The sequence below is a fragment of the Streptomyces sp. NPDC053750 genome, from assembly GCF_044544295.1.
In the GTDB taxonomy this organism is placed as follows: Bacteria; Actinomycetota; Actinomycetes; order Streptomycetales; family Streptomycetaceae; genus Streptomyces.
Window position 1 is genome coordinate 616,953 of the sequence record NZ_JBITXB010000002.1, and the last position, 56,253, is coordinate 673,205.

Here is a 56,253-nt window from a genome sequence, read left to right on the forward strand (position 1 = left end):
CGGTGGCCGCCTGCTGGTCGCCGAGCACCCCGCCGATGGGAACGGCGGCGCGCAGCGGGCGGGAGGTCCGCGTCTCGCCGTACGCCGTCCGGTGCGAGGAGGGGTTGATGGTGGGCAGCATGGCCCGGGGGATGCCGAAGAAGCCGAGCAGTTCGTCGTCCCAGTCGAGCGTCTCCAGGTCCATCAGCATGGTGCGGCTCGCGTTGGTCACGTCGGTGGCGTGGATGCCACCGTCCGGGCCGCCGGTCAGGTTCCACAGGACCCAGGCGTCCGTGTTGCCGAAGACGGCATGACCGGCCTCCGCCGCTTCGCGGACGCCGTCGACGTTCTCCAGGATCCACTGGATCTTGCCGGCGGAGAAGTAGGTCGCCGGCGGCAGCCCGGCCTTGCGGCGGATGACGTCGCCCCGGCCGGAACGTTCGAGGTTCGCCGCGATGGTGTCGGTGCGCGTGTCCTGCCACACGATGGCGTTGTAGTAGGGGCGGCCGTTGCGGGGGTCCCAGACCACCGTGGTCTCGCGCTGGTTGGTGATGCCGATGGCCGCCAGGTCGGTCCCGCTCAGACCGCTGAAGCGCAGGGCGTTCTGCATCACCGAGTTGGTGCGTTCCCAGATCTCCACCGGGTCGTGTTCCACCCACCCGGAACGGGGCAGCACCTGTTCGTGCTCCAACTGGTGCTTCGCCACCTCGTTGCCGTCGTGGTCGAAGATCATGAATCGGGTGCTGGTGGTGCCTTGGTCCACCGCGCCGATGAAGTCCGCCATGGTACGTACGCCGCCTCTCCGGCCGGTGTCAGTCCTCGGGTGCGGGGACGCGCCCCGCCTCCGGCCCCGGCGCAGGCAGGAACCGGCTGACGAAAAGCTTGTACAGACCCGCGCCGAGCACGCCACCGATCAGCGGGCCGACGATCGGCACCCAGAAGTAGAGGTTCCCGTACTGGTCTCGCCAGGCCCCGCCGTATCCGGTGAGGAAGCTGGCCAGCCGGGGGCCGAAGTCGCGGGCCGGGTTGATGGCGTAACCCGCGTTGGTGCCGAAGGCCATGCCGATGGCGACCACCACCAGGCCGATGACGAAGGGGGCCAGGTTCGCGCCGGGCGGCGTGTTCAGCATGTCCGTGATGGCCATGATCAGCAGCAGCAGGATGGCGGTGCCGATGACCTGGTCGCGAAAGGCGCCCCACTCGTAAACCGGGAGGGCGGTGTTGCCGTTCGCAGGGAGCGTGGAGAACACGAACTGCGTCTTGATGGTGTGGCCCGGGTCGGCCTTCGCCAGCGCCTCGGTGTAGTTCCAGCGGACCACCAGAGCGGCCACGAAGGCACCGGCCGTCTGGGCCAGCGCGTAGGGCACCACCTTGCGCCACGGGAACCCCTTGAACGTGGCGAGGGCCAGAGTCACCGCGGGGTTGAGATGGGCTCCGCTCAGCCGCGCGGCCACATAGACGCCCAGGGTGACGCCGAGGCCCCAGGCCCAGGAGATGCTGTCGTGGTCGCCGAGACCGCCCGGGGGATCCGTGAGCGCGCCGCCCGCGACCACCTGGGCCACCACGCCGCAGCCGAAGAGGATGAGGATCATCGTGCCGGCGAATTCGGCCGACAGTTCACCGATCAGACCAGACCTTTTGAGCCGCTCAGCCATGGAAGCTCACCTTCCGCCGGCTGAACCGGCCGTTGACGTGTCCGAGCCTCTCCTTCGACAGATTAAGGCGGTAGGGGCAAACGCGCACATAACGGGCATGCGTGCTGACGACGGGCCAGGTGTCGTCAGGCGGCGTCCAGAGCCGGGGCGATGACGGCGAAGGCCCGCTCGGCGAGTTCGACCGGGTCCTCGGCACTGTCGCTGTCGCTCCAGCGGCGCAGCACGGTGTTGAAGGCGCTCAGCGCCATCCCGGCGGCGAGCTGCGGGTACAGATCGGAGTCGGGGGCGAGCCCCGGGCGGCGCCTCAGCTCCGCGGCCAGGTCCTCGTGCCACCGCCCCTGACGCTCCAGGAAGCGCGCGTGCAGGGAGGGAGTGCGCAGAATCAGCTGCACCACCCGCAGTGCTCTGTCGGAGTGACCGGCGCAGTCGGCGAGGGGAACCGAAACGGCGTTCTTCAGCGCCACCGACGGCGGCTCCCCGCCGGGGCGGGCCGCCAGCTCGGCGCACATGTCGGCGCCCATGTCGGTCAGGAACTGGACGACCACGTCCTCCTTGGACGCGAAGTACCGGAAGAACGTCCTCTTGGACACCCCGGCGCTGGTCGCGATCTCGTCGATCGTGACCGCGTCGAACCCCTTCCGTGCCAGCAACTGCAGGGCTGCCTCGGTCAGTTCGTCCGAGACGAGTTGGCGTTTGCGCTGGGCCAGGCTGATTTCGGGACGCGTACTCACCAGCTCATGGTAACTCCATGCCTCCCATGACACCAAGGGTCGCCTTGACACTGGGTGACATCAGCGTCATGGTGTGCCGCATGACCCGACAGCAGCGTTGGACCGCCGAGCAGATTCCGGACCAGACCAAGCGGGTGTTCCTCGTGACGGGAGCCAACAGCGGCCTCGGCCTGGCGACCACCCGTGCCATCGTCCGCCGGGGCGGACACGTGATCCTCGCGGTGCGCGACGTGGAGAAGGGCCGACGGGCGGTCGCGGACATCACCGCCGGTCGACCGGGTGCCGACCTCAAGGTGCGCCGGCTCGATCTGGCCGATCTCGATTCGGTACGGACCTTCGCCGAGCAGGTGCACGCCGACCATCCACGGCTCGACGTGCTCGTCAACAACGCCGGCGTGATGGCGCCGCCCCGACGGCTCAGCGCCCAGGGCCACGAACTGCAGTTCGCCGGCAACCACCTCGGCCACTTCGCGCTCACCGGACTGCTGCTCGACCTGCTGGCGGACGGAAACGACCCCCGTGTGGTCACGGTGACCTCCACCAACCACCGCCAGGGGCGCCTGTTCCTCGACGACCTCACCGGCGAGCGCAGCTACTCGCCCATGGGCTTCTACAACCAGTCGAAGTTCGCGAACGCCGTCTTCGGGCGGGAACTCCACCGGCGGCTGACCGGGGCCGGCAGCCCCGTGCGCAGCCTGCTCGCACACCCCGGCTACACGGCCACCCGTCTGCAGACGAGTGCGCCGGTGGGCCTGGTGAAGCTGGTCTTCGGTCGCCTGCTCATTCCGCTCGCCCAGTCCCCGGACCGGGGCGCGCTGCCGCAGTTGTACGCGGCGACCGACCCGAGTGCGCAGAGCGGCGAGTTCATCGGGCCGAACGGCCCGGCCGAACTGCGCGGGGCACCGACCCGGGTGCGGTTGTCCCCCGCGGCGGCCGACGCCGAGACCGGCCGGCGTCTGTGGGAGGTGTCGCAGCGCCTGACCGAAGTGCGCTACCTGTCGTCGGACTGACCCGGGACCGGGCCGGCCCGGCGCCACCGGCCTCGGTCAGGGGGCACCCCGGGCCGTCCCCTCAGGGGGCGATGGGCAGCCGGCGCTTGTGGTCGGTCAGCCGGTAGCGGGTGACGATCGTCTCGAAGGCCTGCTCCGTCACCGGCTTGCCCTCGAGGAAGTCGTCGATCTCCTCGTACGTCACTCCGAGGGCGTCCTCGTCGGCCTTGCCGGGGTCGAGGGCCTCCAGGTCGGCCGTCGGGACCTTCCACACCAGCTCGGCCGGGGCGCCCAGCGCGTCGGCGACGGCGCGCACCCGGCGCTTGGTGAGGCCGGTCAGCGGGACCACGTCGGCGGCGCCGTCGCCGAACTTGGTGAAGAAGCCGGAGACCGCCTCGGCGGCGTGGTCGGTGCCGACGACCAGGCCGTGGTGCGCCCCGGCCACCGCGTACTGGGCGATCATGCGCTGCCGGGCCTTGATGTTGCCGTGCACGAAGTCCTGGTGGTGGGCGTCGCGGAAGGCCACGTCGGCGGCGAGCAGGGCCTCGAGCGCGGCGTCGCTCGCGGGCTTGATGTCCACGGTCAGTACGTGGTCGGCCTTGATGAAGGAGAGCGCGAGCTGGGCGTCGTGCTCGTCGGCCTGGACCCCGTTGGGCAGCCGCATCGCGTAGAAGCCCGCCTCGTGCCCCTCGGCCCGGGCTCGCTCGACGGCGAGCTGGCACAGTCGGCCCGCGGTGGTCGAGTCGACACCGCCGCTGATACCGAGCACGAGGGACCGCAGGCCGGTGGAGGTCAGTCGCCCGGCGAGGAAGGCCACCCGGCGTTCGATCTCCTGCTCGGCGTCGAAGGTCTCCGCGACCTCCAGTTCCCGGGCGATCTCCAGTTGCAGGGCGATGGACGCCGGCTCGCTCATTCCGCTCCTTGTTCGACTTGTGGGGGCTCGTCCCACGGGGGATGGTTCACTCAGCCTACCCAGCGGCGTCCGGCGGAGACGGGCCGACCGGTGTGGGAACGCGACGTGCGGGGCGGCCGTCGTGGCCCGCCCCGCACGTCGGCGGATCAGTGCGGATCAGCGGGGACCAGTGCGGTTCAGCCCAGCGGCTCCACCCGGATGTTCCGGAACCGGACCTTGTTCCCGTGGTCCTGCAGCCGGATCGCCCCGGCGGCCGGCGTCTCGGCCCTGCCGGAGGCGGTGGGCCCGTCGAGGACGATGTCGTCGTGGACCTCGGTGCCGTTCCACATCACCGTCACCCGGGCGTCGGCGGTCTTGTTGCCGCTGTCGTCGTAGCGGGCCGCGCGGAAGACGATGTCGTACGTCTGCCATGTCTCCGGGGCGGTCGCCGCGTTGGTGTCGGGCGCCTTCTTCAGGTAGAAGGCGCCGGCCTCGTTGGTGGCAGGGGAGGTGTCACCGTAGGAGTCGAGGATCTGCAGCTCGTAGCGGTCCTGGAGGAAGATGCCGCTGTTGCCGCGGTCCTGACCCGTCACCTCGGGCGGCAGTTGCGGGACGCGGAACTCCACGTGCAGCGCGAAGTCCTGGTAGGCCTCCTTGGTGCGGATGTCACCGCAGCACACCTCCATCGACTTCTCGTCGGTCAGTGGCCATGCCACGCGCCGTCCGTCCGTGTGCTGCCACTGGGCCTGCGAGGCGGCGGTGCCGTCGAAGAGGGCTACCCGGGTGCCGCGCGGGTGCACGGTGATCAGGTCGAGGTTGACATGACCGGTGTCACCGGGGTCGTACCGGTAGGAGACCGTGTTGTGACCGGCGCGCAGGTGCAGGCGTTCGGTCCGGGTGGACCAGGTGTCCCAGTCCCCGGTGGAGGGGAGTTCCGTCTGCCGTACCTTCTTCCCGTTGGCGTACAGGGAGAGCGACTTGGTGCCCTCGAACGGATGCGGGCCGTTGGAGTAGCGCAGGTTGACGTCGTAGGTGCCCGACTTCGGGACCGTCACGTCGAACGTCGTGGCGGCCTTGCCCTCGGTGTCGTAGCGGTCGACGAATCCGCTGCCGGAGTAGCCGGTGTGGTCGGTGTCGACGCCGGCGGTGCCGGTGAGACGCGCCTCCTCGGCCTCGTGGAGGGTGGCGGAAGGCGGCTGCTTGCCGGGCATCGCGTTGAGCGTGTACCAGGCCTCGGTGCTCCACAGGGTCTCACCGGACGCCGAGGAGAAGGGACGGGGCGAGCGCACGTGCACCACGCGGTCCGGCTTCAGGCCGTCCAGCCGCAGCCGCACGGTCCGGCCGTCGTCGGAGAGGGTCGCCGAGCGCACCGCCAGGTCCTCCTCGGCGATCTTCGGGCCGCCGTAGTCGGCGGTCGGCGTGTAGCGCCACTGCTCGACCTCGTAGCGGTCGGCGAGCTGCGCGGCGGTCTCGGCGGACACCGGCTGGGTGTACGTCAGGTCGAAGCCGCCCGGCACGGCCCGCATCTTCTGGATGTCGAAGGTGTTGCCGCCGTTGGGTGTCAGCTTCTGCAGGCCGAACTTGAGCTTGCCCGCCTGCCCCCAGTTGCCGTCGGCGCCCAGGCCGCCGGCGTAGACCGCCCCGTCCGGACCGACGCTGATGCGGTTCACGCCGGCCTCCAGGCCCTGCGTGTAGCGGAAGACGGCGCCCTGGTACTGGCCCTTGACCTTCTCCAGGTAGGCGCGTTGCAGACCGCCGTAGGTGACGTCGCCGATCAGCATCTGGCCCGCGAACGGGCCCTTCTTCAGGTACAGCGGTGTGGAGGGCGAGTTGCCGATCTCGTTCTGCGGCAGCCACAGCACCGGCTCGGTGACGGGGGAGTCGTCGAAGGGCCCGGAGGGCTCCGTGTAGTGGTTGAAGAAGCGGTCCTGCTTGACCTGGACGAGTTTCGAGGCGGGCAGCCATCCGCCCTGGTTGTCGGTGGCGAAGAGGCCGTTGTCCGGACCCCAGCCGATGCCGTTGGGCGTGCGCAGTCCGCCCGCGATCGGGCTGATCTTCCCCGTCTTCTTGCTGATCCTGTACGTGGTCCCGCGGCCGGGCGCGGGCTGCGGGGTGGTGGTCGCGCCGCCGAGGTTGATGGCGACGGAGAGGTTCACGTAGAAGTACCCGTCGCGGTAGAGCAGGCCGAACGCGAACTCGTGGAAGTTGCCGCCGTAGGGCCAGCTGGCGACCGTGCGGTACTCGTCGGTCACGTCGTCGTCGTTCTCGTCGACCAGCCGGGTCAGTTCGTGCTTCTGGGAGACGTAGAGCGAACCGTCGACGTACTTGATGCCCATGGGCTCGCGCAGCCCGCTCGCCACCTTCTTGACGGTGACCTTGTCGCGGCTGGTCGCGCCGGTGACGTTGTCGAGGAGGTACACCTCACCGGCAACGTTGTCGGTGCCGCCCCAGGTGCTGATCGCCAGGCGTCCCTCGGGCAGCCAGTCCATGCCGGTGACCTGGGGTTCGAAGCCCTCGGGGCGCAGGTCGGTGAGGGTGAGGTCGGGGCGCACGGAGGTGAGCGGCAGACCGTCGCCGGGGGTGTCGCGCCCGGCCTCGCACTCCTTGCGGCCCGGTGCGGTCACCCGGACGACACCGGCGTCGGTGCTCAGCGCCTCGCGGGGCACGACGGTGAACTCGCTCTCGCCGGGCGGCATCCAGGACAGCTGGAGCTGCTGGCCGCCGCCGCGGTCGAAGTGCTCGATGCGCAGCGGGTGCGCTCCCGCGGTGAGGGTGACCGTGCCGTCCTTGGGCTCCGCGCCGTGGAGGCCGTCGTGGTCGATCACCGTGGCGCCGTCGAGGGTCAGCCGTGAGCCGTCGTCGCTGGTCAGCCGGAGCACGTAGGTGCCGTCGCGCGGTGCGACCAGGTATCCGGACGCCTCCGAGACGAAGTTGTCGGCGATGCCGCCGAAGTCGGCGGTGGTCGACCAGTCGACCGTCGGCATCAGCTTGTCGTGGTTGGGGGTCTGGCCGGGCTTGAGGGTGCACAGCTCGTTCAGCGGTGTCTGCACGTCGAACACGCGCAGGGTGACTCCGGGCTCCTGCGGCGGGATGTCCGCGGGCGCGGCGGAGGAGGCCGGTGCGGCCCAGACGCCGCCGAGGGAGATCGCTGACGCCAGCAGGACGACGAGGTGTCTTCGGGCACGCGGGAACAGCCGTTGGTGCATTGGTCCTCCGGGATGTGGGGACCGGACCGTGCCGGAAATCGCTCCGGTCTCGTGCGGCATGACGGTGGTTCCGCCGCCACGGTAGGGGACTTCCGTTTGACATGTCCATACTTTGTCATCGGTGTGTGCAAAGTGTGGCCGGAAGCGCCGGGCGGGCGGGTGACGGGCCCGCCCGGCGCCGCCGTCCTCCCCGCTCGTGCTCAGTCGAACGGGGCGAGGGTGAGCTGTGCCTGCGCCGGGTCGCCGTCGTGCACCAGCGACTCGTGGTGTCCGACGTCGTCGAAGGCGAAGGCGTACGCCTTGCCGTCGGTCATCCGGTCGTGGATGACGCGGGCGTAGTGGTTGGTCACGGAGTCCTGGTAGAAGTTCGCCGCCGAGGTGTCCGGCTGGTTGGGGTTGGTCAGCAGGGTCGACCGGTTGAAGCCGGCGCACAGCGTGCGGGAGATCGGCCCGCGCACGGCGTCGTTGGGTGCGTCCAGGAACTTGTGGCAGCCGAAGACGCTGGAGGCGTCGGGCTTCTGGAAGCTGGTGACGACCGCCCCGGCGCTGTCGGTGAAGTGCATGACGCCGCCCGAGACACGTCCGGAGTACTTGGTGCCCGGCCGGTCCGCGAACGGGGTGACCGTGAGCGTGGCCGACGTGTACTTCTGCCAGACACGGTTGATGTAGTCGTCCATGGCCGACGCGGGCAGCGCTCCGGTCTCCAGCCCGTACAGCGGCGACAGCGCCCGCAGCACCGTGCCGTCGGAGCGGGTCTGGATCAAGCCGCCCCAGCCGCCGGGCTGTGCCCGCAGGGCGTCGAACACCGCCTGGTAACCGCCCGGCTCGAGCTGCCCGGTGGTGCTCACGGCGCCGTCGGCGCGCTGCACGCCGACCGTGTAGGGCGCGGAGAACATGTCGACCTGGGTGCTGTTCAGCCACAGCCCGGAGTCGTTGAGCGTGTACTCGGACCAGTTGAACAGGATCTCGCGGTTCGGGTCGCTCGGGTTCTGCACCGCCGGTTGCACCAGGCCGCCCGTGGTCAGCCGGAAGTCGAGCTTCCGGCCGTACGAGAAGTAGATGCGCCCGGACAGCTTGGGGATGCGGATGGTCTTCGTCTGCCCGGCCGCCGGTCCGGGGATCGACGCGTCCGGGGCGGGGGTGGGGGGATTGCCGCCCGCGGGCCAGGCGTGGAAGGTGCCGTCGGCGTCGGCCCAGCCCTGCTGTCCCGTCGTCAGGGAGGTTCCGAGCGTGTAGACGTGGACCTGCTCGCCGCGGGCGGAGTTGTTGGTGATCTTCAGCGGGATGGTGGCGGGCACCGCGGCGTCGGCGGGCGGGGAGGCGCCGACGGTGAGCAGGGCGCCGGCCAGGCCGACGGCCGAGGCCGCGGCGATCAGGCGGTGTTTGAGTCTGGTGAGCACTCTCGACCTCCGTGCAGGTGTGGGGGGATTGGTCCGTACCGGTGCGTGAGAGCGCTCTCAGAGTCTCTGTCGGTCGCGTCCATGTCAATGTGTGGGGCGCGGTCGTCTTGGGGTGAGCGCTCGTCTCCCGAGGGCGGGACGGGCTTCGACGCCTCGCACCGCACCCGGCCCTCTCGTATTCTCCGGGGTATGGCTACGCCTCCGGAGAAAGCGGCCGAGGACGCGTCGGGGGCGGGACCGGCCGTACGGCTCACCTCTGGGACGGGCAGGTGGGTCCTGCTCACCACCGTCCTCGGCTCCAGCATGGCGATGCTGGACTCGACGGTCGTCAACGTCGCGCTGCCGCGCATCGGCCGGGACCTGGACGCGAGCCTCGCCGCACTCCAGTGGACCGTGAACGCCTACATGGTGACGCTGGCGGGCCTGATCCTGCTGGGCGGCTCGCTGGGGGACCGCTTCGGGCGGCGGCGGATCTTCGTCCTGGGCGTGGTGTGGTTCGCCGCGGCCTCCCTGCTGTGCGGACTCGCACCGACCGGCGGGGTGCTGATCGCCGCCCGCGCCCTGCAAGGGGTCGGCGGCGCGCTGCTGACCCCCGGCTCTCTCGCGCTGATCCAGGCCTCGTTCCACCCCGACGACCGGGCCCGGGCCGTCGGTCTGTGGTCCGGGTTCGGAGGGGTCGGCGCGGCCGTGGGGCCCTTCCTGGGCGGCTGGCTGGTGGACGGCCCCGGCTGGCGCTGGGTCTTCCTGCTGAACGTTCCCCTTGCGCTGGTGTGCGCCCCGATCGCCCTGCGGCACGTCCCCGAGTCAGCCGACGGCGGCTCCCACCGCGGCTTCGACGTGCTGGGGGCGGTGCTCGGCGCGCTGTCGCTCGCCCTGGTGACGTATGCGCTGATCGAGGCCCGCGGCGGCTCCGTGGCCGTGGCCGTGGCGGCGGTCGTGGGAGTCGCGGCGGGCGTCGCCTTCGTCCTCGTGGAACGACGGCGGCCCGACCCGATGATGCCGCCGGACATCTTCGCCTCACGGCAGTTCACGGCCGTCAACCTGGTGACCCTGTGCGTGTACGCGGCGTTCGGCGGCTTCTTCTTCCTCACCGCCCTCCAGCTTCAGGTGGTGGTGGGCTACTCGGCGCTGGAGGCGGGTACGGCACTGCTGCCGACGACGGCCTTGATGCTGCTGTTCTCCGCCCGTTCGGGTGAGTTGGCCCAGCGCATCGGGCCGCGCATCCCGCTCACCGTGGGGCCGCTGCTGTGCGCCGCGGCGCTGCTGCTGATGCTGCGGGTGGGACCGGGCGCCTCGTACCCGCGGGACGTGCTGCCCGCGCTGCTGGTGATGGGCGCGGGCATGGTGACGCTGGTCGCGCCGCTGACCGCCACCGTCCTAGCCTCGGTGGACACCGCGCGGGCGGGCCTGGCCAGCGGAATCAACAACGCCGCGGCCCGCGCGGCGGGGCTGATCGCGGTGGCCGCGCTGCCGTTGCTCGCAGGGATGGGCCCGGACGCGTACCGCTCGGCGGGCGCCTTCGACACGGCGTTCCGGCGGGCGATGCCCATGTGCGCGGGCCTCCTGGTGCTCGGAGCGGTGCTGGCCTTCGCGACCGTACGCCGCCCGGCCCCCGACTGCCGACGCCCGGAGTGCCGCACACACGGCTCCGTCGCCGTGCCGCCACTGGAACCCCGACGGGAGGACACCCGGCCCGGCCCCGCCCCGGGCACCCGCCTCTGATGCCCGGGGCGTCCAGCACAATGACTCCATGACCTCCACTTCCAGGGCCCGCGCCGGTGTCGTCGGTGATCCGACGCGGATGCGGCTCGCGGCGGCAGCGGCAGCCCTGCTGATCGTCGGCGCGGGACTGGGACTACGGGCGACGGCGGGGGGAGAGGTGGCCAAGTACGGCGGGGACGCCCTGTACACGCTGCTGCTGTGCGCCCTCGTCATCGTGGTGGCGCCGCGCGTGACGCCGCCGGTCGCGGGCGGAGTCGCCCTGGCGGTGAGCTGGGGGGTCGAGTTCCTGCAACTCAGCGACCTGCCGGCGGAGCTCTCCCGGCACAGCACGGCTGCCCGCCTGGTCCTCGGCTCCACCTTCAACGCACCGGACCTGTTCTGGTACGTGGTCGGCGCGGTGGTCGGCTGGATCGGTTGGCGTGGCGTGTGCCGGACGCGTGGTGCCGGCGCGCCGTAGCCCCCGTCAGTCGGGACGGGTCCGGAACCGGCGCCGGTACTCGGTCGGTGTCGTGTCGAGCCTGCGGCGGAACGCCCTGACAAGGGTGTCGACGGTGCCGAAACCGCATGCCGTGGCCACCCGTTCGAGGGTGACGTCGGTGGCTTCCAGCTGCTGGCGCGCCACCTCGACGCGGGCCGCTTCGACGTAGGCGTGCGGCGTCGTGCCGAGTTCGGTCTTGAAGATCCGGGTGAGCTGCCGGTCGCTGACGTGGGCGCACGCGGCGAGGTCCGCGACGGTGAGCGGCTCGCCGAGGTGGCGCATGACGTACTGGCGCAGCTCCTCGACGCGCCGCGAGGTGGAGTGATGCCTCAGGGGGACGCTGAACTGGCTCTGTCCGCCCGGTCGTTTGAGGTACATCACGAGTTGCCGGGCCACGCCCAGCGCGATGTCCTCCCCGAGGTCGTCGGCGACGAGGGCGAGCGACAGGTCGAGGCAGGCGCTGATGCCCGCGCCGGTCCACACATTGCCCTCGCGGATGAAGATCGGGTCTTCGTCGACCTCGACCTCCGGGTGGTCGGCGGCGAGTTGACGCGTGGTCGACCAGTGGGTGGTGGCGCGCTTGCCGTCGAGGAGCCCGGCGGCCGCCAGGAGGTGCGCGCCGACGCAGACGGACGCGACCCGGCGGCTCCGCGCGGCGAGTTGTTTCACCCGCTCCACCACGGCCGGGTCGGTGAGCGCGTGGACACGGCGACGGCTGTCGACCTCGACCGCGCCGGGTACGACGAGGGTGTCGATGCTCTTCGTGGACAGACCGTCGAAGGTGACGTCGGGGAGGACACGGACCCCGGCGGCGGTCGTGACCGGTTCCAGGCTCTCGGCGGCGAGGACCACGTCGTAGCCCGCCGCTTCGTCCGTCTCGCGTCGTGCGAGGGAGAACACCTCCGGTGGTCCGGTGACGTCGAGCAGGTCGACGCCTTCGAAGAGGACGATGACGATCGGTCGTCTGACGGTGTTCAAGGGCTCCCACGCTCCACGGCCACGATGTCGGTATCTGCAGGTTAGACGACATTGCCGACACCTCTTAACGGTCGTAGCGTCATAGGCGCAGGTCACCGCGCGGTGGCCCGGCCTTCCCGACACCGAACCCTTGAGGAGCTCTCCCATGCCCGGAACAACTCTGCGCCGGCTCAACGGCTTCGACGACACCCCCGCCAAGCTCGCCGACGCGACGCTGGTCCTCGTCGACTACCAGAACACCTACACGACCGGCGTGATGGAACTGGACGGCTGGCGGGAGGCACTCGACGCCGGCGCCCAACTGCTGGAGCGGGCACGCCAGCAGGGGGCGAAGGTCATTCACGTCGTCAACGACGGCGGCGCAGGCACCCCGTACGACATCCGGGCCGAGATCGGCCGCATCCACCCGGACGTCGCGCCGGTCGACGGCGAGCCCGTGGTCGTCAAGGAGACGCCGAACGCCTTCCACGGCACCGACCTGGGCCGGCACGTCGACGCCGCGGGACACAGCGACCTCGTCATCGCCGGGTTCATGACGCACATGTGCGTGGCCGCCACCGCGCAGGGCGCCTTCCTGCGCGGCAACCGCGCCACCGTCGTGGGCGACGCCAGTGCCACCCGGGCACTGGCGGTCGCGGGCGTCGAACTGGACGCCCGCCAGGTGCACCACAGCGCCCTCGCCACCATCGCCGACCTGTACGGAGTTGTCGTTCCGTCGCACGACGACCTCGCCTGACGCGTCACCCGATACCCGGCACGCCGTGATCGACTCATGTGCGCGTCCAACTACGCGGTCGGCAGCATGCTGGTGGCCGCCAATGGGCGCTGCGCGACGGTGCGGCGGCGGACGCCGAGACCCACGGGCTGCTGCTGGTGATGATCCAGGCTCGGGGCCGGACCTTGTCGGGGAGGGAAACCCACACGTGGCCGTCGCCGAGGGCCGGCTCGTCATGCGCGCCTCGCGCTCCGTCGCGGCGCTCTCCTGCGGTCCGGGAGAGCGCCGCGACGACGACGGGCCTGCTACCGGGTGCTGCCGTCCTTGCGCACCAGCCGGGCGTGCGCGCTGTCGAGTCGGTCCGCGATCTGCTCGACCCCGATGGCGTCGAGGCCCCGACGCCCGGACACGGCCGCCTTCGCCGCCGAGAGCGCGGAGTCGAACACGGCCCACGAGCCTGCCGCGTAGTCGGCCCGGACCGGACTGCCGACCGCGTCCAGACCGTCCCGGATCGGTGTCACGTCCACCTCGCCTTCCACGTCGCCCGATACGACGTCGAACGCGTCGACCACGGCCTTCCCCGACTTGAGGACGAACGTCGCGGTGTGCCGGCCGTCGGAGAGGCCCCGCAGCGCGTACGTCGCGCGCCGCTTGTCGGAGGCCACGGTCCTCGCGTCCTCGGCGATCGGCTTGCCGTCGACGTGGACGTCGAACACGGCACTGCCGTCGTTGCCGCCGATGACGTCGACGCCCGTGCCCGTGAACGGGACGGTGAACGACGCTCCGGCGTCCGTGCTCGTCGACGTCGTGCGGTACCAGTCCATCGCGTCGCCGAAGGAGGCCTTCCTGCTCCAGGCGCCCTCGTAGGCGACCGAGTCGTCCATGTTGTCGATCTGTGCGCGGACGTAGGGGGTGTACCCGTCGACCTTCTCGACCTTCAGGTTGTCGAACGCCGTCCTGTGGAAGTCGGATCCGAGCTTGACCCGGCCCGAGGTCTGGGGGGCCGGGTCCTCGTACGTGGCGACGGTCCGTCCGTCGACGGAGGTCGTGATCGTCGCGCCCTTGGCCTCGATGGCGAGACGGTAGGTGTCGGATGCCGGGACGGTGCCCGAGGTGACCGCGGTGCCGTACCTGTAGAACGTCCAGGTGCCGTCCGGGCGGACGCGGACGTTGTACGCGGCGTCGCTGACGGCCATGCCCTTCTGCTGGCGGACGCCCAGGGTGGCGAGGCCGCCGTCCTCGTCCGGGAAGGAGACGTCGACGGAGGCCTTGTAGTTCTGCCAGCGGAAGTCGCCGACCGTGGTGTTCGGCGTGTGCCGGTTCCAGGCGCCGGTGTCCTTCATGGACTGGTCCATGTACTGGTACAGCACGTTGTCGCCGTCGGCGTCCTGACCGACTTCCCAGGCGCCGGTCTGGTCCACCATGTAACGGGGCTGGTTGCCACGCGACGCCAGGTAGGGCTGGGACACCTTGCGCGTGCCGTTGCCGGTCCCGACCCGGACGCTGCCCTCCTCCTCGTACCCGAAGTCGTCGGCGTACAGGACGTGGTCACGGGTGTCGTGCCTCTTGCCGGTGGCGTCGGTGTCGAGGACCGTGCGGTCCCCGGACTCCGGCAGACGCTGGTTCGTCGCCTTGTCGTGGCTCCTGTCGAGCGTCGTCAGGGTCACGATGGACCGGGGGTGGACCGTGTACGAGTAGTACCCGTCGTCGCCGGGCCGGATCTCGTCGACGAGGTGCTTGAAGTTGGCGTCGTACGCCTGCCCGGGGTCGGCTCCCCGGGTCTCCCAGACCTCCATGGTCGGATCGCCGAGTCGCATGTTCTCGGCCTTGATCCGGTAGGTCCGCGGACGGTCGCTGTCGTTGACGACGATCGTCGAGAAGTCCTTCTTGCGCGGGTCCGCCAGCGTCATGTAGCTGGGGGCCCCGTTCGACCCGTCGAGGTCGACGGTGCCGCTCACCCCGCTGAAACTGGCCTCCGGGACGGTGCGCCAGATGCCCGCCGTGTTGGTGTCGTTCTCCCAGCCGGTCTTCGCGAACTGGGTGAAGTGCTGCATCACATAGATCGCCGCGTCGTAGTGGAGGTGGCCCGACCACGGGTCCCGCGCGCTGACGAGTTCCTTGTGGCTGTACTGGGCGCCCTCGTAGAAGGAGCCGATCGCCGGCTGGAAGACGTAGTGCGTCCGCTTGGAGTTCGCATAGCTCTTGACGGAGCGGTTGGCGAGGTCGAGGGCGCTCTGCACGCCGCCGATGCCCGTGCTCGCCCCGTTCGGTCCCTCGGTGTTGTTGACGCGGTACTCGGTGTAGCCGAACGACGCGGTTCCCTCGCTGTACCAGACCTCCTTGTCCTGGCCGTACTTGTTCGCGCCGGTCGCCAGCTTGGTGTAGGGCTGGTAGGTGTCGCTGTCGGTGCTGCCCTCGCGCCGGTCCTCGGTGTTGTAGTGGTAGCCCACCGCGTCGACGATGCCGAAGAGCTCCTCGTCGCTGAGCACGGACGGCCCGATGTGGTGGGTGTTGTTCTCGTCGGAAGCGATGATCTTGATCTTGTGGTAGGCCTTCGCGGCCCTCTTCTGCTGGGTCGCCGAGAGGCCGTAGCGCGGATCGGCGAAGTCCGTGTCGGTGACGATCGCGTTCTTGTACCACTTGATGAACGCCTCGTTCGGATCCCGCGTCTCGTTGGTGTCCGGGTCGACGTAGTCGACCATGTATCCGTACTTCTCGTAGGCGTCGAGGATCGTTTCCTTGTACCACGTGTACATCTCGTCGGAGCCCGTGCCCTTGTCCCATTCGGCCTGCACCCATGCGGGCATGACCCAGCGGAGAATGGAGACCTTGAGGTCCGGGTTGACCGTCTTGGCATCGGCGGCCAGCTGGAAGCCGGGGGAACGGGACGCGTCGGCCGACTCGTCGGGTGTGCGCATGGTCGCCGGGTCGGAACCGGTCGACGTGTTCGTGTCCGAGCCCATCTCGACCTTGACGTGGTTGATCAGTGGGTTCTTTCCACCGAACAGAACCCTGATGAGCTGCCAGTACCGGTCGGGATGCTCCGCCTTGTAGTCCATCAGCAGATTGCTCGTGCTGTTGCAGCTGAGCACGCCGAGGCCCTTGTAGGTCAGCCCGTTCACGTTGTCGCCGCGCACGTCGTGCCCGTCGACCACGACCTCCACGGGATCGTCCGCGGGGTGCGCGGCGGGTGCCGTGATCACTCCGGCCGCCAGCGCCAGGGTGGTTGCCGCGGCGAGCGACATCCATCCGCGTCCGCGCCCCCTCTGTCTCCTCTGCGTTCCCATCCGGCTTCGACTCCTTCGTCCAATTCGTCCTGTGGTGCGTCGCGACCCGTCGGTCCCGCCCGGTCAGGCGCGCCTCAGTGCAGCAGCAGGCGAAGCTGGAGTGGAAGCTGTGGCACAGGAATCGATCAAATTCGATCAACTTGGAAAGTGTGGCCTGCCTCGACGGCCGTGATCAATGCGCGCAGGGCCGGCGCGACGAGCGGCTCAGGGAGGGTGTCGTCCAGCGAGGCGAGGGCTCGGGTGGCGCGGTTCCTGGCGCGGCCGGGGCGACCGCGGCGGTGGTCCGCGCATGCCTGCGCGTAGCGGGCGGTGAGGACGGCCCACGCGTCGCCACGGAGATCCGGCCGGGCGAGTACGCGTTGTGCGGTGCGGGACGCCGCGCCGGGTGCGAAGGCGGTTTCGGCGACCGCCTGGGCGGCGAGGCTCGCGGCGGGGGAGGGGCCGCCCGCCGCGCCGGCCGGAATGAGGGCGGCGGCCTGCGCGAAGTGTTCCGCGGCGGCCTCCGCGTCGCCTCCGTGCAGGGCGATCACTCCCTGGACGTGGGCGATACGGCCGACCGCGGCGTCGTCGCCGGCCAGGACGGCCTGCGGCCAGGCCACGCCCAGCAGGCCGAGCGCGGCCTCGGGATCCTGTGCCGCGCCGAGCCAGGCCGCCAGCCACCGCGCGTTCATGGCCACCTCGCTGTCCGGCGGACACCACGCCAGCAACCGCATCACCGACCCGAGGGCGGCCTCCTGCGCATCGTCGTGCAGCAGCCACCAGAACCACAGACCGACCATGGTCTCCAGCGACTCCTGAGCCTCACCGGCGCACAGGGGGGTGGAGAACTGCATCGCGGCGAGTTCGTCCCGCTCCTCCCGCACGAGACGGACCGCCTGTCTCTGACGGCCCGCGACCCACAGACCCTCCGCCACCTCGGCGAGCCGGAGGCGATGCGCCGCCCGGCGTTCGAGGGCCTGCTCGAACTCGCCCGCCTCGCGCAGCCGCGCGTCCCCGAAGTCCCGCGCCGCCCGCGTCATCCGGTAGCGCGGCGGACGCAGCCCGCCCGGATCGCGGACCGGCTCGAGCACCCTCATCGCCGCCAACTGGGCCAGCAACGAGGGAACTTGCTCGGGCTCCACGCTGCCGCCGGCACACAGGAACACCCCGGTGGACTCGTTGAAGGCGCCGGTGAACACGCTGGCCCTGGCCCAGACGATGCGCACCTCGCGCTCGCACAGCAGATAGCTCGCCCCGACGGTGTCGCGCAGGGAACGGTGCCGGCTCAGGCGTGGGCTCCCGCTGCGCAGCCAGCACTGGTCGTGCTCCAACGCGTCCGCGAGCTCGCCCACGGAACGGCGCGCCAGCTGCTCGGCGGCCAGGTCGATGGCGTGCGGCACCCCCTCCAGCGACCGGCAGATCGCCTCCACGGCCGGGAGGTCCGCCTCATCGGCGCAGAATCCTTCCACCGCGGCGCGGGCACGGGTGAGGAAGAGTTCCACCGCGGCCGGACGCGCGCCGTCGGCGGGACGGCCGGTGTCCAGCGGCGGCAGCTCCAGCACCTGCTCCTCACCCAGGCCCAGCGCCCGCCGTGAGGTCACGATCACCCGCAGCGCCGGCACCGCGGCCAGCAGATGCTGCACGAGCCGTGTGCACTCCTGGTGGACCGGGTCGACGTCGTCGAGGAACAGCAGGACGCCGGGGGCGGCCAACTGCCCCACGAGGTCGCCCCGACCGGGCTCCTCGTGCCGCGCGTGCGGGCCGTGCAGCGCCCGGAACACGGCCGCGGCCAGCGCCCCCGGCTCCCCGGGGCCGCGACCGTCCCACCGCACCCGGACCACACGGCGCCACGACGTCGAGCGCCTCGCCACCGCCGAGGCCGCAAGACAGCTCTTCCCGACCCCGGCCCGCCCGGTCACCGTCACCAGGTGATGAACGGCCACCATGCCTTCGAGCGACCGGAGTTGTTCCTCGCGGCCGATGAGCCCGCCCACCACGACCCCGTCGTCCACAGGCGTCACCACGGGACTGCCGACACACTTCCACACGTTCATGGCCTTCCGCGCGCTCGGGCTGCTGCATGACGGCCGCCCCGTCCGAGGCCGACGGCCACGTCCGGGGTCGGCGCCCCGTACGCAGAACCGTCACTGCAACGACGTCACGGCAATCCCAACGCGATACGGCCCGGAAGGTCGCGACTCCCGCCCCGGAACACACCCCGCAACGACACCTCGAACACCGGAGCGACCGGTCGGTGCGCCCGCTACTCGGCGTGCTGCCGGCGGACCATCTCGGAGATCCAGGTGGGCGCGAACGGAGACGTGCAGCCCGGGGGAGTCGGGTAGTCCTTGAGCACCTCCAGGCGCTCACCGATGCCGATCGCACGGGCGCGGTGCTCGGCGTGCTCGATGCCGATCTGCGCCAGGCAGTGGTTCATGGCCCACTGCAGGCGGTCCGGGGCGTCCTTCATCTCCGCCTCGATGACGTCGAGCAGCCCCGCGAGGTCGAGGCCCTCGGGCTTCTTCGCCACGCGCGCGGTGGTCAGCGCCCAGCCGGCACTCGCGACCACCGGATCCGGATCGGCGGACCAGGCCGGACGCAGCTCTTCGGCGTGCGGGCTCTTCTTCACCACGTAGTTCACGAGCCAGTCGTGCACCTTGGGAGGGCGGGCCTCGCGCACCATCCCGTCCAGATCGTCACGCTCGAACGCCTTCGGACGGCAGATCAGGAGGGCCAGCAGTCTCGCCGCGGTGTCACCCGTCTCCCAGAGCCGGCACGCGAGGTCCTGCTGCGTCTTCAACCGCTTGGCGAGCGCGCGCAGCTTGCCGAGGTTCACACCGTGATCGTCACCGTGCCGCTCGTTGACCGCGCGCGCCTTCGGGTCCTCGAGCCCGGCCAGCTCGGCCATGACTTCGGCCACCGTCGTCCCGGTCACCCCGGCCTCCTGTCCTCCACGTGCGAGGGCCAGCCTACGACGGGCCGCTGTGAAACCGAGATGTCCCGAGCGGCATCGGTCGGGTAGCGTGCCGGGCATGTCGAGTCCTGAGTCGGACGAGGTGGGGGCTCTCGGTCACGCCGTCAGCCCCCTGAACCCCTGAGTCCGTAGTACTGCCGTCCCGCCGCGTCACGCGGCCGGACGCGTGCGCCCGTGGGTGCTGACCGCGGTGACGAGGCGACCTCTCGTTCCTCTCCTCACCTCGGAGCCACTCGATGCCTTTCCCGCTGTATCTGCTTGCCCTGGCGATCTTCGCCATGGGCACCTCGGAGTTCATGCTCGCCGGCCTCCTGCCGGACATCGCCTCCGACCTCGACGTCACCGTCGCGACAGCAGCCACGCTCACCCCGGCCTTCGCGGTCGGCATGGTCGTCGGCGCCCCGCTCATGGCCGCGCTCGCCCGCCGCCGGCCAGGACGGTCGAGCCTGCTCGGGTTCGTGTCCGTGTTCCTGGGAGCCCACGCGGTGGGTGCCGCCACGTCGAGCTTCTCGGTCCTCTGCGCGACCCGGGTGGTCGCCGCGCTCGCGAACGCCGGGTTCCTCGCCGTGGCACTGACGACCGCCGCTTCGCTGGTTCCGCCCGACCGGAAGGGGCGTGCGCTCGCGGTGCTGCTGTCGGGCACGACGGTGGCCACGATCGCCGGGGTCCCCGGAGGGTCGCTGCTCGGCGCACTGCTCGGCTGGCGGGCCACGTTCTGGGCCGTCGCCGCTCTCTGCGTGCCCGCGGCGATCGGCGTCCTCACAGCTGTCCCGGCGCGCCGGGTGGAGCAGCATGTGGCCGACGGGCCGTCCCTGCGGGCGGAACTCGCACAGCTCGCGCGGCCGCGACTGCTCCTGGCCATGCTGCTCGGCGCACTGGTGAACGCGGCGACCTTCGCAAGCTTCACCTTCCTCGCACCCGTCGTGACCGACACCGCCGGGCTGGGCGAACTGTGGATCTCCGTCGTCCTGGTGCTCTTCGGCGCCGGCTCCTTCGCCGGTGTCACCCTTGCCGGACGGCTGTCCGACCGGCGTCCCGGTCGGGTCATCGCGGTCGGCGGCCCCCTGCTGCTCGTCGGCTGGGCAGCACTGGCCGTGCTGGCCGACCGGCCCGTCGCCCTGCTCGCCCTCGTGTTCGTCCAGGGCGCCCTGTCGTTCGCGCTGGGGAGCACCCTGATCACCCGGGTCCTCTACGAGGCGGCCGGAGCCCCCACCATGGCCGGCTCCTACGCGACCGCGGCCCTCAACGCCGGCGCCGCCGCCGGGCCTCTCATCGGCGCGGCCACCCTCGGCACCCGGGCCGGGAACCTCGGGCCGCTCTGGGTCAGCGGGCTCCTGGTCGCTGTGGCCCTGCTCGTCGCGTTCCCCGCGCGCACCGTGATCGCGGCGGGCCGGAGCAGCGAGGTGCTCCGGTGACGCACCCGTGGGCCCCGGCGTCGAGGTATGGCGAGGGCTCCTCGGGCGCCGCCCACCCGGCAGGTCACCCACCTCGCGGGCCGAGGTCCCCCCGGACGACCGTCTGTATGATCCGGGGCCGGTCCCACAGGGCCAGGATCTCGTTGGCCACGGACACGACGGGCAGCACGTCCTCGGAGCCGTGCACCGTGACGGCGGCGGCCGACAGGCCGCGCGGTACGGCTCCCGCGTCGAGGAGCACACGCCATTCCGCCGGGCCGATCTCCAGGTACTCCAGCGCGGTGAGCCGGGCGATCTCGAGCGGGTCGGCGAGCGTACCGGGATATGCGGTGAGAGTCCGCAGACGGGGCAGGCCCATGGCCGGGGCGAGACTGAGCGGCTCGCTGTCCCACACGCCGATGGACAGGACTTCCAGACCGGGGTGCGCGGCGGCCTCGATGCCGGGCAGGCTCCGGATGTTCACGTGGCCCACGGCCGGCGGCCCGTCTGTGTTCGAGCCGCCACGCCGCTCATTGAGCCGGCCCATCACCAGGTCGGTGAGGGAGTCCGCGACCGGACAGGCGCCGACGTTCTCCTCGTGGCCGATCATGATGATCTGCCCGACGTGTCCTCGCGGGCCGGGCGTCAGGTCGATCGCCAGCCGGTCGCCCCCGCCGTTGTCCCCGAAGGCGATCCAGCCGGGTGAGCCGACCAGACCCTGCACCGCGGCGTCGGGCGGGGTGACGACCGCCTCCATCGCCGCGAACCTCCACGGACAGGGGCGTGACGCGGCGTCGGCGATGTACAGGTCGTCCAGCGGGAAGAGATCGAAGCCGACCGCGACGCACTCCCGCTGCGGTGCGTCGGGGTCGTCGGCCCAGTCCTCCCACCGGGATCGTGTCACCCGGTAGAGCGCCTTGAGTTCCTCGGGCAGCGGGACGCCGAGGCGCTCCTGCGCATGCGCGAGCTCCGCCTCGGTCGCACCGACGGCGTCCGGCAGCCGCTCACGAAGGGTCCGCTCCAGCAACGCCGGGTCCGCCGAAGGGGCCGGCACCGCCGCGGGCACCGGATCGGGAAGACGGCGCCACGGCTCCGCTACGGCACCCTCGACCAGGAGGAGCGCCCCCGGATGCGCTCCGAGCCCGGACTCCACAGCGGGGCTGCGCGCCAGCAGGCGGACCGCGGCCTCTCCGGTCGTCTCCATCCTCGTCGTGAACGAGATGTCGTCGACACCGGCGTCCGCGAGCGCGTGACGCACCCGCTCCACCGCCTCCGTCTCCTCCCGCATGTCCTCGACCTGGGCGGCCCGCCCCGGCGGGGTCGTCCGCCGCCGCAGCGGCAGGCTCCAGCCGTGCCGGCCGATGCGTCCCGCCACGCGGAGGGGCCGGGAGGCAGTCGGTTCCCGCGTGCCGGAGTCCCGCAGCAGCCGCAGGACGGGCTCCCAGGTCGAGAAGTCGTGCACCGAGGTCGAGGAAGAGGTTCGGTCGTCCATGAGCAGACCGTACGCGGGGCCACTGACATCGAAGCGAGCACCTTCCGGCGGCGTTCCGCGGGCAGTCCGGTGGCCTCGTGCCCCGGCGGAGCCGTGGTCACTGCCGGCCGGCTCCCGCGGTCACCGGATCGGGCCCGGACCCCGGCACGTCCTCGCCCGCGGGGGCCTCGTCGGTCTCGGGCGCACGGTGGAACAGGCTCAGCAGACCGCCGACGACCAGGGTGATCAGTACGCCGATGGGCACGAGCCACTGGGCCGCGACGGCCTCGGACACGGTGGTCCCGCCCGTGGTGACGTCGATCTTCACCCCGCGCACGACGTAGGTCATGACGCCGATCGTGACCAGGAAGGCCACGACGGCGTCGGCCTCGTGGGCACGGGAGACCAGACGTCCGAGGAGGAACGCGCCGAGCAGCGCACCGTAGGTGTAGCCCGCGATGGTCAGTCCGGTCAGATACACGTTGCCCGTGCTCGCGCTGAACGCGCAGGCGAAGAGGGCCATGAGGGTCGCCCACACCAGCGTCGTCCAGCGGGCGAGCCTCAGCAGCGCGTCCTCGGACGGGGTGCTGCGGAAGAAACTGTGGATGATGTCGGCGACGGTCGAGTTCGACATGGAGTTCAGCGCCGAGGACAGCGATCCCATCGCGGCGCCCAGGATGCCGGCCACGAGGAGACCGGAGACGACGACGGGCAGTCCGTGCAGGATGAAGTCCGGGTAGAGGTTGTCGGAGCTGGACAGCCCCAGCTCCGAGAACGACCTGCCCCGGTTGTAGGACCACAGCAGCGCGCCGACCAGGGAGAAGGCGGCGAACTGGACGGTGACGAAGACGCCGGAGGCGATCATGGCCTTCTGGCCCTCGCGCAGCGTACGGGTGGCCAGCACGCGCTGGACGATCAGCTGGTCGGAGCCGTGGCTGGCCATGGCGAAGATGGCGCCGCCGAGGATGGCCGTGGGCAGGGCGAACGGGCTGGTGAGGATGTGGGCGAGGCCGAAGTCGGTGTCGAAGAGGGTGAACCGTCCGGCGTCCAGCGCGCGGGCGTAGCCGTCGGCGCCGACGTGGGCGGACAGCACCGCCACGGCGAGGATCGCGCCACCGAGGTAGAGACCCATCTGGATGGCGTCGGTCCAGATGACCGCCTTGATGCCGCCCAGGTAGGTGTAGACGACGGTGATCAGCGTGAGGACGAGGATGATCACCCGGTAGCTCGCGTGCACGCCGAACTCGTCGAGCAGCAGCTTGATCGGGATGGCGGAGGCGAACAGCCGGACGCCTTCGGCCAGGAGCCGGGTGAAGACGAAGGTCACCGAGGCGAGCCCCTGCAGCTTCGGCCCGAAGCGGTCGCCCAGGTACTGGTAGGCGCTGACGAACCCGCCGCGCTTGTAGAGCGGGATCAGTACGGTGGCCACGACGACGCGTCCGACGACGTACCCCAGGGCGAGTTCGACGTTTCCGAAGCCCTGACCGCTGTAGGCGCCGCCGGGGACGCTGATCACGGTCAGCACACTGGTCTCGGTGGCGACCACGGAGAAGGAGACGGCCCACCACGGCATGTGGCCCTCACCGACGAAGTAGTCCTTCGCCGACTTCTGCCGGCCGGCCTTGCGCAGGCCGATCCAGGCGATCCCGATCAGATAGACCACGATCACTACGAGGTCGAGTTGGCGCACACTTGCTCCTGGACACGGGTGCTCCTGGACACGGGCCGGTGGTGTCACCGGCGCGGCGGTGTTCGCCAGCATGGCACCAGATCCACGCAAAACGGACGATGTCGTGCGCGCCAGGAGCGATGTGTGTCGTGGCCGGGCCCCTGTGGACCCGGCCGGCACAGGTCACACGAGTTCGGGCTGCGGTTCCGGTTGCTGCACCGGTACGGGCTTCGGATCCCACAGCCGGGTGGTCCGCACGTAGCCGTGGATCACCGAGGCCATCGCCAGCAGGAGAAGCGGGCCGAACACCCACGGGCGCGTGGCCATTTCCATCGGCAGATACCGGTACGACAGCAGGAGCAGGGCGAAGACCGCGGTGCCGTGGGCGACCAGCTGGATTCCCGCCCGGTCCCAGCCGCGGTCGAGCGCGCGCATGGCCGCATCGACCGTGAGCGCGAACACCACGCCGGCGATGAGGTCCGCGCCGTAGTGGTAGCCGAATCCCAGCGTCGCGCCGAGGGTGGCCACCAGCCAGAACGTACCGGCGCATCGCAGAATCCGCGGGCCCGTGCGGGAGTGGACGAAGATCGTGACGGCCCACGCCGTGTGCAGACTGGGCATGCAGTTGCGGGGCGTGATCTCGTCGTACGGCAGGTGCTGCGGGGGCTCGATCGGCGGTGGGGTGTGGGGCCACAGGTGCGCCAGCGTCCACTCCCCGCCGCCGGTGCCGAACGCGCCGGTGCCGTAGATGAAGATCGGCCCGACCACGGGGAAGATCATGTAGATGGCCGGCCCGAGGAGGCCTATCACCAGGAAGGTGCGCACCAGGTGATGGCCCGGGAAGCGGCGCTCTGCCGCCACGTTCCGCAGCTGGTAGAGGGCGACGACGGCCGCGGCCACCGCCAGCTGGGCGTAGACCCAGTCGAGAACATGTTCACCGACCGGGCCGGTGGCCGTGACGATCCGGCCCACCACCCATGACGGGTTGCCCAGTGCGTGATCGGCCACCGCCACGTACTGGTCGAGTACCGTCGGGCGGGTCTTCGACGTGATCAGCAGCCAGGTGTCTCCGGTCTTGCGCCCGGCCACCAGCAGCAGGCCCAACCCGACACCCTTCAGCATCAGCTGACGATCCGGTCCGGAGCGACGCGTGACGGCGATCACCGCACAGCCCACGATCACCCACAACGCCCCGTTGCCGAAAGCCAACTTGGCGTCGACCGACCAGCGCACCAGCGCGATGACGACGTCGATGCCCACCGCGGCACCGGCCGCGACGAAGCGTTGCCGCCAAGTGAGGACCACCATCATCAGCGCCATGCTGGCGTACAACAGCGGCCCCGACGCGGGGGCGAATATGAGTTCCTGCGCCTGGTTGGTGATCGGCCCCGGCAGGCCGTAGCGACGCGCGGCGATCTCCAGCGTGATGAGGAACCCGAGGGCCACCACGCCTGCCGTGGCCCACAGCAGCACCCGGGGCTGACGCCACCCGGCGAGCTTGATCCTGGAGTTGATGCGCGAAAGCGCCCGCGATGCTGTAGTTATCAATTTTTGGCCGATTTGTGAGGAGTAAGTAAGGGTTTCCTGTGAGCTCGCACATGTTATCGGCCGTGAACCGGTTGTTTGGGCGCGCGTGTTGTGGGCGTCGTTCAGAGGGTGCGCAGGCCCCGGTCGGCGAAGGCGATCAGCCACTCGAAGCTCTCGTCGATGTCGGCGCTCCACTGGAAGGCGTTGGCCGCCTGCAGGGTGGCGAAGCCGTGGCAGAGGCTGCGGAGCATGCGCAGGGCGTGGTCCACGTCGGGCTCGTCGATCTCGTAGCCGCGCAGGACCGCCATGAAGGCGTCGAGCAGCCGTCGGCCCGCGGTGGCCAGCGGATCGTCCGGGCCGGACGGTTCCCTGCCGATCGTCGCGGCGTACCGGCCGGGGTGTGCGAGGACGAAGGCGCGGAAGGCGCGGGCCGCGGCCGCCAGGGCGTCGCGCCCCGCGTACCCCTGCACCGCGCCGCCCACGGTGTCGGCGGCCTCGCCCAGCGCCAGGGCCGCGATCCGCTGGGTGAGGTCGTCCAGGCCGCCGACGTGCTTGTACAGAGAGGGGGTGCGCACGCCCAGCCGCTCGGCCAGCAGGCCCATCGTCAGGTGGGCGAGGCCCACCTCGTCGGCGAGGGCGGCACCGGCCGAGACCACGGCCGCCGGGTCCAGGCCCGCCCTAGGCACGGGCCGCGTCCGACCGGAGGAAGGCGAGGACGAGCGAGACCACCTGGTCGGGGAACTGGTCGTGCGGATAGTGCCCGGCGCCTTCGATCATCTCCAGGCGGCCGAGGCCGGCCGGCAGGGCGTCGACGACCGCCGAACCCTCCGCGTGCGGGTCGGCCCAGTCGGGGTCGAGCGTGCCCATCACCACCAGGACCGGGCAGCGCACGTTGCCGAGCTGAGCGCCGGCGTCGGTCGGGGCGCTGCGCCCCATGCTCTGCATGGCCTTCATCCGGCCGGGCTCGCGCAGCAGGGCGTCGATGCGGCCGAGCCGCTCGGCCCAGTCGGCCGGCTTCACACCCGGATACGCCACGTCGAGGTACGAGCGCCAGAGCGGCAGGCTGCCGAACGCGCCCGCGCCGAGCAGTCGCAGCATGCCCTGCCGGAAGCGCTTGACCCGCAGGTCGCCGAGGCGGATCGACTGCTTGCGGGTGAAGGGCGCCAGCTCGACGACCGAGGTGACCAGTGCGGGTTCCCGGGCCGCGGCGATGGTGGCGGCGCCGCCGGCGACCGAGTGGCCGACGAGCACGGCGGGGCCGCCCAGGTGGCGGATCAGGGCGAGCAGGTCGCCGGCGATGTCGGTGCGGCTCCAGGCCGGCCAGTCGGTGCTGGACTGTCCGCAGCCGCGCAGGTCGACCGCGGCGACCCGGTAACCGGCCGTCACCAGCTGCGGGACGACCGTTCGGTACGCGGCGCGGCTGTCCCCCATGCCGTGCGCGAGCACGATCAGCGGGCCGGATCCCGTCACGTCGTAGGCGAGCGTGCCGCCGTCGACGGCAAGGTACTCGGTCATGGTGCCCCCCAGGTATGGCTAACGTTGTTAGCTAAAAGCTACTCCTATTAGCCAGACCCGTCAACGCGACGCGTGCGCCGACTACCTCACTCCCTTGGGGCCACCTCGTCGTCGAGGCGGACACCCAGCCGGTCGGCCACGGTGGTGAGGGCCGTTCCCAGCGGGAGCGCGACCCGGGTCACGGCGTGGCGGTCGCCTCGCGTCGGGTCCTGGTTGACGATCAGCACCGGCTTTCCCGCCTGGGCCGCCTGACGGACGAACCGGAGCCCGGACATCACCGTCAGTGAGGAGCCCAGGACCAGCAGGGCACCCGCCTCGCGGACCAGCCTGCGGCAGTGCTCCACCCGGGGCGGCGGAACGGCTTCGCCGAAGAACACGACATCCGGCTTGAGGATGCCGCCGCAGACCGTGCACGGCACCACGCGGAAGTCCCCGACCTGCTCGTCGGTGAGGTCGGCGTCACCGTCGGGGTTGATCGCGGCGGCCACCGGTGCGAAACCCGCATTGGCCTCCTCCAGCCGCCGGGCGAGCTCCCGGCGCGGGCTGAGGGCGCCGCAGGAGAGACAGACGACCCGGGCCAGGCTTCCGTGGAGTTCCACGACACCCTCGCTGCCGGCGGCCTGATGGAGGCCGTCGACGTTCTGGGTGATCACACCCGTGAGCAGGCCGTGGCGTGCGAACGCGGCCACGGCCCGGTGCCCCGCGTTGGGGCGGGCGCGGCCGAAGGTGCGCCAGCCGAGGTGGCTGCGTGCCCAGTACCGGCGCCGGGCCCGGGCGCCGCCGGTGAAGTCCTGGTAGGTCATGGGGGTGTGCCGGCTCAGGCTCCCGCCCTCGCCCCGGTAGTCGGGAATGCCCGACTCCGTGGAGAGGCCCGCCCCGCTGAGCACCAGCACGCCGCCGGCGCCGAGCGCGTCGGCGACCGGTGCCAGATCCGTGCTGCCCGGCGGCAGGTCCTCGGTGGGGGTCCAGCTCAGAGTGGGGCGCATGCGCATGCCGCCAGGGTACGGAAGGGCCCGGACCAGCCGCGTGACGACCGCGTCGCCCGGCAACGGCCCTCACTGCACGGCACTGCCCTGCCGCACGGGCACCGCGAGGGCCAGGGTCACGGTGACCGAAGCGGCCGCCATCAGGGTCATCGCCGCGGCCGGGGAGGTGAACTGGGCCAGCGTGCCCGCGAGCACGGCACCGATGCCCTGCAGCGCCGCCATGCCGGTGGCGTGCAGGCCGAGGGCCTGGCCGGCGAGCTCGTCGGGGGTGAGGGACATCAGGCGTTCCTGAAGGACCAGGCTCGCGGCGAAGCCGACGGAGGCGACGGTGACGGCCACGGCCGACAGCGCCACGGACGGCCGGAGGACGAAGAACAGATAGGGAACCGCCAGCAGCAGGCGCAGCGGGGTCGCGAGACGGCGGCGCACCGCGGGCGGTATCAGTCGGCCCACCGCCAGGTCGCCCACGAACATGCCCAGCGCCCCGCACGCGTACAGCGTGCCGGCGGCTTCCGGGGCGTAGGAGACGTAGAGCGAATCGCCGCCGACGATCAAGCCGTTGGGGACCCACAGGCCCAGGTACGTCAGGCGGCGGGAACGTGAGGACCACAGGACGGCGTTGGTGCGCCACGTCGCCGAGACGGACGGCCGGCCCGAGGTGCGCGGGGGCCGGGCCGTGAGGCCCAGGCGGGCCACGAGGGCCGACAGCACGTGCAGCGCCGCCGCGAGCAGCAGGCAGGTCTGTGGCGAAAGGAGTGCCAGCAGCACGCCGCCCGTCGCGAAACCGGCCATCTGCGTCAGGCCCCAGACCATGTTGTACACCGAACGGCCGAGGACATAGCCGTCCTTGGACAGGATCTCGTTCAGCAACCCCCCGCGCACTCCTCCGCCCAGCGACGCGACCAGACCCTGCAGGAGGACGACGGCGAGGACGGCCCCGACCGGCAGGCCGGGCAGCGCCGGCACGGCCGTACCGGCAGCGAAGGCGAGGCCGAGCCAGGACAGGATCGTGCGCGGCGGCAGACGGTCGGCGCCCGAGAGCAGGAACGCGCCCCCCAGCAACTGCGCCAGCTGCGGGCCGAACATGCTCACCGCCGACAGGAACGGGGAGCCGGTGGCCCGGAAGACCAGCGTGCCGAGAGCCAGGCCGCCGATCGTCTGGGCCGCGGCGAAAGCGGCGAAGGAGAGCAGGAACGGCGTGAACTCCGGGGTGCGGAACAGGGAGCGGTAGCTGCGCATGCGGGGAAGTCTCGGAGCCGCCCCGGGCCGTGTGTACTGTTTCGCCGACACGCGAAAGGTAGTGCGCATGGGATTGTGGCAGATAGACACCGACACCCTCGCCCGCAGCCGGTTCGTGCTCTCGCCGTTCGCCGAGACCTTCGCGAGCCTCAAGCTGCTGCACGCGGCAACCGGTGCCCATCCGGGCGAGGAGGCCTGGCTGCGCGCGCACCTGCCCGGCTACCGCGCGCGCCTCACGGCCGACCCGGTGGCCGCGCCGCTCGTGCGGGCGGCGCTCGGCACGTCCTGGATCGCCGACTTCTTCTGCCCCACGTCGTGCGTCGGGGAGAGCTTCGAGGAGACCGTGGCCCGGGTGCGGGCGGCCGGGGCCGAGGAGGCACGGGCCGACCTCCGCGTGTCCCTCCGGGGCCCGCTCCCCGCCGTCCTGGACCGGGACGACCTGCCCGAGCGGGCGACCGCGCTCCTGACCCACGTCTGGGACGAGACCGTACGGCCGTACTGGGGGCGCCGGCGGCGCATCCTGGAGGCCGACATGGTCGCCCGGACGGCGCGGGTGAACCAGGGAGGCTGGGCGGCCGTTCTGGACTCGTTGAAGCCGGGGACGCGGTGGCTCGGGGAGAGCCGGTTCCAGGTCAATCCGAACGCGTACCCGCCGCGGGAGGTCGCCGCCGGGGCCGAGCTGCTGTTCATGCCGGTGACGCCGAGGACCAGTTGGGTGTCGTGGGAGGGACGCGAGCGGTACGCGGTCGTCTACCCGTGTCTCGGGGTGCTCGCCGACGAGCACGACCGCCGGCCCGTCCCGGCCGCGCTCGGGGCGCTCGTCGGGACCGCGCGGGCCCGACTGCTGGTGCTCCTCGGGACCCCCATGAGCACGACGCAGCTGGTCGCCGTGACCGGGCAGGCGCTGGGGTCGGTGGGGCGGCATCTGCGGGTGCTGTTGGACGCGGGGCTGGTGGAACGGCGACGGGCGGGGCGGTCGGTGCTGTACGTCCGGACGGCGGCCGGGGAGGTCCTCGTGGAGGCGGCCGGGGCCGGCGGTCCGTGACCCGGCGTCGGAACGCCGACGGGAGGACGCGAACGGGCCTGCGTGGCGCTCGCGACACGGAGCGCCACGCCGTCGCCGCGTCAGCCGGGCGTGAAGCGCACCGGTGTTCCGGCCGAGGCCTGGGCCGCCGCCGCCAGGGCGGGTTCCGCGACGACCGCGAGGACCGGATAGCCCCCGGTCGTCGGGTGGTCGTGCAGGAAGATCACGGGGCGTCCGTCCGACGGCACCTGCACGGCACCCAGGACGACCCCCTCACTCGGCAGTTCGCCCTGCCGCGCCCGTTCCAGCGGCGGTCCCTCGGTCCGCAGTCCGATGCGGTTGCTGTGCGGGGAGACGCGGTACGTGGCCGAGGTGAGGGTGCGCAGCGCGGCCGGGGTGAACCAGTCGGCGCGGGGGCCCGGGCGTACCGGCAGCACCAGCTCGGCGGGCGGTCCGGGCCAGGGGGCGGCGACGGGCAGCGCCACCGGTCGTGCGGGGGTGCCCACGGGAACGACGTCCCCGTCCCGCAGGGGCCCCGGGCCCAGGCCCGAGAGCAGGTCCGTCGAGCGGCTGCCGAGGACGGGGTCGGCGGCGATGCCCCCGGCCACCGCCACGTACGAGCGCACGCCCGCGGTGGCCGCCCCCACGTTCAGGACCGCGCCCGCGGGCACCCGCACCGGGGCACCCCAGGCCGCAGGCCGCCCGTCCACGGTGACCGGGCAGGGCGCACCGCCGACCACGAGGGTGACGGCGCGGTCGGGCCGGAGGGCGCAGCCGGTCAGGGTGGTCTCCAGGACGGCGGCCCCCGGGTCGTTGCCGAGCAGCCGGTTGGCGAGGCGCATCGCGGGCGCGTCCAGGGCCCCGGAGCGGGGCACTCCCAGGTGGGCGTGGCCGCGCCGGCCCGCGTCCTGCACGGTGGTGAGGGCGCCGGAGCGCACGGTCGTGAGCGTGGCCGTCATTCCGTGCCCCCCGTCGGGCCGCCGTCCGCCGTGACGAAGCGCACGCGCGTCCCCGGGGTGAGCAGCGCCGCCCCCTGCCGCGCGGGGTCCCACAGCGGCCCCGGGTCCGGCATGGTGCCGATCAGCTGCCAGCCGCCCGGCGTGGAGCGGGGGTAGACGGCGCTGTACGGTCCGGCCAGGGCGACCGCGCCCGCCGGGACCCGGGTCCTGGGCGTGGCCCTGCGGGGCACGTGGAACCGCGGGGGCAGCCCGGTGAGGTACCCGAAGCCGGGTGCGAAACCGCAGAACGCGACCCGGTAGGTGAACGAGGTGTGGTGTGCGGCGACCTCGTCGGGGGCGACTCCCCACAGTGCCGCCACGTCGGCCAGGTCCGGCCCGTCGTAGCGCACGGGGATCTCCACGACGTCCCCGTCGTCGCCTGCGCTCCGCGGCACCTCCCAGCCGGTGAGCGCGCGGGCCAGCGCCTGCGGGTCCGACACTCCGTCCAGCAGGACGGTACGCGCCCCGGGCACGATCTCTTCCACGGGCGGCAGTGCGCCGGTGGCGCGGCGGCGCAGCACTTCGGCGTGGAAGGCCGCGGTGTGCTCGGCGTCGGGCAGTTCGACCAGGAGCGCGTGGCGGCCGGCGGGACGCGTCGTGAGGGCCGGGCCTCCGGTCATGCGAACGCCCCGATCCCGACCCCGGACGTCTCCAGCGCCTCGCGCACCCGCGCCGCGATCCCGGCCGCGTTCGGGGTGTCGCCGTGCACGCACAGCGATCGGGCGGCGACCGCGACGGTCGTCCCGTCCACCGCCTCGACCGCGCCCCGCACGGCGAACGCCAGCGCCCGCCGGACGACCGTGTCCTCGTCCGTCACCACCGAGTTCGCCTCGCGGCGGGGGACGAGGGTGCCCTGCGGGGTGTAGGCGCGGTCGGCGAAGGCCTCGGGCACGCCGGTGAGCCCGGCGTCCTCGGCGGCGGCGAGCAGGCGTGAGCCGGGGAGGCCGAGCACGGGCAGCGCACCGCCCGCGAGCCGCACCCCGGTCACGACGGCACGGGCCTGCTCGCCGTCGTGGACGGTCCGGTTGTAGAGGGCGCCGTGCGGCTTCACGTAGGCCACCTCCGCGCCGGCGGCCTCGGCGAAGACCCTGAGGGCGCCGATCTGGTACGCCACCTCGGCCGCCAGCTCCTCGGAGGGTACGTCCATGGCCCGCCGGCCGAACCCCGCCAGGTCGCGGTAGGACACCTGGGCCCCGATCCGCACCCCGCGCTCGGCGGCGAGGTCGCAGACGCGACGCATCACCGAGGGGTCACCCGCGTGGAAACCGCAGGCGACATTGGCGCTGGTGACGACGGAGAGCAGGGCGTCGTCGTCGGTGAGGGTCCAGCGGCCGAAGCCTTCACCGAGATCTGCGTTGAGGTCGATCACGCACTGAACGTAAACGATTGTTGAACGATCCGACAAGGGATCCCTGTGGATTCCACTCTTGTTAGATCGTTGAACGATCGCTAGTGTCCGTGCATCTGCCACGCATCTGGGGCTATGGTCCGGACCGATGAAGCATCGGTTCCGTTTGCCTCGGATCCGTGCCCTGCCCCCTCATGCCCTAAGGCCACCGAATGATCGTTCTCCTCGGTGTGGTCGTGGTGATCCTTGGATTCGTCACGCGCCGCAACCCCGTCCTCGTGGTGGGCGTCGCCGGTATCGTCACCGGACTGCTCGGCAAGATGAACCCGATGGAGGTCCTCGCGGCCTTCGGCAGGTCCTTCGCCGACAGCCGCTCGGTCACCGTCTACGCCATCGTGCTGCCGGTGATCGGCCTGCTCGAGCGCTACGGCCTGCGCGAACAGGCCCGCAATCTCATCGGCCGGCTGGGCAGGCTCAGCGCCGGCCGGTTCCTCACCGTCTACCTGCTGGTCCGGCAGGTCACCGCCGCCTTCGGCCTGAACAGCATCGGCGGTCCGGCCCAGACCGTGCGGCCCCTGGTGGCGCCCATGGCCGAGGCCGCCGCCGAACGCTCCACGGGCGCCAAGCTGCCCGACCGCCTGCGCGAGAAGGTCCGCTCGTACTCCGCGTCGGCCGACACCGTGGGCGTCTTCTTCGGTGAGGACTGCTTCATCGCCATCGGCTCCATCCTGCTGATCACCGGCTTCGTGAACTCCACGTACCACCAGGAGATCGAACCGACCCAGCTGGCCCTGTGGGCGATCCCGCTCGCGGTCTGCGCCTTCGTCATCCACGGTGCCCGGCTGCTGCTCATGGACCGGCAGCTGGAGCGCGAGATGGCGCTCGCCACCGCCGAACACGACCTTCCGCTTCCCGAGGGGGCCGACAAGTGATCAAGGTCGAATGGCTGTACTGGCTGATAGGCCTCGTCTTCGTCGTCATGGCCGTGCAGATGGCCACCGACCGCAGCAACCCCAAGCGGTGGACGTCCGCCGCGTTCTGGGGCCTGCTCGGACTCACCTTCCCCTACGGCACCGGCGTGGCCAACGCCACGGCCGGCAACGGCGACTGGACCCTGCCCGCCGAACCGCTCGGCGTCGCGGTCCTCACCCTGATCGTGCTCGCCGGGTTCAACTTCCTCGGCAAGGGCGTCCCGGTCACCACCACCGCCGAGCAGCGCGATGCCTCCGCCACCCGGCTCGGCAGCAAGATCTTCGTCCCCGCCCTGACGATCCCGCTCGTCGCCATCGTCTGCGCCTCCGTGCTGGACGAGTCCGGCCTGTTCGAGACGGGCAAGGCCACGCTGCTCGGGCTCGGCCTCGGATGCATCGCCGCGCTCGGCGTCGGCATGCTGATCACCGGCGAGAAGAAGGTGTCGGTCCCGCTCCACTCCGGCCGCTCCATGCTGGAGGCGATGGGCTCCGCCCTGCTGCTGCCCCAGCTCCTGGCCGTACTCGGCTCGATCTTCGCCGCCGCGGGCGTCGGCGACCAGGTGGGCAGGATCGTGAACGACGTCCTGCCCGACGACTCCAGGTACCTCGCTGTGGTCGCGTACTGCGTCGGCATGTTCCTGTTCACCGTCATCATGGGCAACGCCTTCGCCGCCTTCCCGGTGATGACCGCGGCGATCGGCTGGCCCGTGCTCATCCAGCAGATGCACGGCAACGAGCCCGCCGTCCTCGCGATCGGCATGCTGGCCGGCTTCGCCGGCACCCTCTGCACCCCGATGGCCGCCAACTTCAACATCGTCCCGGCCACCCTGCTCGAGCTCAAGGACCAGTACGGACCCATCAAGGCACAGCTGCCGACGGGCATCGCGCTCCTCGGCTGCTGCACCGTCATCATGGCGCTCTTCGCCTTCTGAGCCGCTGCGCCGCTGTGCCGCCCCCCTGGGCCTGCCTGTCCGACCCGCAAGGAACGTCCATGACCCATGTCCTCATCACCGGCTTCGCCCCCTTCGACGGCGAGCGCGTGAACCCCTCCTGGCAGGCGGCGTCCCTGGTCGCCGCCGAACCCCCCGCCGGGCTCACGGTCACCGCCACCGAACTGCCCTGCGTCTTCGGCGAGTCCCTCGACATCCTGCGCGACGCCGTCCGCGCGCAAGCCCCCGACCTGGTGCTCTGCCTGGGCCAGGCGGGCGGACGCCCCGGCGTCACCGTCGAACGCGTCGGCCTCAACCTCGACGACGCACGCATCCCCGACAACGCCGGGCAGCAGCCCATCGACGAACCGGTCGTCCCGGACGGCCCCGCCGCCTACTTCTCCACCCTCCCCGTCAAGGCCTGCGTGGCCGCGATGCGCGAGGCCGGGGTGCCGGCCGCCGTCTCCCACACGGCCGGCACCTTCGTCTGCAACCACGTGGCCTACGGCCTCGGCCATCTCATCGCCACCGAGTTCCCGCACGTACGCGGCGGTTTCGTGCACGTCCCCTGGGCGCCGGAACAGGTCCCCGACGGCACCGCGCCGTCCCTGCCGCCGGCCACCGTCGCCCACGGCCTGCGCGCCCTGCTGGCCACCGCCGCCCGCACACCGGCCGAGCAGGACCTGAAGGTCACCGAAGGAGCCACCCACTGATGCCGCTCAGCGCCCACGCGTCCCGCTTCGCCGGGCTCGCCCTCGCCAACATCACCCGCGAGTACCCCAACTTCCCCGCCCACCTGATCACCTCCGCCGACGAGCGCTGCGAACCGCGCCGGCTGCATCCCGCCTTCTACGGCGCCTACGACTGGCACTCCTCGGTCCACATGCACTGGCTGCTCGTCCGACTGCTCCGACGCCACGGCGGCACCCCCGCCCTGCCGGACACCGGGCCCGCCGCCGACGTACTCGACCGGCACCTCACGCCCGCGAACCTCGCCGTCGAAGCCGCCTACCTCCGGGACCGCCCCTCCTTCGAGCGGCCCTACGGCTGGGCATGGCTGCTCGCGCTCGCCGCCGAGTGCCGGGCCTTCGAGGACGCGGCGGGCGCCCGCTGGACCGCGGCGCTGGCGCCGGCCGTCGCCGCCGTCGACCGTCTGCTGGCCGACTGGCTGCCCAAGGCCACGTATCCGGTGCGCCACGGTAACCACCCCAACAGCGCCTTCGCGTTGGGCCTCGCCCTGGACTCCGGGGAACTGTCCGCCGCGACCGACCGAGCCGTACGGGAACGCCTGCTGGCCTGGTTCGCCGACGACCACGACGCGCCCGCGCACTGGGAACCGTCGGGACAGGACTTCCTGTCCCCGGCGCTGAGCGAGGCCGACGCCCTCCGCAGGGTGCTCCCGGCGGAGAGCTTCGCGGGATGGCTCGACCGCTTCCTGCCCGCGCTGAGCTCCGGTGCCCCCTGCGCGCTGCTGGACGTGCCGGTCGTCTCCGACCACGCCGACCCGCAGATCGGCCATCTGCTCGGCCTGACCCTCAGCAGAGCGGCCGCGCTGCGCTCCCTCGCGGACGCCCTGCCCGACGGAGCGGTCCGCAGCCGCCTGGACGAAGCCGCCGCGGCACACCTCGCGGCGGGTCTGCCGGCGGTGGAACGCGGTGACTTCACCACCGACCACTGGCTGGCGACCTTCGCCGCACTGGCGCTCGACCCCGTGGCCCACGGCTGACCTGTGCGATGGCACCGCGCGGCCCGGGGTTCCTGTCCGCGAGGCGCCGAGTCGGCACGCTGAGCCGGGCAGTGCGCTGCGGCAGCCGCCATGGTCGTCGGTGTGAGGGGCCGCGCCCCGACGGCCTCGTCCGTCCCATAACCTCGTGCGGACAGAGGTCGGACGCCGTGTGGCGACAGAGGAGGCGACGGTGCTCGGTAGGAGCGCGCGGACGGTCGCGGGGGTCATGGCCGTGGCCTGCATGGTGCTCGTCGGCCCCAGTGCGCCGGGCGACGCCCTCGTCGGCAGGCCACTGCCCGCCGACGCCGCCGCGGACGTCGTGTCGAACCGCGTCATGACGTGGAACATCTGCAATCCCTGCGAGGTGGACAACGTCGACCGGGCGGCGGACATCGCCGCCCACGCGCCCCAGGTCATCGGCCTCCAGGAAGCGTGCGTGCGTGACGTCGAGAGCATCCGGGACCACCTGGAGAGCCTGTACGGGCTGGTCTACGACGTCGCGTACGGCACGGTCGTCGAGAGTCGCAGCCGCTGCGGGGGATGGCCGTGGAACCCCGGAACCTTCGGCCAGGCGGTCCTCTCGGCGGAACCGATGACGGACCGCGTCAACGTGGAGTACCCCGACGGCGGTTCCGAGGACCGCGGGTACCTGGCGGTCACCACCGAGGTGGGCGGTCGGTCCGTCCGGGTCTTCAACACCCATCTCGCGCACCGGCGCCAGGAAGCAGTCCGGGCGGAGCAGGTCGGCGTCCTCGCCACAGAGGTCGCCCGGCACGACCGCGCCATCGTTCTCGGCGACTTCAACGCCGTGCCGGACGCCCCCGAACTCACCCGGATGTGGGCGCTGGCCGCGGATACGGACCCCCGGTGCGGTCCCTCGGCCGACACCGCCGGTACCTGCCTGACGACGACCGACTGGCACAGCAAGTTCGACTACGTCTTCCTGCGCGGCTTCGCCCCGCTCGAACACCGTGTGCAGCCCACCCCGTACTCGGACCACCACCTGGTGCAGGCCGACCTGCGCCCGACCGGGAACCGCTGACGACGGTCACTTCTCGTAGCCGAGGATGGTCATCATGCCGGATTCGGAGTGGTACTGGTTGTGGCAGTGCAGCATCCACAGGCCCGGGTTGTCGGCGTAGAAGTCGATGACGAGTTTGTGATGGGGCAGCACGTGGGCGGTGTCCTTGCGGGCTCCGACCGCGTCGATGCCGGTGAGGGCGAACGTGTGGCCGTGCAGGTGGATGGGGTGCCACATGTCGGTGGCGTTGATGAGGGAGATGCGGACCCGTTCGCCTTCCCGGACCGGGACGCGTTTCTGGATGGAGTAGGGCTCGTGGTCGAAGCCCCAGTCGAAGTCCTTCATGCCGCCGGTCAGTTTGATGCGCATCTCGCGGTCCGGCTCGCGGTCGCTGAAGGCCACGGACTCGTGCGGCACGAGCCGTCGGGCGGGCACGACCATGCCGTCCAGCTCGTCCGGGTGCACGGAGGGACCGGGGAGCCGCCCGCCGCCGGTGCGCAGGACCGCCAGGGCTCTCGCGCGCTTGCCCTCGGCGAGCGCGACCAGCGGGAACACCCCGTCCTTGGCGGTGACCAGCACGTCGTAGCGCTCGGCCATGCCGAGGAACAGCGCGTCCGTCTTCCGGTGCTCGACCGGGTAGCCGTCCGTGTGCGTCACCGTCATCTCGTGACCGCCGAGGGCCACCCGGAAGCCCGTGTCGCCCCCGGCGTTGATGATCCGCAGCCGGATGCGGTCCCCGGGGCGGGCCCGGAACACCGTGGGAGCCCCCGGAAGGCGGCCGTTGATCAGGTAGTGCGGGTAGTCGACGTTGCCTCCCATGCCGTGCAGCATGCGGCTGTGGGAGTCCCGCAGGATGCGGGAGGGGCCGGTGGGCCTGCCGGGGGCGGAGGCCTGGGGGCCGCCGTTCCCGGCGTGGCGTGAACCGTCGTGTCCGCTGCCCTCGCCCATGTCCATCGGCCGGACCTTGCCGTCCTGCAACTGTGCGAGCACGGCGTCCGGGGTGGAGCCGGCCACGCCGTCCACCCAGTCGTCCAGGACGACGACCCACTCCTTGTCGTAGGACAGCGGCTCCTTGGGGTCCTCGACGATCAGCGGCGCGTACATGCCGCGGTCGAGCTGCATGCCCGAGTGCGAGTGCAGCCAGTAGGTGCCCGGGTGCTCCACGGCGAAGCGGTAGCTGAAGTCGGAGCCGGGCTTGACGGAGTACTGGGTCAGGCCCGGTACGCCGTCCATGTCGCAGCGCATCCGGATGCCGTGCGAGTGGAGTGTCGTGGATTCGCGCAGACGGTTGGCGAGCGTGAGATCGAGTACGTCGCCCGCGGTGATCCGGACCTCCTTGCCGGGCAGCGTGTCGCCGTACGCCCATGATCTGACGGTCCGGCCGCCGAGGTCGAAGGTCGTCTCGGTGGCGGTCAGCTTGAACTTGCGGAGCGGACCGGCGCCGCGCCTCTTCTCGGCGGCGAGGACCTCGGGATCGGACGGGTTGACGTATCCCTTGGGTCCCTTCGGGACGAAGCTGCCCTCGCGTTGCGCGGCCCCCGTGTGACCGGGGGCTCCGGCCCCGGGGCGAGCGCCGGGTCCGGTGCATGCGGTCAGGGTTCCCGAGCCGGCGGCCACGATCGAGGCACCCAGCAGGGTGCGCCGCGTAAATGTCTGCATGCCCATATAAGACCTGGTTTATGCGCTTATATGTGAGATTGAAGGCGGCGCGTCTCATCGGGACGGGGCTTCGCACTGGTTCGGCCGGGTCGCCGGGCCTCTGCGACGGCCGCGAGAGCGGAGCAGTGATGTTATGTCCGCAAAACAAGCAGATCGCCGGACCCGCGGGCCGAAGGTGCGGAGCGTTGCCGGACAGGTGTTCCTGCTGCAAGCGGGGCTGGTGGTGCTGCTGGCCGTGGCCGCGGTGGTGTCCCTGGTGCTGCAGGTGCAACGCGACAGGACCCAGGACGCCCGGAGCAGGACCTTGTCGGTCGCACAGACCTTCGCCAACGCTCCCGGGACCGCGGAGGCCCTGGACGGTCCGGATCCGACGGCCGTGCTGCAGCCCCGGGCCGAGGCCGTCCGCAAGGCGGCCGACGTGGCCTTCGTCGTCGTCTCCAGCACCCGGGGCATCCGCTACACGCACCCCGACACGGATCTCATCGGGAAGCGCATCCTGGGCCCGTACGACAAGGCGCTGCAGGGCATTCCCATGACGACGGAGCTCAACGCCAGCGTCGGGCCGGCCGTCGACTCGACGGTGCCCGTCTTCCGCAGCGACGGTTCGGTCGCCGGTATCGTCGGCGTCGAGATCACACTCGGTGACATCAATCAGGCCGTCAGCCGTCAGATCCCCGTCATCCTCGGCAGCGCCGCCGGCGCTCTCGTCCTCGCGCTCGCAGGCTCGGCGCTGGTGAACCGGCGCCTGTCCCGGCAGACCCGGGGTCTGGGCCCCGCCGAGATGACCCGCATGTACGAACATCACGATGCGGTGCTGCACGTTGTCAGGGAGGGGGTGCTGATCGCCGACGGCAAGGGGCGGCTGATGCTGGCCAACGACGAGGCGCGCAGGCTGCTGGCGCTCCCGCCGGACACCGAGGAGCGCCCGGTCGCCGAGGCCGGCCTGCCCGCCCGGATCGCCGAGCTCCTGGAGTCCGGACGGCCGACCACCGACGAGGTGGTTCCGGTGGGGGACCGGCTGCTCGCGACCAACGTGCGGGTCACCGGCGACCACGGGGGGCCACCGGGTGCCGTCGCCACCCTCCGGGACACCACCGACCTGGCGGCGGTGATCGGCCGGGCCGAGGCGGTGCGGGAACGGCTCCTGCTGCTCTACGAGGCCGGCGCGCGGATCGGCAGCACCCTCGACGTGATGACGACCGCGGAGGAACTGACCCGGGTGGCCACCCGGCGCTTCTCGGACTTCGCCACCGTGGACCTGGCCGAATTGGTGTTCCGCGGGGACGAACCACGTGAGTCGGGCGGCTCACTTGTCGAGATGCGGCGGGCAGCCGTCGCCGGCGTGAGCGAGGACCACCCGCTGTTCCCCCAGGGCCGGGTGGTCGGCACGGTGTCCACCGACCCCGGTTCCCTGGGCGGCAGTGAGCGGCACTCCGTGCCCGAGACGGACATGGACACCGTGCTCAACCGGTACGGCCGGGACACCGAGCACGCCGAACGGATCCTCGCCTACGGCTTCCACAGCGTCCTCGCCGTGCCCCTGCACGCACGGGGCGTGGTCCTCGGCATGGTCAACTTCTGGCGTTCCCGGAATCCGGCGGCGTTCGACGAGGACGACGAGGCGTTCGCCCGGGAACTGGTGGCCAGGGCGGCGGTGTGCGTCGACAACGCCCGCCGCTACACCCGCGAGCACGAGACGGCCGTGGCCCTGCAGCGCAGCCTCCTGCCGAGCGGACTGCCCGAGCAGGACGCCCTCGACATCGCCCACGGGTACCGGCCGGCGGCGGCGGGGGTGGGCGGGGACTGGTTCGACGTCATCGCGTTGCCGGGGGCCCGGGTCGCCCTGGTGGTCGGCGACGTGGTGGGACACGGCCTGCACGCCGCCGCCACCATGGGGCGTCTGCGGACCGCCGTGCACAACTTCGCCGCGCTCGACCTGCCGCCCGACGAACTCGTCGCGCGCCTCGACGAGCTGGTCTCCCAGCTCGACCACGAGGGCGGCCCGGACGGCGCCGAGATCGCCGGGGCAACCTGCCTCTACGCGATCTACGACCCGGTGGACGGCCGCTGTTCGCTGAGCCGGGCGGGGCATCCCAGCCCCGCACTGGTGCTGCCCGACGGGTCCGTGCACTTCCCGGACAGCCCCGTGGGACTGCCGCTCGGCGTCGGCAGTGGCCTGCCGTTCGAGGCGGTCGATCTGGATCTGCCCGCGGGAAGCCGGCTCGTGCTGTACACGGACGGGCTCGTCGAGGCCCGGGGCCGGGACATCGACGAGGGCCTGGACGTCCTGCGGCGCAGCCTCGGCGGGGCCGGACGTACCCCGGAGGAGACGTGCGCGCGGGTGCTGGCGGCGCTGCCGGCCGGGCCGCCCGAGGACGACGTGGTCCTCCTGGTGGCCGGCACCCGCGTGCTCGACCCGGCCCGGGTGGCCACCTGGGACGTGGAGCGGGACCCGGCCGCCGTCTCCCGCATCCGCCGCGAGGTCACCGGCCGGCTCTCCGAGTGGGGCCTGGACGAGGAGGCCTTCGTGACGGAGCTGATCCTCAGCGAACTGCTGACCAACGCGGTGCGCTACGGCACCGATCCCGTCCGGGTCCGGCTGCTCCACGACCGGAGCCTGATCTGCGAGGTCTGCGACGGCAGCAGCACCGCACCGCACCTGCGCTACGCGGCCACGACCGACGAGGGAGGCCGTGGCCTGTTCCTCGTCGCCCAGCTGGCCGACCGCTGGGGGACCCGCTACACCGACAGCGGAAAGGTCATCTGGTCGGAGCAGTCCCCTTCGTCCTTCCCGTCCTCGCCCGCGTCGCCTCCGGACGTGCCGAGTCCGCACCCGTGACAGCCGAGTCGCCCACCGGCGGGACCGGACGTCCGGGTCAGTCCAGGCGTCCCACCCGGAAGGTAGTCGTGTACGTGCGTTCCTCGCCCGGGGCCAGGAACGTCATGGAACCGTCCTGGCGGGCCGCGGTCTCGCCCTGCACACGATGGGTGGACGGTTCGAAACCCACCGCGTAGGCGCCCTCGCGCAGGTGCAGCCACTGGAAGAAGGACGGGAACTGCGCCGTGTCGAACTCCAACTCGAAGAAGACGCCGAGGCGTTCGTTGACCAGGCGGGGACGGACCAGGCCGTTCGCGTCCGGCTCGAGCTCGTGCTCGTAGACCTGCTCGACGAACCCCGGCAACGGGCCGGGCATGTCGGTGTGCGAGACCCCCTGCTCGGCGACGCTGTCGCTGCGCCACAGCGTGCGGTGCGGCGGCAGCTCGTAGCGTGCGCCCTCGTCCAGGAAGGGCCAGCCGATGTTGACGTGGTACAGGTACATGTGCGGGGTCGGGTCGAAGCCGGCGTTGCGGACCCGGTCGGTCAGCCGGATCTCCGTGCCGCCGAGATCGGTTTCGATACGGCGGGTGAGCCGCAGGTGCTCACCGAAGATCGCGGCCTGCCGCACCTCGCCCTCGGCCCACAGCACGCAGCGGCCGTCGTCCTGCCACCGCTCGCCGTACCCGGTGAGCCGGGCCGGCAGGTTGGCGATTCGTCCGTGCAGGGCGTGCACGGCCGTGCGCCGCGGGGGATAGCGGTACTGCGAGGCGTCCACCTCGGCGCCGAAGAGCGTGTGGTCGAGGCCCGCGGTGAGCAGCAGCCCCGAGAAGCTGCGCATCATCGACAGGCCGTCGTCGTCGCGGTACTCGTGCAGACCGGGATGCCGGAACCCGGTCGCGGAGCGCCAGCCGAAGCCCCGGCCCTCGAACTCGGCGCCGCCGAGGTCCATGGCCCGGTCGACGAGGACGTCGAAGCAGAGCCCTGCTCCGGTACGGAACTCCAGTGTGCGGATGCCGCGTTCGGTTCCGTCGTCCAGCACGACGGAGCGCACGCCGCCGGCCGCGCTCAGATCGCCGGCGTGCCGAGCCAGGGACTGGCGGTCGTGGAAGCGTCCGTACAGCTTCACGCCATCACCCACCCTCCGTTGACCTCGACGCACTGGCCGGTGACGAAGGAGGCGTCGGGTCCGGCGAGGAAGGACACCACCGAGGCCAGTTCGCCGGGGCGACCGCGCCGCTTCAGGGCCTGGTGGTCGAGCACGTGCCGCCGGTAGGCCTCGGGGTCCTCATGGATCTCCTCGGCCGCCGTGGGGAAGGCGCCGGGGGACACGCAGTTCACGCGGATCTCGTGCGGTCCCAGTTCCCGGGCGAGGGCGCGGGTGAGCGCGACCGCGGCGCCCTTGGTGGAGATGTACGCGGCCAGCGCGTCCCAGCCGCCGTGCAGGGTGATCGACGCGACGTTGACGATCGCCCCGCCGCCCGTGGCGGTCATGCGCCGCGCGGCGGCCTGGGCGGCGACCCAGTAGGCGCGCTGGTTGACCGCCACCACGTCCTCGTACTCGGCGAGCGGCACGTCGAGGAAGGGGCGGCTCGGATACACGGCGGCGTTGTTGACCAGGACGCGCGGCGTGCCCAGTTCGGCCGCCATCCGCCCGACGGCCTCCTCGACCGCCTCCGCGTCGCGCAGGTCGACGGTGAGCGGCAGCGCGCGGGTCCCGGCCTTCTCCACCTGCGCGGCGGTCTGCTCCAGCGACTCGGCGTCCCGGTCGAGTACGGCGACATCGTGTCCGTCGGCGGCCAGACGGGAGGCTATGGCCCGGCCCAGGGCGCCGCCGGCGCCGGTCACGAGTGCGGCTTCGGTCTGTGTCATCAAGGGGTCCCATCTTCCCGGTGCCGGCCGGGCGCCGAGGGGCGGATCGTGTCGTTGACACTGCGAGCGGTGCCCGCCTAGCGTGCATGTTAGCGCTACCGATAGCGCTAACAACAGGGTGCGGACGACGGTGAACGCGGCGACGACGCACGCGACTTCCGCACCCGCACACCCCCTTGCGCCGATGCGGTCCCGCCCTTCAAGGAGCCCCCATGACCACGCGCGACAAGCCCGGCGTCCTCGCCGGTTACCGGGTCCTCGACTGTTCCATCGCCATGGCCGGCCCGTTCGCCGCCCAGCGGCTCGGCGACCTCGGCGCCGACGTCGTCAAGGTCGAACCCGTCACCGGGGAGTGGCAGCGCCACGCCGCGGCCGGCGGGGCCGGCGGCAACCGGATCAACGTCTCCTTCCTCTCCCTGAACCGCAACAAGCGCTCCCTCGCCGTCGACCTCAAGGACCCGGCGGGCAAGGAGGTACTGCGCCGCCTCGTGGCCGGAGCCGACGTCTTCCTGCAGAACTACCGTCCCGGCGTCGCCGCCCGGCTCGGCGTCGACCACGCCTCCCTGGCCGCCGTCAACCCCGCCCTCGTGTACGTCTCCATCTCCGGCTACGGCGAGGACGGCCCCTACGCCCAGCGCCCCGGCCAGGACCTGCTGCTGCAGGCGATGTCCGGCGCCATGCTCTCCACCGGCCGAGCGGGCGAGGCTCCGCGCGCCGCGGGCCAGTACCTCGTGGACGCCGTCACCGCGTCCACGGCCTTCGAGGGGGTGCTCGCCGCCCTGCTGCACCGGGAACGCACGGGCGAGGGCCAGCTCGTCACCGTGAACATGCTCGACGCCGTCACCACCCTGCAGATGCAGGAGCTGTCCGTCCACACCGTCGGCGGACTGGCCCAGACCCGCTCCGCCGAGCCGCACGCGCACGTCTACATCCGCTCGCCCTACGGCGCCTTCCGGACCGCCGACGGTTACGTCGTCCTCGCCTTCCCGCCCCTGAAACGGCTCGGCGAGATCATCGGCGAGGACAGCTTCCTGTCCATGGAGGACGAGGAACACGGCTGGACCCACCGCGACGAGATCTTCGCCCGCACCGCGTCCCGCCTCATGACCCGGCCCTCGCGGCACTGGCTCGACGCCTTCGAGGCCGCCGGCATCTGGGCCGGCCCGGTCTACGGCTACGCGGACCTCGTTCAGGACCCCCAGATCCGGCACAACGGCACCTTCGTCACCTACGACCACCCCACCGAGGGCCGCGTGACGACGCCCGGATTCCCCTACAAGTTCTCCGCGACCCCGCCCCGCGTCGACCGCGGCGCCCCGCTCACCGGCGAACACACCCGCGAGATCCTCGCCGAAGTCGGCCTCGGCGAACGGGAGATCGAGGAACTGTTCGCCTCCGGCGCCGTGGCGGAGACCTCATGACGTACGCCGGGCCGTACGCCGGACTGACCTGGGACCACCCCCGCGGTCACGACGCCCTCGCCGCGTCGGCGGGCGACCTCGTCCACTGGGACGTACAGCCCCTCGAAGGCTTCGAATCCCACCCCGTCGACGAGTTGTGCGCACGCTACGACCTCGTCGTCCTCGACCACCCGCACCTGGGGGAGGCCCTCCGGGCGGGCTGCCTGCGGCCCCTGGACGACCTGTTCACCCAGGAGGAACTGGCCCGCTGGGGCGCCGACTCCATCGGCCCCACCATGCGTTCGTACGCCATGGACGGCCGGCAGTGGGCGCTCCCGCTGGACGCGGCCACCCAGGTCGCCGCCACCCGGACCGACCTCGTCGGCGAGCCGCCCACCACCTGGGACGCGGTCCACGGCCTCGCGCACCGAGCCCCGGTGGCGCTTTCCCTCGCGGGGCCGCACGCCTTCCTCACCTTCGCCTCCGTCGCCGTCGCCATGGGTGAGGAGCCGGCCACCGACCCGGACGAGCTCATCAGCCGGGAAACAGGACTTGCGGTCCTGGACCTCATGGCCGCCCTCGACGCCCTCGCGCCGCCCGGGACCCGCACCCTCAACCCGATCGGACTGCTGGAACTCATGGCCGGCACCGACCGCCTGGCACACTGCCCGCTGGTGTACGGCTACGTCACCTACGCCGGCCGGCTGACCTTCACCGACGCCCCCGCCGTCCGACCGGGCGGACGACCGGGCTCCACCCTCGGCGGCACCGGGCTGGCGCTCACCACCCGCCGCACCCCGTCCCCCGCCCTGCTGGACCACGTGCGATGGCTGATGTCGCCCGGCGCACAGGGGGACTTCCTGCCCCGGCACCACGGCCAGCCCAGCGCACGCGCCGCCTGGACCGACCCCGGAACCGTCGCCGCCGACTTCTACCGTCGCACGACCACCACCTGCGAGCAGGCCTGGATCAGGCCCCGTCACGCCGGCTACATCGGCTTCCAGAGCGCGGCGTCGGCCGCCGTCCGGGCCGCACTCGCCGGTGAGGCCGGCCACCGCGACGTACTCGACCGGATGCGCGAGCTGTACCGGGCGAGCCGGACACCGGAGGAACGACACACATGACCGACACCCACCCCGCCCCGCCCGGCCTCGGCACCGGACACGTGCTCCTCGACGTGGCGGACCGCGTCGCCACCGTGACCCTGAACCGGCCCGGGAAGCTCAACGCCGTCACCGCCGAGATGTCCCGCGCCCTGGTACGGGCGATCGAATGGTGCGACACCACGGACGACGTCCGTGCCGTGGTCGTCACCGGCGCCGGCGAGCGTGCCTTCAGCGTCGGGTCGGACATCGTCGAACTCGACCGCTACGCCACACCGTGGGACTTCCGCAACCGCGTCGACTACTGCGACGCCATCCGCGCGGCCCGCACCCCCACCATCGCGGCCGTCGGCGGCTACGCGCTGGGCGGCGGACTGGAGACCGCCCTGTCCTGCGACATCCGCCTCGCCTCGGACACCGCGTCCTTCGGCGCGCCGGAGATCACGCTCGGCTGGATCGGGGGCGGCGGCATGGCCGCCTTCCTCAACCGCGCCGCCGGTCCCAGCAACGCCGCCCTGATGCTGCTCACCGGCGAACGCATCGACGCCGCACGGGCGTTGGACTGGCATCTGGTCAGTGAGGTCGTGCCCCGCGCGGCACTGCTCGACCGGGCCCGTGCCCTCGCCCGGGTGATCGCCTCCCGGGCACCGGTGGCCGCCGAGACCGCGAAGATCAATCTGCGGGCCGCCGGCAACCTGCCCGAGGACCAGGCGCTCGCCTACGAGCGCGACCTGCAGACCGTCTGCTTCGCCACCGAGGACGCCGCCGAGGGCCGCCGTGCCTTCGCCGAGAAGCGCACCCCCGTCTTCCGCAAGCGCTGAGAGGCCGAGAGGAACGTCATGAACCAGTGGCCGGACGCCACGACCACCCTGCCCCGCGACGGTACCGAGGGGGCCCTCGTCGGCCGGATCTGGCGACCCGGCCTCGGGCCCAGTGTCGTCGCCGTCCGCGAGAGCGGCGTGTACGACGTGACCGACACGTTCGCGACCGTACGCGACCTGTGCGAAGAACCCGACCCCGCGGGGCGGTTGCGCGCGGCCCCGGGTGAGCGGGTCGCCGGGCTCGACGACCTGCTGGCCAACACCCCGGCCGACACGCGGGACACCCGGCGGCCCTGGCTGCTCGCCCCGGTGGACCTCCAGGCCGTCAAGGCCGCCGGGGTGACCTTCGTGGTGTCGATGCTGGAGCGCGTGATCGAGGAACGCGTCCGTGGCGACGCCTCGGAGGCCGAGGCGGCTCGTGCACACATCCGCGACCTCGTCGGGGGCGACGTCGCCGCGCTGCGGCCCGGCTCCGAGCAGGCCGCCGCGCTGAAGGAGATCCTGGTCGCCCAGGGGGCGTGGAGCCAGTACCTGGAGGTCGGCATCGGCCCCGACGCCGAGATCTTCACCAAGGCCCCCGTGCTGGCCGCCGTCGGCAGCGCCGCCGACGCGGGAGTCCACCGCTCCTCACGGTGGAACAACCCCGAGCCGGAGGTGGTGCTGGCCGTCTCCTCCACCGGGGCCGTCGTGGGTGCGACGCTCGGCAACGACGTCAACCTCCGTGACGTGGAGGGACGTTCCGCGCTGCTGCTGCCCCAGGCGAAGGACAACAACGCCTCGGCGGCCCTCGGACCGTTCCTGAGGCTGTTCGAGCCCGGCTTCGGCATCGACGACGTACGGCGGGCGACGGTGACCCTGACGGTCGAGGGCACCGACGGCCACCGGCTCGACGCCGAGTCCTCGATGTCCGCCATCAGCCGCGATCCCCTGGACCTCGTGGCCCAGCTGATCGGACCCCACCACCAGTATCCGGACGGCGCGGTGCTCTACCTCGGCACGATGTTCGCCCCCGTGGCGGACCGCGACGCGCCGGGCCAGGGATTCACCCACCACGACGGCGACTTCGTCACCGTCGCGACGCCGCGGCTCGGCACGCTCGTCAACCGGATCCGGCCGAGCGACGCCTGCGCCCCGTGGACCTTCGGCATCGCCGATCTGATGCGCTCGCTGGCCGCGCGGGGAGCGCTGTGACGCCCGATATCGTCTCCGACGTGACTCAGCCGCCGCCCCGCCGCCCGCGCAAACGCTCCGCCACCCGTTCGGTGACCCTCTCGGACGTGGCGGCGGCCGCCGGTGTGTCGGCCCAGACGGTCTCCCGCGTCGTCCGCGACCCCCTGTCGGTGCCGGACGAGACCCGCGCCCGGGTCGAGGCGGCCATCGCGGCGACCGGCTACGTGCCCAACCTCGCCGCCAGCAACCTGGCCTCCAACCGCAGTCGCACGGTCGCCGCCCTGGTGCCGCAGATCAACACGTCGGTCTTCGCGGACACCGTGCACGCCTTCTCGACGGCTCTGGCCGCCCACGGCTACCAGATCTTCGTCGGCACCACCGACTACCGGCCGGAGCACGAGGAGGAGGTGCTGCGCAGCTTCCTGGGCCGGCGGCCGGACGGGCTGCTCATGGTGGGCACGCGCCACACCTCGGGCACCCTGACGCTGCTCGGGGCGGCCGGGGTGCCGGTCGTGGAGACCTGGGGCTGGTCGGCCGACCCCGTGGATCTGCTGGTCGGCTTCTCCAACGCGGCGGCGGCCTCGGCGATGGTCGCGCACCTGGTCGAGCGCGGCCGGCGCAGGATCACCTTCGCCGGCCGGCACACCTCGGGCGACCCGCGGGCCGCCGAGCGCCTCGACGGCTACACGAGCGCGGTCCGCGACCTGCTGGGCAGCGCCCCGCGCACCGTGGACGTCGGTCCGGAACCGGTCACCATGGACACCGGCGTGACCTTGCTGGACCTCGTGCTGGAACGGTTCCCGGACTCCGACGCCGTGATGTTCTCCAGCGACGTCTTCGCCGCCGGAGCCCTCCAGGCCTGTGTGCGGCGCGGGATCGACGTGCCCGGCACGCTCGCCCTGGCCGGCTTCGGCGACTTCGAGCTGGCGCGGCACCTCGTGCCCGCGCTGACCACGGTGGCGGTACCCAGCGCCCGTATCGGGGAGTTGGCGGCCGAGTTGCTGCTGACGCGGATGCGCGGCGCCCCGGTCGAGGTGCCGCACCGGGACGTGGGGTACCGGGTCGTCGCCCGCCGAAGCACCTGAGGCACCCGGCACTTGGCGTCTCAGGTGCGCGCCGCCCACTCCAGGCCCCGGCCGACCATCGTCGCCGTCTGCGGCACCTGGAGGTCCGCGACGCGGTGGCCCAGGGTGCAGACGAAGACCCGTCCGGCGCCCCAGCGGCGCGTCCACACCACGGGGAACTCGACCGGGACGTCCCACGGGCCGACGGTGTCCGGTACGAGCACGGACGTGGCCAGGACCGTGTTGTGCGCGTCCGTCAGCACCCAGTAGTGCTCGGTGACCACGGCGTAGTCCTCGATGCCCCGGGTGATCACCCCGTCCCGGTCCGGCATGGCGGCGATGCGCACGGTGAACTCCTGGAAACCGTCCGGGTGCCACAGGAATCGGCCCCCGACCATCCGCAGGTAGCGGGCGTTGCCGACGTTGGTCCCGATGACGCCCCCGTGCCACCCGGCGAAGCCCGTGCCCGCCTCCACGGCCCCGACGAGGTTGGCCTCCTGACTCGGACTCAGCTCACCACCCGACCAGGAGTGCACGACGAGGTCGGTGGCGGCGAGCAGGTCGGTGTCGTCGTAGACCGCCAGGTCCTCGCGGACCGCGACCTCGAAGCCCGCCCGCTCCAGGCCGGGCGTGAACACCTCGGTGCAGCCTGCCGGGTCGTGTCCCTCCCAGCCGCCGCGGACGACCAGGGCCCTTCGCGTTCTCATGTCGAACTCCCTCCGGGGCGGAGCACTGATCGGAAGAGGTCCGTACGGCGATCGTCTCCTCGTGGACCTCGGTCCACCGTGGCAAGGGACCGGTACCACCCACGGCGTCAGTCATAACTTGTGATACGAGTGATGACCTTAGCACGTTCGGCTAATCTGGGGTCGTTGGACAGCGGGGGCCGGGCGAAGCCGCACGAACGTGGGGAGTCTTGGAAACATGGGGAGTCTTGGACCAGATGAGTAAGCCATCCGCGGACACCACCGCCGTGTCCCGACCTCGACGGCGCCGGCCACCGCTCGCCGCGGCCGTCGTCCAGAGCCTTGCGACGGCCATCGTGCTGGGGGAGTACCCGCCGGGTACGGCGCTTCCGTCGGCGGGTGACCTGTGCGAGGAGTACGAGGTGAGCCGGACCGTGATCCGGGAGGCGACGACGACGCTCGCCGAGAAGGGGCTCGTCGCAACGCGCCAGGGCTGGGGCACGGTCGTACTCGACCAGGAGCAGTGGAGCCTGCTCGACCCACTGGTTCTCGACGCCCTGTTCCAGCGCAAGGACCGCCTTGTCTTCCTGGACAACCTGATCGAGATCAGGACGACCCTGGAGTGCGCCATGTCCGCCCGCGCCGCCGAGCGCATCGACGAGGCCCAGGCCGCGGCGCTCTCCGCCAAGCTCGACGAACTCGCGACGCTGATCGACGACCCCGAGGCCTATTCGCGCGCGGACATCGAGTTCCACGAGATCATCCACCGCGCCTCGCACGACGCGTTCGGGCGGGCCATCGTCTCCAGCATCCAGAGCAAGGCGGTGCGTTCCCCCCAGTACAGCGGGGACCCGACCCGTGAGGAGATCGAACTCACGCAGCAGGCGCACGCCCGGATCGCGGCCGCGGTGACCGCCCGGGACGCCGACGGCGCCGCCGAGGCGATGCGCGAGCACATCACGTCGGCCTGGGCCCGCCGCCGCCCGACCGACGCGCCCGACGCCTAGGCGGCCGCCGGGACACGGCCGGGGGCCGTACGCCGCGCGACGTACGGCCCCGACCACGGGGGAGAGCAGGCCCTACCCGGTCGTGCGGGTGCCTGCGGCAGGCCGGCCGACGCCCTCGGTCGTGACGCGGCGGTTCCACTCGTCGACCCACGCCGACCCGAACTCCCTGGCCACCGCCCCGGAGTCCGAGAACTTGAGCGTGCCGAGGTCCAGGCCCGTCTCCGCCACGGAAGACGCCGTCAGGCCGTTGGTGTTGACCTTGTCGCTCCACCGCGACACGTTGTACTCCGACGTCGGGTCCGCGAACGTCGCGGTCGTCTCGACGTACCCGGAGCCGCCCACGACCACCGCGTGGTCGATCTCCACCCGCGACGGCACCCACAGCGAATCGGCGTCGTCCCACACCGTCGCGCGGCTGCATCCGTTCGTGCCCGACACCGAGTAGTCGGCGGCCGTGCAGTCCTTGCCCGTCGCGGTCACCCGCGGCACGTACCACTGCGTGATCTCCGGAGACGAGATCGGGACGCCGTCGGAGTACCTGGGCCTCCCGCTCGTGTAGTGCTCGTGCCAGGCCGCCACCGTCTCGGGCGTCGCGCTGTACTTCTCGCCCTCGCGCACGTCGAGGAAGGAGTTGAAGCGGCTCTGCAACACCCAGCTGTTGTCCAGCGGAAGCCTCGTCTCGCCCCTCTTGTGGTAGATCCCGCCGTGTCCGGCGCGCTCCACGCCGAGGAAGACGTTGTCGTTCGCGGTGTTGCTGTGACCGGAGTTGAAGTTGACCCCGGAGTGCGCGTCGTTCACCACGTTGTGGTGGAACCTCACGCCGGATGCGCCGTCATCCATGTAGAGCGCGTCGTTCGTCCCGCCGATCTTCTCGAAGTGGTTGTAGGCGACCTCGTTGCCGAGGTAGGTGAAGTCACGGCCCGCGTAGACCACGCCCATGTCACCGGCGTTCTTCACCACGTCGCGGAAGTGGTTGTTGTTGACCCGCATGTCGTTGCCCATGATCTGCACGGCCATGTGCGGGGCGTCGTGGACGTAGTTGTACTCGAAGGAGTTCCCGACCCCGTACAGGTAGCCGGCCGGGGTGTAGGTCGCGAGTTTCGAGAAGCGTGCCACCTCGTTGTGGCGCGCGACGTTGTCACCCCGTTCGAGGGTGGCGCGGTCGCCGCCGCCGAGCAGGACCCCGCCGCCACCGAGGTCGTGGAGGTAGGAGTTCTGCACGACGTTGTCGCGTCCGCCCCGCAGGGTCTCGTAGTCGGGCATGCTGGTGATGGTGTCGGTCGCCCGCCCGATGCGGATCGCGTCCATGCTCACGTTGGAGATGTCGACGCCGTCGACGAGGGTCCCGACGGCGTCCAGGAGTTGCACGCCACTGACCAGCGACCCCGTCATGGCCAGGCCCCGCAGCGTCACGCCGGTGGTTCCTTCGAGCAGGAAGAAGTTCTTGTCGAAGGTCTGCAGCGTGGCGTTCCGGCCCTCGACGGTGCCGCCCTCGGGCCGGTAGTAGAGGACGTCGTTGTCGTCGTAGCGGTCGATGTAGTACTCGCCGGCCGTGTCCATCTCCGACAGGACGTTGATCACCTTGACCTTGGTCCACGCGTCCTGCGGGATGTACATCGAGGGGTACTTCGTGTACAGCCGGTCCTCGCTCCACGACAGGATCCGGACCATGTCGTTGGCGTAGTTGTTGCCGAAGTACCCGGACAGCCAACCCTCGGTCTCGCTCGTCGTGTTGTCGATGTCCTCGATCCACCGCGGATCGAGCTGGACCGGGACGTCGGCGTAGTCGCCGAATCCACGGGTGCCGAGATCGTCCACCGTGGGTACGGCCTCGGGCGCCCAGCGCCGGAAGCGGTCGTCGGCGAGCGCGCGGCCACCGACCGTGAAGATCGACGGCGTCATGCGCCTCATCTCCTGCGGAGACCAGGTGTCACGTTGGCCGGGGTCCTCGAGGAGCTGCTTCTTGTCCTCGAACTGGGCCCTCGGCGTCGTGCCCGAGAAGTTCCAGTCGCTCTCCGGGCCGAAACGGCCTTCGAGGTCCACGTTCATGAGGTCCCGCGGCGCGTCGGCGTCCCACTTGTCACCCGTACCCCACAAGTGGCACGCGGTCTCGGTGGTGGAGCAGGTGTTGCCGTTGGGGTACTCGGCGAGGGTCTGGGTGTCGCCGCCGACGACGAGCTCCGGTGCGAACGGGTCCTGCACCCAGTTGAAGCCGTTCTTGTACAGCGTGCCCGGGTCGATACCCGCCGCACCCAGGTCGTAGACCCACACCCCCTCGCGCAGCGCGGCGGTGTCCAGGCGGGTGTGGGAGGAGTACTGGGGCTCGGCGAGTGTCTCCGGGGAGAGATCGGAGAGCTTCTTCCAGCCTTCGGCGGGCAGCTCGTGGGACCCGGTGATCGTCACCTTCTCGTTCCGGTACGCCGCATACGTGACCCACGAGTTCTCCGAGCCCTTGAGCCGGACCGTGTCGTCGAGGACGTAGGTGCCGCCCCTGATGTACACCGTGCCGCGCGCCTTGGCGGACGTGCGGCCGGCCAGCGCGTCCCGCGCGGCGGCGATCGTCTTGAAGGGATCGTTCCTACGGCCGCTGTTCGCGTCGTCGCCGTCCGTGGCCGAGACGTAGACCGTCAACCCGGCGGACGCGGCCGGAGCCGGGTCCGCGGTGGCGCCGGTCGTCGGCCCGCCGATGCTCGTCGCCAGCGCCAGTGCCACGGAGGCCGTCAGCATCCGCACCGGTCGTCGCCGGGTTCTCACCATGGAGGTGCCCTTTCGTCGGATCTCATGTTCCTTGCGGGGGCGTTCGACAGGTGTCAAGAGGTGCCGACTGGTATCGGCAGGTACTGAGGGTCAGCCGGCTTCGGGGCGCAGCCGCAGGCCCTGCATGCCGCCGTCCACGGCGAGGGCGGTGCCGGTGACGGACGCCGCGGCCGGGGACGCCAGATACACGATGGCCGCCGCGACCTCCTCGGCGGACACCAGGCGGCCCGTCGGCTGGCGGGCATGGAGCGCCGTGCGCTCCGCAGCCGGGTCGTCGGCGCTCGACAGCAGGCGGTCTATCCACGGAGTGTCCGCCGTACCCGGGTTGACGCAGTTCACGCGGATGCCCTCCCGGATGTGATCGGCCGCCATGGCGAGCGTCAGGGACAGCACCGCCCCCTTGCTCGCGCTGTACAGCACCCGCTGCGGCAGCCCCGCGGTGGCCGCGACCGAGCAGGTGTTGACCACCGCCGCGTGCCGGGAGGCGCGCAGATGGGGCAGCGCGGCCCGCGCCGTGCGCACCATGCCGAGGACATTGACGTCCAGGACACGCTGCCACTCGGCGTCGTCGTTGTCCGCCACCGTCCCCTGCGCGCCGATGCCCGCGTTGTTCACCAGGATGTCGAGCGCGCCCAGACGGTTCACCGCCTCCGCCACGGCGGCACGGACCGAGGCGTCGTCCGTGACGTCGCACCGCAGGGCGATCAGGGTGTCGCGGTCCGCGGCCGGCAGGGCGTCCGGGTCCAGGTCGAGTACGGCGACTCGGGCGCCGCGGCGTGCCAGGAGCAGGGCGGTGGCGAGCCCGATCCCCGATGCGCCTCCCGTGACCACGGCTGCGAGACCGCCGAGCTCGAGCGGCGGGGGAGCGGGGGTGTACGGCATGAGGTGTTCCTTCGCGTGGGAGGGGAGTGATCAGTCCAGGTGGAAGAGTTCTTCGCCGGTCACCCACCGCTCCCCGGGCTCCGCCGAGTCGACGGGCTGCTGGCAGGGGTCGGTGAGGGTCCACCAGCGCCGGGTTTCCGGATCGGCGGCGATGGCGGCCATGTCGGCGGCGTAGTCGTCGCCGGTGTACTCGAAGTAGGCGAACAGCGTGTGGTCGCGCAGAAAGATGGAGTAGTTGGTGACGTGGGCGCGCGAGAGGGTGTCCAGCACCGGTTGCGGGACGGACCGGTGCAGTGCCCGGTAGCGCTCCGCGTGTTCCGGGCGCAGCCGGATCACGGACGCGACACGGCGGGGTGTACGGGGTGCGGGCATGGCCGCTCACTCCTTTGCGGGGCAGGACATCACTGGTGACCGGCACGGCACGAGGCCGGGCCGGGCGCAGGGCGCCGGGCCTCCCGTGGCTCGGGTCTATCCCTTGACCGCTCCGGCCGCCAGGCCGCTCATGACATGGCGCTGCATCACGACGAAAATGACCAGGATCGGGATCACCGCGAGCAGCAGCGTCGGGAACACCTTCGTGTAGTCCGTGGAGTACTGGCCGACAGCCGCGTATACACCCGTGGTGACGGTGTAGATGCCGCTGCCGGGACCGAGGATCATCTGCGGGCTGGCGAAGTCGTTCCAGACGCTGAGCGAGTTCAGGATGAACACCGTGGCGATGACGGGTCGCATCAGCGGCAGGATGATCCGCCACAGCGTGTAGTACCTGCCGGCCCCGTCGATGGCCGCCGCCTCGTCCAGCGACCTGGGCAGCACCCGGATGTAGCCGAAGAAGACGAACAGCGTGAACGGGACGGTGGTGGCCGTCATGAACAGGATGAGCCCGGGCAGCGTGCCCATCAGACCGATGGCGCGCAGCACGAAGATGACCGGCACCAGGATCACCTGGGTCGGGATGAACATGCCCGCGATGAAGAAGAACAGCAGCAGCCGTGAGATCGGCTTCGGCGTGCGGGCCAGCACGTACGCCGCGGGCGCGCACACCGCCATGGCGAGGGCGTTCACGCACAGCACCAGCGCGAGGGTGATGCCGTAGCCCTTGAGGATGCTGAAGTCGGGGTTGTTCCAGGCGTCCGCGAGGTGCTGGAAGGTCGCCGTGCCGAAGTCCAGGGTGAACGGGTTGGCGAGGATCTCCTGCTGGCTCTTGAAGGTGTTGACCACCAGGAGGTACATCGGCACGAGCATGCCGAGGGAGACGAGGGAGATGAACGCCACCCGTGCGGTGGCGGCCGGGGTGAGTGCTTTCTTCATCCGATGGACTCCGCGTCGTCCTCGGCGCGCCTGCGCAGCACGAGGACTGTGATGGCCAGGACCGCAGCCGCGAGGATCAGCAGCACGGCCTGGGCCGAGGCGACGCCGATGTCCCGCTGCGGGAAGGAGACTGCGAGGATCGAGTAGGCGAGGGTCTTGGTGGATCCCGCGGGACCGCCCCCGGTCAGCGAGACGACCACGTCGTACGTCTTCAGCAGCGAGATGCCCGAGGTGATGACGGCGACCGTCACCGTGGACGCCAGGGAGGGCCAGGTGACGGCACGGAACGTCTGCCACCTGCCCGCCCCGTCGATCCTCGCCGCCTCCAGCAGGTCCGCCGGCACCGCCTGGAGGCCCGCCAGGTAGAGGATCAGCTGGACGCCGAAGAGCGACCAGACGATGACGAGGATCATCGACCACAGGGCCCAGTCGGGGTCGCTGAGGAAGGGCAGGCTGTCGGTGCCGACCTTTTCCAGCATGGTGTTGACCACGCCCTGCGGCCCGAGGATCGCCTGCCACAGGAAGCCGACCACCAACGCGCTGAGCACGTGCGGGTAGAACATGACCACCCGGCCGAAGGTGTTGAACCGGTTGGTGCGCTGCAGCAGCAACGCGAGCCCCAGCGCCGCGAGGTTGACCGAGACCGCGCCCACCACGGCCACCACGGCGGTGACCACCATGGTGCCGGTCATGTCGTTGGATCCGAAGACCGTACGGTAGTTGTCGAAACCGACGAACTCCGGGACGCGGGTGGGGAATCCGTTGTACTCGGTGAAGCTGTAGTAGAACGCGTAGATCACCGGTACGACCAGCAGAGCGACGTAGATCAGGACCGCGGGGACGACCATGCTGACGCGGGCGCCCGCGTCACGCCATCCCCGCGACCTCGAAGGAGATTGACGG

At 71.5% G+C, this 56,253-nt stretch carries 47 protein-coding genes (1 of these 47 cut by a window edge); 18 read left to right on the forward strand and 29 right to left on the reverse strand.

Translation table 11 applies throughout. The annotated features are described in order from the left end of the window. The 3 genes from glpK to ACIGO6_RS08290 form a co-directional block, all read right to left on the reverse strand. Positions 1 to 763, reverse strand: partial view of a glycerol kinase GlpK gene (glpK, locus tag ACIGO6_RS08280; RefSeq protein ID WP_399872987.1) — the 5' portion only. 761 nt of this gene lie to the left of the window's left edge; 763 of the gene's 1,524 nt are visible here — the first part of the coding sequence; its start codon is at positions 761 to 763; its stop codon lies off the left edge, out of view. Positions 764 to 791: 28 nt separating this feature from the next. After that, on the reverse strand, positions 792 to 1,634 hold the full coding sequence (locus ACIGO6_RS08285; protein ID WP_399872990.1) for an MIP/aquaporin family protein: 843 nt from the start codon (positions 1,632 to 1,634) through the stop codon (positions 792 to 794). Between the two features lie 125 nt (positions 1,635 to 1,759). After that, a complete protein-coding gene (locus tag ACIGO6_RS08290) occupies positions 1,760 to 2,365 on the reverse strand; it encodes a TetR family transcriptional regulator (RefSeq protein WP_399872992.1) in 606 nt (201 codons plus the stop codon). Between the two features lie 80 nt (positions 2,366 to 2,445). On the opposite strand from ACIGO6_RS08290, the gene ACIGO6_RS08295 reads away from it, so the two are divergent. Next, a complete protein-coding gene (locus ACIGO6_RS08295) occupies positions 2,446 to 3,375 on the forward strand; it encodes an oxidoreductase (RefSeq protein ID WP_399872993.1) in 930 nt (309 codons plus the stop codon). A 61-nt stretch (positions 3,376 to 3,436) separates the two neighbouring features. Here ACIGO6_RS08295 and nadE read toward each other — a convergent pair whose 3' ends face one another. From nadE to ACIGO6_RS08310, 3 genes are all read right to left on the reverse strand, one after another. Continuing rightward, positions 3,437 to 4,267 carry an ammonia-dependent NAD(+) synthetase gene (gene nadE / locus ACIGO6_RS08300; RefSeq protein WP_399872997.1) on the reverse strand — a complete coding sequence of 277 codons (831 nt, stop codon included), beginning with the start codon at positions 4,265 to 4,267 and terminating at the stop codon, positions 3,437 to 3,439. Positions 4,268 to 4,443: 176 nt separating this feature from the next. After that, positions 4,444 to 7,452 carry a family 16 glycoside hydrolase gene (locus tag ACIGO6_RS08305; protein WP_399873000.1) on the reverse strand — a complete coding sequence of 1,003 codons (3,009 nt, stop codon included), beginning with the start codon at positions 7,450 to 7,452 and terminating at the stop codon, positions 4,444 to 4,446. Positions 7,453 to 7,652: 200 nt separating this feature from the next. Further along, positions 7,653 to 8,852 (reverse strand): glycoside hydrolase family 64 protein, encoded by a 1,200-nt coding sequence (locus ACIGO6_RS08310; RefSeq protein WP_399873002.1) that lies wholly within the window; start codon positions 8,850 to 8,852, stop codon positions 7,653 to 7,655. Between the two features lie 189 nt (positions 8,853 to 9,041). Between ACIGO6_RS08310 and ACIGO6_RS08315 the strand changes: the two genes are divergently transcribed. Both ACIGO6_RS08315 and ACIGO6_RS08320 read left to right on the forward strand, forming a co-directional pair. Next, positions 9,042 to 10,574, forward strand: coding sequence for an MFS transporter (locus ACIGO6_RS08315; RefSeq protein ID WP_399873005.1), 1,533 nt, complete (start codon positions 9,042 to 9,044; stop codon positions 10,572 to 10,574). Between the two features lie 28 nt (positions 10,575 to 10,602). Beyond that, on the forward strand, positions 10,603 to 11,031 hold the full coding sequence (locus ACIGO6_RS08320) for a DUF2809 domain-containing protein (protein ID WP_399873007.1): 429 nt from the start codon (positions 10,603 to 10,605) through the stop codon (positions 11,029 to 11,031). 6 nt (positions 11,032 to 11,037) lie between these two features. Here the strand turns inward: ACIGO6_RS08320 and ACIGO6_RS08325 are convergent, their stop codons facing one another. Further along, positions 11,038 to 12,030 carry a GlxA family transcriptional regulator gene (locus tag ACIGO6_RS08325; RefSeq protein ID WP_399873010.1) on the reverse strand — a complete coding sequence of 331 codons (993 nt, stop codon included), beginning with the start codon at positions 12,028 to 12,030 and terminating at the stop codon, positions 11,038 to 11,040. A 145-nt stretch (positions 12,031 to 12,175) separates the two neighbouring features. Here ACIGO6_RS08325 and ACIGO6_RS08330 point away from each other — a divergent pair, with 145 nt between their 5' ends. Continuing rightward, positions 12,176 to 12,766, forward strand: coding sequence for a cysteine hydrolase family protein (locus tag ACIGO6_RS08330; protein ID WP_399873013.1), 591 nt, complete (start codon positions 12,176 to 12,178; stop codon positions 12,764 to 12,766). A 284-nt stretch (positions 12,767 to 13,050) separates the two neighbouring features. On the opposite strand, the gene ACIGO6_RS08335 is transcribed toward ACIGO6_RS08330, so the two are convergent. The 3 genes from ACIGO6_RS08335 to ACIGO6_RS08345 form a co-directional block, all read right to left on the reverse strand. Next, positions 13,051 to 15,990 carry a GH59 galactosidase gene (locus tag ACIGO6_RS08335; RefSeq protein ID WP_399873016.1) on the reverse strand — a complete coding sequence of 980 codons (2,940 nt, stop codon included), beginning with the start codon at positions 15,988 to 15,990 and terminating at the stop codon, positions 13,051 to 13,053. 167 nt (positions 15,991 to 16,157) lie between these two features. Beyond that, complete coding sequence (locus tag ACIGO6_RS08340) at positions 16,158 to 18,065, reverse strand: ATP-binding protein (protein WP_399873018.1); 1,908 nt, start codon at positions 18,063 to 18,065, stop codon at positions 16,158 to 16,160. 209 nt (positions 18,066 to 18,274) lie between these two features. Next, a complete protein-coding gene (locus ACIGO6_RS08345; RefSeq protein ID WP_399873614.1) occupies positions 18,275 to 18,919 on the reverse strand; it encodes a DNA alkylation repair protein in 645 nt (214 codons plus the stop codon). A 302-nt stretch (positions 18,920 to 19,221) separates the two neighbouring features. Between ACIGO6_RS08345 and ACIGO6_RS08350 the strand changes: the two genes are divergently transcribed. Beyond that, positions 19,222 to 20,400, forward strand: coding sequence for a Cmx/CmrA family chloramphenicol efflux MFS transporter (locus ACIGO6_RS08350; protein ID WP_399873021.1), 1,179 nt, complete (start codon positions 19,222 to 19,224; stop codon positions 20,398 to 20,400). Between the two features lie 64 nt (positions 20,401 to 20,464). Here ACIGO6_RS08350 and ACIGO6_RS08355 read toward each other — a convergent pair whose 3' ends face one another. From ACIGO6_RS08355 to ACIGO6_RS08385, 7 genes are all read right to left on the reverse strand, one after another. Beyond that, positions 20,465 to 21,871 carry an SMI1/KNR4 family protein gene (locus ACIGO6_RS08355; protein ID WP_399873024.1) on the reverse strand — a complete coding sequence of 469 codons (1,407 nt, stop codon included), beginning with the start codon at positions 21,869 to 21,871 and terminating at the stop codon, positions 20,465 to 20,467. Positions 21,872 to 21,968: 97 nt separating this feature from the next. Beyond that, entirely contained in the window at positions 21,969 to 23,540 is a 1,572-nt protein-coding gene (locus tag ACIGO6_RS08360; RefSeq protein WP_399873026.1) for a sodium:solute symporter, read from the reverse strand. 162 nt (positions 23,541 to 23,702) lie between these two features. After that, positions 23,703 to 25,022: a DUF5933 domain-containing protein gene (locus ACIGO6_RS08365; protein WP_399873617.1), complete on the reverse strand. Its 1,320-nt coding sequence runs from the start codon at positions 25,020 to 25,022 to the stop codon at positions 23,703 to 23,705. Positions 25,023 to 25,168: 146 nt separating this feature from the next. Continuing rightward, entirely contained in the window at positions 25,169 to 25,702 is a 534-nt protein-coding gene (locus ACIGO6_RS08370) for a TetR/AcrR family transcriptional regulator (RefSeq protein ID WP_399873620.1), read from the reverse strand. Between the two features lie 22 nt (positions 25,703 to 25,724). After that, positions 25,725 to 26,561 (reverse strand): alpha/beta fold hydrolase, encoded by an 837-nt coding sequence (locus ACIGO6_RS08375; protein WP_399873029.1) that lies wholly within the window; start codon positions 26,559 to 26,561, stop codon positions 25,725 to 25,727. Positions 26,562 to 26,647: 86 nt separating this feature from the next. After that, positions 26,648 to 27,553: an NAD-dependent protein deacetylase gene (locus ACIGO6_RS08380; protein WP_399873032.1), complete on the reverse strand. Its 906-nt coding sequence runs from the start codon at positions 27,551 to 27,553 to the stop codon at positions 26,648 to 26,650. Positions 27,554 to 27,616: 63 nt separating this feature from the next. Further along, a complete protein-coding gene (locus ACIGO6_RS08385) occupies positions 27,617 to 28,786 on the reverse strand; it encodes an MFS transporter (protein WP_399873035.1) in 1,170 nt (389 codons plus the stop codon). A gap of 67 nt (positions 28,787 to 28,853) precedes the next feature. Between ACIGO6_RS08385 and ACIGO6_RS08390 the strand changes: the two genes are divergently transcribed. Next, positions 28,854 to 29,831, forward strand: coding sequence for an ArsR/SmtB family transcription factor (locus ACIGO6_RS08390; protein WP_399873037.1), 978 nt, complete (start codon positions 28,854 to 28,856; stop codon positions 29,829 to 29,831). An 80-nt stretch (positions 29,832 to 29,911) separates the two neighbouring features. Here the strand turns inward: ACIGO6_RS08390 and ACIGO6_RS08395 are convergent, their stop codons facing one another. The 3 genes from ACIGO6_RS08395 to ACIGO6_RS08405 are packed head-to-tail and all read right to left on the reverse strand — an operon-like array spanning position 29,912 to position 32,177. Further along, the gene (locus ACIGO6_RS08395; protein WP_399873039.1) at positions 29,912 to 30,769 is read right to left on the reverse strand and encodes a biotin-dependent carboxyltransferase family protein; all 858 of its coding nucleotides are present in this window, start codon (positions 30,767 to 30,769) and stop codon (positions 29,912 to 29,914) included. Beyond that, positions 30,766 to 31,428, reverse strand: a complete 663-nt coding sequence (locus tag ACIGO6_RS08400) for an allophanate hydrolase subunit 1 (protein WP_399873041.1) — start codon at positions 31,426 to 31,428, stop codon at positions 30,766 to 30,768. The genes ACIGO6_RS08395 and ACIGO6_RS08400 overlap by 4 nt, the downstream gene beginning before the upstream one ends. Then, a complete protein-coding gene (locus ACIGO6_RS08405) occupies positions 31,425 to 32,177 on the reverse strand; it encodes a LamB/YcsF family protein (protein ID WP_399873044.1) in 753 nt (250 codons plus the stop codon). The genes ACIGO6_RS08400 and ACIGO6_RS08405 overlap by 4 nt, the downstream gene beginning before the upstream one ends. Positions 32,178 to 32,368: 191 nt before the next feature. Here ACIGO6_RS08405 and ACIGO6_RS08410 point away from each other — a divergent pair, with 191 nt between their 5' ends. The 5 genes from ACIGO6_RS08410 to ACIGO6_RS08430 all read left to right on the forward strand — a co-directional run bounded on the left by ACIGO6_RS08410 (position 32,369) and on the right by ACIGO6_RS08430 (position 36,824). Next, positions 32,369 to 33,088 carry a DUF969 domain-containing protein gene (locus tag ACIGO6_RS08410; RefSeq protein ID WP_399873046.1) on the forward strand — a complete coding sequence of 240 codons (720 nt, stop codon included), beginning with the start codon at positions 32,369 to 32,371 and terminating at the stop codon, positions 33,086 to 33,088. Beyond that, positions 33,085 to 34,059, forward strand: coding sequence for a DUF979 domain-containing protein (locus ACIGO6_RS08415; protein WP_399873049.1), 975 nt, complete (start codon positions 33,085 to 33,087; stop codon positions 34,057 to 34,059). Before ACIGO6_RS08410 ends, ACIGO6_RS08415 begins: the two co-directional genes overlap by 4 nt. A gap of 59 nt (positions 34,060 to 34,118) precedes the next feature. Next, the gene (pcp, locus tag ACIGO6_RS08420) at positions 34,119 to 34,769 is read left to right on the forward strand and encodes a pyroglutamyl-peptidase I (protein WP_399873051.1); all 651 of its coding nucleotides are present in this window, start codon (positions 34,119 to 34,121) and stop codon (positions 34,767 to 34,769) included. Next, positions 34,769 to 35,782, forward strand: coding sequence for a DUF2891 domain-containing protein (locus ACIGO6_RS08425; protein ID WP_399873054.1), 1,014 nt, complete (start codon positions 34,769 to 34,771; stop codon positions 35,780 to 35,782). The genes pcp and ACIGO6_RS08425 overlap by 1 nt, the downstream gene beginning before the upstream one ends. Before the next feature lie 226 nt (positions 35,783 to 36,008). After that, a complete protein-coding gene (locus ACIGO6_RS08430; RefSeq protein ID WP_399873623.1) occupies positions 36,009 to 36,824 on the forward strand; it encodes an endonuclease/exonuclease/phosphatase family protein in 816 nt (271 codons plus the stop codon). A gap of 6 nt (positions 36,825 to 36,830) precedes the next feature. On the opposite strand, the gene ACIGO6_RS08435 is transcribed toward ACIGO6_RS08430, so the two are convergent. Then, complete coding sequence (locus tag ACIGO6_RS08435; RefSeq protein WP_399873056.1) at positions 36,831 to 38,462, reverse strand: multicopper oxidase family protein; 1,632 nt, start codon at positions 38,460 to 38,462, stop codon at positions 36,831 to 36,833. 133 nt (positions 38,463 to 38,595) lie between these two features. On the opposite strand from ACIGO6_RS08435, the gene ACIGO6_RS08440 reads away from it, so the two are divergent. Next, positions 38,596 to 41,301, forward strand: a complete 2,706-nt coding sequence (locus tag ACIGO6_RS08440; RefSeq protein ID WP_399873059.1) for a SpoIIE family protein phosphatase — start codon at positions 38,596 to 38,598, stop codon at positions 41,299 to 41,301. Positions 41,302 to 41,338: 37 nt separating this feature from the next. Here the strand turns inward: ACIGO6_RS08440 and ACIGO6_RS08445 are convergent, their stop codons facing one another. Together ACIGO6_RS08445 and ACIGO6_RS08450 are read right to left on the reverse strand one after the other, a co-directional pair. Beyond that, a complete protein-coding gene (locus ACIGO6_RS08445) occupies positions 41,339 to 42,406 on the reverse strand; it encodes an aldose 1-epimerase family protein (RefSeq protein WP_399873061.1) in 1,068 nt (355 codons plus the stop codon). After that, a complete protein-coding gene (locus ACIGO6_RS08450) occupies positions 42,403 to 43,149 on the reverse strand; it encodes an SDR family NAD(P)-dependent oxidoreductase (RefSeq protein WP_399873064.1) in 747 nt (248 codons plus the stop codon). Before ACIGO6_RS08450 ends, ACIGO6_RS08445 begins: the two co-directional genes overlap by 4 nt. 212 nt (positions 43,150 to 43,361) lie before the next feature. Here ACIGO6_RS08450 and ACIGO6_RS08455 point away from each other — a divergent pair, with 212 nt between their 5' ends. Genes ACIGO6_RS08455 through ACIGO6_RS08475 form a run of 5 tightly spaced genes read left to right on the forward strand, consistent with a single transcriptional unit; the run spans position 43,362 to position 48,728 of the window. Continuing rightward, a complete protein-coding gene (locus ACIGO6_RS08455) occupies positions 43,362 to 44,570 on the forward strand; it encodes a CaiB/BaiF CoA transferase family protein (protein WP_399873068.1) in 1,209 nt (402 codons plus the stop codon). Next, positions 44,567 to 45,673, forward strand: a complete 1,107-nt coding sequence (locus tag ACIGO6_RS08460; protein WP_399873070.1) for a carbohydrate ABC transporter substrate-binding protein — start codon at positions 44,567 to 44,569, stop codon at positions 45,671 to 45,673. The genes ACIGO6_RS08455 and ACIGO6_RS08460 overlap by 4 nt, the downstream gene beginning before the upstream one ends. Further along, positions 45,670 to 46,473 carry an enoyl-CoA hydratase/isomerase family protein gene (locus ACIGO6_RS08465; protein WP_399873073.1) on the forward strand — a complete coding sequence of 268 codons (804 nt, stop codon included), beginning with the start codon at positions 45,670 to 45,672 and terminating at the stop codon, positions 46,471 to 46,473. Before ACIGO6_RS08460 ends, ACIGO6_RS08465 begins: the two co-directional genes overlap by 4 nt. Before the next feature lie 18 nt (positions 46,474 to 46,491). Continuing rightward, the gene (locus ACIGO6_RS08470; protein WP_399873076.1) at positions 46,492 to 47,664 is read left to right on the forward strand and encodes a fumarylacetoacetate hydrolase family protein; all 1,173 of its coding nucleotides are present in this window, start codon (positions 46,492 to 46,494) and stop codon (positions 47,662 to 47,664) included. A 20-nt stretch (positions 47,665 to 47,684) separates the two neighbouring features. Next, positions 47,685 to 48,728 carry a LacI family DNA-binding transcriptional regulator gene (locus tag ACIGO6_RS08475; RefSeq protein WP_399873078.1) on the forward strand — a complete coding sequence of 348 codons (1,044 nt, stop codon included), beginning with the start codon at positions 47,685 to 47,687 and terminating at the stop codon, positions 48,726 to 48,728. Between the two features lie 20 nt (positions 48,729 to 48,748). On the opposite strand, the gene ACIGO6_RS08480 is transcribed toward ACIGO6_RS08475, so the two are convergent. Then, positions 48,749 to 49,414 carry a ThuA domain-containing protein gene (locus ACIGO6_RS08480; RefSeq protein ID WP_399873081.1) on the reverse strand — a complete coding sequence of 222 codons (666 nt, stop codon included), beginning with the start codon at positions 49,412 to 49,414 and terminating at the stop codon, positions 48,749 to 48,751. A gap of 236 nt (positions 49,415 to 49,650) precedes the next feature. On the opposite strand from ACIGO6_RS08480, the gene ACIGO6_RS08485 reads away from it, so the two are divergent. Further along, positions 49,651 to 50,400, forward strand: coding sequence for a FadR/GntR family transcriptional regulator (locus tag ACIGO6_RS08485; RefSeq protein WP_399873082.1), 750 nt, complete (start codon positions 49,651 to 49,653; stop codon positions 50,398 to 50,400). A gap of 72 nt (positions 50,401 to 50,472) precedes the next feature. Here the strand turns inward: ACIGO6_RS08485 and ACIGO6_RS08490 are convergent, their stop codons facing one another. From ACIGO6_RS08490 to ACIGO6_RS08510, 5 genes are all read right to left on the reverse strand, one after another. After that, on the reverse strand, positions 50,473 to 53,157 hold the full coding sequence (locus ACIGO6_RS08490) for a right-handed parallel beta-helix repeat-containing protein (RefSeq protein ID WP_399873084.1): 2,685 nt from the start codon (positions 53,155 to 53,157) through the stop codon (positions 50,473 to 50,475). Positions 53,158 to 53,247: 90 nt separating this feature from the next. Further along, positions 53,248 to 54,039, reverse strand: coding sequence for an SDR family NAD(P)-dependent oxidoreductase (locus ACIGO6_RS08495; RefSeq protein ID WP_399873086.1), 792 nt, complete (start codon positions 54,037 to 54,039; stop codon positions 53,248 to 53,250). 30 nt (positions 54,040 to 54,069) lie between these two features. Further along, positions 54,070 to 54,411 carry an L-rhamnose mutarotase gene (locus ACIGO6_RS08500; RefSeq protein ID WP_399873088.1) on the reverse strand — a complete coding sequence of 114 codons (342 nt, stop codon included), beginning with the start codon at positions 54,409 to 54,411 and terminating at the stop codon, positions 54,070 to 54,072. Positions 54,412 to 54,507: 96 nt separating this feature from the next. Continuing rightward, complete coding sequence (locus ACIGO6_RS08505) at positions 54,508 to 55,350, reverse strand: carbohydrate ABC transporter permease (RefSeq protein ID WP_399873091.1); 843 nt, start codon at positions 55,348 to 55,350, stop codon at positions 54,508 to 54,510. After that, complete coding sequence (locus ACIGO6_RS08510) at positions 55,347 to 56,198, reverse strand: carbohydrate ABC transporter permease (RefSeq protein ID WP_399873093.1); 852 nt, start codon at positions 56,196 to 56,198, stop codon at positions 55,347 to 55,349. Before ACIGO6_RS08510 ends, ACIGO6_RS08505 begins: the two co-directional genes overlap by 4 nt. Positions 56,199 to 56,253 lie beyond the last annotated feature (55 nt).

What these genes read in the sequence shown, in the direction of transcription:
- ACIGO6_RS08380 (WP_399873032.1), bottom strand. Translation starts at nt 27,553, where the DNA reads ATGCGCATGCGCCCCACTCTGAGCTGGACCCCCACCGAGGACCTGCCG.
- ACIGO6_RS08455 (WP_399873068.1), top strand. Translation starts at nt 43,362, where the DNA reads ATGACCACGCGCGACAAGCCCGGCGTCCTCGCCGGTTACCGGGTCCTC.
- ACIGO6_RS08305 (WP_399873000.1), bottom strand. Translation starts at nt 7,452, where the DNA reads ATGCACCAACGGCTGTTCCCGCGTGCCCGAAGACACCTCGTCGTCCTG.
- ACIGO6_RS08320 (WP_399873007.1), top strand. Translation starts at nt 10,603, where the DNA reads ATGACCTCCACTTCCAGGGCCCGCGCCGGTGTCGTCGGTGATCCGACG.
- ACIGO6_RS08490 (WP_399873084.1), bottom strand. Translation starts at nt 53,157, where the DNA reads ATGGTGAGAACCCGGCGACGACCGGTGCGGATGCTGACGGCCTCCGTG.
- ACIGO6_RS08450 (WP_399873064.1), bottom strand. Translation starts at nt 43,149, where the DNA reads ATGACACAGACCGAAGCCGCACTCGTGACCGGCGCCGGCGGCGCCCTG.
- ACIGO6_RS08375 (WP_399873029.1), bottom strand. Translation starts at nt 26,561, where the DNA reads ATGACCGAGTACCTTGCCGTCGACGGCGGCACGCTCGCCTACGACGTG.
- nadE (WP_399872997.1), bottom strand. Translation starts at nt 4,267, where the DNA reads ATGAGCGAGCCGGCGTCCATCGCCCTGCAACTGGAGATCGCCCGGGAA.
- ACIGO6_RS08345 (WP_399873614.1), bottom strand. Translation starts at nt 18,919, where the DNA reads ATGGCCGAGCTGGCCGGGCTCGAGGACCCGAAGGCGCGCGCGGTCAAC.
- ACIGO6_RS08435 (WP_399873056.1), bottom strand. Translation starts at nt 38,462, where the DNA reads ATGCAGACATTTACGCGGCGCACCCTGCTGGGTGCCTCGATCGTGGCC.
- ACIGO6_RS08335 (WP_399873016.1), bottom strand. Translation starts at nt 15,990, where the DNA reads ATGTCGCTCGCCGCGGCAACCACCCTGGCGCTGGCGGCCGGAGTGATC.
- ACIGO6_RS08350 (WP_399873021.1), top strand. Translation starts at nt 19,222, where the DNA reads ATGCCTTTCCCGCTGTATCTGCTTGCCCTGGCGATCTTCGCCATGGGC.
- ACIGO6_RS08505 (WP_399873091.1), bottom strand. Translation starts at nt 55,350, where the DNA reads ATGAAGAAAGCACTCACCCCGGCCGCCACCGCACGGGTGGCGTTCATC.
- ACIGO6_RS08395 (WP_399873039.1), bottom strand. Translation starts at nt 30,769, where the DNA reads ATGACGGCCACGCTCACGACCGTGCGCTCCGGCGCCCTCACCACCGTG.
- ACIGO6_RS08430 (WP_399873623.1), top strand. Translation starts at nt 36,009, where the DNA reads ATGGCCGTGGCCTGCATGGTGCTCGTCGGCCCCAGTGCGCCGGGCGAC.
- ACIGO6_RS08390 (WP_399873037.1), top strand. Translation starts at nt 28,854, where the DNA reads ATGGGATTGTGGCAGATAGACACCGACACCCTCGCCCGCAGCCGGTTC.
- ACIGO6_RS08480 (WP_399873081.1), bottom strand. Translation starts at nt 49,414, where the DNA reads ATGAGAACGCGAAGGGCCCTGGTCGTCCGCGGCGGCTGGGAGGGACAC.
- ACIGO6_RS08510 (WP_399873093.1), bottom strand. Translation starts at nt 56,198, where the DNA reads ATGGTCGTCCCCGCGGTCCTGATCTACGTCGCTCTGCTGGTCGTACCG.
- ACIGO6_RS08500 (WP_399873088.1), bottom strand. Translation starts at nt 54,411, where the DNA reads ATGCCCGCACCCCGTACACCCCGCCGTGTCGCGTCCGTGATCCGGCTG.
- ACIGO6_RS08485 (WP_399873082.1), top strand. Translation starts at nt 49,651, where the DNA reads ATGAGTAAGCCATCCGCGGACACCACCGCCGTGTCCCGACCTCGACGG.
- ACIGO6_RS08385 (WP_399873035.1), bottom strand. Translation starts at nt 28,786, where the DNA reads ATGCGCAGCTACCGCTCCCTGTTCCGCACCCCGGAGTTCACGCCGTTC.
- ACIGO6_RS08470 (WP_399873076.1), top strand. Translation starts at nt 46,492, where the DNA reads ATGAACCAGTGGCCGGACGCCACGACCACCCTGCCCCGCGACGGTACC.
- ACIGO6_RS08400 (WP_399873041.1), bottom strand. Translation starts at nt 31,428, where the DNA reads ATGACCGGAGGCCCGGCCCTCACGACGCGTCCCGCCGGCCGCCACGCG.
- ACIGO6_RS08330 (WP_399873013.1), top strand. Translation starts at nt 12,176, where the DNA reads ATGCCCGGAACAACTCTGCGCCGGCTCAACGGCTTCGACGACACCCCC.
- ACIGO6_RS08465 (WP_399873073.1), top strand. Translation starts at nt 45,670, where the DNA reads ATGACCGACACCCACCCCGCCCCGCCCGGCCTCGGCACCGGACACGTG.
- ACIGO6_RS08495 (WP_399873086.1), bottom strand. Translation starts at nt 54,039, where the DNA reads ATGCCGTACACCCCCGCTCCCCCGCCGCTCGAGCTCGGCGGTCTCGCA.
- ACIGO6_RS08285 (WP_399872990.1), bottom strand. Translation starts at nt 1,634, where the DNA reads ATGGCTGAGCGGCTCAAAAGGTCTGGTCTGATCGGTGAACTGTCGGCC.
- ACIGO6_RS08295 (WP_399872993.1), top strand. Translation starts at nt 2,446, where the DNA reads ATGACCCGACAGCAGCGTTGGACCGCCGAGCAGATTCCGGACCAGACC.
- pcp (WP_399873051.1), top strand. Translation starts at nt 34,119, where the DNA reads ATGACCCATGTCCTCATCACCGGCTTCGCCCCCTTCGACGGCGAGCGC.
- ACIGO6_RS08355 (WP_399873024.1), bottom strand. Translation starts at nt 21,871, where the DNA reads ATGGACGACCGAACCTCTTCCTCGACCTCGGTGCACGACTTCTCGACC.
- ACIGO6_RS08315 (WP_399873005.1), top strand. Translation starts at nt 9,042, where the DNA reads ATGGCTACGCCTCCGGAGAAAGCGGCCGAGGACGCGTCGGGGGCGGGA.
- ACIGO6_RS08410 (WP_399873046.1), top strand. Translation starts at nt 32,369, where the DNA reads ATGATCGTTCTCCTCGGTGTGGTCGTGGTGATCCTTGGATTCGTCACG.
- ACIGO6_RS08440 (WP_399873059.1), top strand. Translation starts at nt 38,596, where the DNA reads ATGTCCGCAAAACAAGCAGATCGCCGGACCCGCGGGCCGAAGGTGCGG.
- ACIGO6_RS08460 (WP_399873070.1), top strand. Translation starts at nt 44,567, where the DNA reads ATGACGTACGCCGGGCCGTACGCCGGACTGACCTGGGACCACCCCCGC.
- ACIGO6_RS08340 (WP_399873018.1), bottom strand. Translation starts at nt 18,065, where the DNA reads ATGAACGTGTGGAAGTGTGTCGGCAGTCCCGTGGTGACGCCTGTGGAC.
- ACIGO6_RS08425 (WP_399873054.1), top strand. Translation starts at nt 34,769, where the DNA reads ATGCCGCTCAGCGCCCACGCGTCCCGCTTCGCCGGGCTCGCCCTCGCC.